Annotated in this window: 59 protein-coding genes, 1 pseudogene and 1 riboswitch (2 of these 61 running past the window's edge); of the genes and pseudogenes, 15 read left to right on the top strand and 45 right to left on the bottom strand. The window is 40.7% G+C overall.

What is annotated here, in order from left to right; all coding sequences use genetic code 11:
• Window positions 1-515: the 5' portion of a DUF72 domain-containing protein gene (locus C6Y03_RS07500; protein WP_034659883.1), read on the bottom strand. It extends 337 nt beyond the left edge of the window; only the first 515 of its 852 coding nucleotides appear in the window; its start codon is at window positions 513-515; the stop codon falls past the left edge of the window.
• 321 nt (window positions 516-836) lie between these two features.
• Between C6Y03_RS07500 and C6Y03_RS07495 the strand changes: the two genes are divergently transcribed.
• Together C6Y03_RS07495 and C6Y03_RS19335 are read left to right on the top strand one after the other, a co-directional pair.
• On the top strand, window positions 837-1,997 hold the full coding sequence (locus C6Y03_RS07495; RefSeq protein WP_106030456.1) for a PucR family transcriptional regulator: 1,161 nt from the start codon (window positions 837-839) through the stop codon (window positions 1,995-1,997).
• Between the two features lie 60 nt (window positions 1,998-2,057).
• Window positions 2,058-2,198 (top strand): annotated as a pseudogene (locus tag C6Y03_RS19335) (oxalate decarboxylase); the annotation flags it as partial.
• 57 nt (window positions 2,199-2,255) lie between these two features.
• Here the strand turns inward: C6Y03_RS19335 and C6Y03_RS07485 are convergent.
• Window positions 2,256-3,446 carry a tetracycline resistance MFS efflux pump gene (locus tag C6Y03_RS07485; RefSeq protein WP_034659885.1) on the bottom strand — a complete coding sequence of 397 codons (1,191 nt, stop codon included), beginning with the start codon at window positions 3,444-3,446 and terminating at the stop codon, window positions 2,256-2,258.
• A 157-nt stretch (window positions 3,447-3,603) separates the two neighbouring features.
• Window positions 3,604-4,839, bottom strand: coding sequence for a pyridoxal-phosphate-dependent aminotransferase family protein (locus C6Y03_RS07480; protein WP_106030726.1), 1,236 nt, complete (start codon window positions 4,837-4,839; stop codon window positions 3,604-3,606).
• Window positions 4,840-5,008: 169 nt separating this feature from the next.
• Here C6Y03_RS07480 and C6Y03_RS07475 point away from each other — a divergent pair, with 169 nt between their 5' ends.
• A complete protein-coding gene (locus C6Y03_RS07475) occupies window positions 5,009-5,887 on the top strand; it encodes an endonuclease I family protein (protein ID WP_106030457.1) in 879 nt (292 codons plus the stop codon).
• Between the two features lie 15 nt (window positions 5,888-5,902).
• On the opposite strand, the gene C6Y03_RS07470 is transcribed toward C6Y03_RS07475, so the two are convergent.
• From C6Y03_RS07470 to C6Y03_RS07440, 7 genes are all read right to left on the bottom strand, one after another.
• Window positions 5,903-6,646, bottom strand: a complete 744-nt coding sequence (locus tag C6Y03_RS07470; RefSeq protein ID WP_106039108.1) for an IucA/IucC family C-terminal-domain containing protein — start codon at window positions 6,644-6,646, stop codon at window positions 5,903-5,905.
• Window positions 6,647-6,667: 21 nt separating this feature from the next.
• Window positions 6,668-7,705, bottom strand: coding sequence for a FecCD family ABC transporter permease (locus C6Y03_RS07465; RefSeq protein ID WP_106030459.1), 1,038 nt, complete (start codon window positions 7,703-7,705; stop codon window positions 6,668-6,670).
• On the bottom strand, window positions 7,698-8,714 hold the full coding sequence (locus tag C6Y03_RS07460) for a FecCD family ABC transporter permease (RefSeq protein WP_106039107.1): 1,017 nt from the start codon (window positions 8,712-8,714) through the stop codon (window positions 7,698-7,700). The genes C6Y03_RS07465 and C6Y03_RS07460 overlap by 8 nt, the downstream gene beginning before the upstream one ends.
• A gap of 71 nt (window positions 8,715-8,785) precedes the next feature.
• Complete coding sequence (locus C6Y03_RS07455; RefSeq protein WP_106039106.1) at window positions 8,786-9,739, bottom strand: ABC transporter substrate-binding protein; 954 nt, start codon at window positions 9,737-9,739, stop codon at window positions 8,786-8,788.
• 296 nt (window positions 9,740-10,035) lie between these two features.
• Window positions 10,036-10,464 (bottom strand): phosphate-starvation-inducible protein PsiE, encoded by a 429-nt coding sequence (psiE, locus tag C6Y03_RS07450; RefSeq protein WP_034659895.1) that lies wholly within the window; start codon window positions 10,462-10,464, stop codon window positions 10,036-10,038.
• A 37-nt stretch (window positions 10,465-10,501) separates the two neighbouring features.
• Window positions 10,502-11,809 (bottom strand): HAMP domain-containing sensor histidine kinase, encoded by a 1,308-nt coding sequence (locus tag C6Y03_RS07445; RefSeq protein WP_106039105.1) that lies wholly within the window; start codon window positions 11,807-11,809, stop codon window positions 10,502-10,504.
• Window positions 11,796-12,491: a response regulator transcription factor gene (locus C6Y03_RS07440; RefSeq protein ID WP_034659899.1), complete on the bottom strand. Its 696-nt coding sequence runs from the start codon at window positions 12,489-12,491 to the stop codon at window positions 11,796-11,798. Before C6Y03_RS07440 ends, C6Y03_RS07445 begins: the two co-directional genes overlap by 14 nt.
• A 252-nt stretch (window positions 12,492-12,743) precedes the next feature.
• Here C6Y03_RS07440 and C6Y03_RS07435 point away from each other — a divergent pair, with 252 nt between their 5' ends.
• Window positions 12,744-13,949, top strand: a complete 1,206-nt coding sequence (locus tag C6Y03_RS07435) for a DUF418 domain-containing protein (protein ID WP_106039104.1) — start codon at window positions 12,744-12,746, stop codon at window positions 13,947-13,949.
• A 243-nt stretch (window positions 13,950-14,192) separates the two neighbouring features.
• On the opposite strand, the gene C6Y03_RS07430 is transcribed toward C6Y03_RS07435, so the two are convergent.
• The 20 genes from C6Y03_RS07430 to C6Y03_RS07340 all read right to left on the bottom strand — a co-directional run bounded on the left by C6Y03_RS07430 (window position 14,193) and on the right by C6Y03_RS07340 (window position 32,995).
• Window positions 14,193-15,551, bottom strand: coding sequence for a reverse transcriptase domain-containing protein (locus tag C6Y03_RS07430; protein ID WP_106039103.1), 1,359 nt, complete (start codon window positions 15,549-15,551; stop codon window positions 14,193-14,195).
• A gap of 510 nt (window positions 15,552-16,061) precedes the next feature.
• Window positions 16,062-17,459, bottom strand: coding sequence for a Fe-S cluster assembly protein SufB (sufB, locus tag C6Y03_RS07425; RefSeq protein WP_034659904.1), 1,398 nt, complete (start codon window positions 17,457-17,459; stop codon window positions 16,062-16,064).
• A gap of 17 nt (window positions 17,460-17,476) precedes the next feature.
• Complete coding sequence (sufU, locus tag C6Y03_RS07420; protein ID WP_008347017.1) at window positions 17,477-17,923, bottom strand: Fe-S cluster assembly sulfur transfer protein SufU; 447 nt, start codon at window positions 17,921-17,923, stop codon at window positions 17,477-17,479.
• The gene (locus C6Y03_RS07415; RefSeq protein ID WP_106039102.1) at window positions 17,913-19,133 is read right to left on the bottom strand and encodes a cysteine desulfurase; all 1,221 of its coding nucleotides are present in this window, start codon (window positions 19,131-19,133) and stop codon (window positions 17,913-17,915) included. Before C6Y03_RS07415 ends, sufU begins: the two co-directional genes overlap by 11 nt.
• Window positions 19,133-20,446 (bottom strand): Fe-S cluster assembly protein SufD, encoded by a 1,314-nt coding sequence (sufD, locus tag C6Y03_RS07410; protein WP_058013731.1) that lies wholly within the window; start codon window positions 20,444-20,446, stop codon window positions 19,133-19,135. The genes C6Y03_RS07415 and sufD overlap by 1 nt, the downstream gene beginning before the upstream one ends.
• An 18-nt stretch (window positions 20,447-20,464) precedes the next feature.
• A complete protein-coding gene (gene sufC, locus C6Y03_RS07405) occupies window positions 20,465-21,250 on the bottom strand; it encodes a Fe-S cluster assembly ATPase SufC (RefSeq protein WP_003213654.1) in 786 nt (261 codons plus the stop codon).
• 211 nt (window positions 21,251-21,461) lie between these two features.
• The gene (locus C6Y03_RS19155; RefSeq protein WP_162839378.1) at window positions 21,462-21,599 is read right to left on the bottom strand and encodes a YuzK family famiily protein; all 138 of its coding nucleotides are present in this window, start codon (window positions 21,597-21,599) and stop codon (window positions 21,462-21,464) included.
• Between the two features lie 215 nt (window positions 21,600-21,814).
• Window positions 21,815-22,183 carry a carboxymuconolactone decarboxylase family protein gene (locus C6Y03_RS07400; RefSeq protein ID WP_003212803.1) on the bottom strand — a complete coding sequence of 123 codons (369 nt, stop codon included), beginning with the start codon at window positions 22,181-22,183 and terminating at the stop codon, window positions 21,815-21,817.
• A 103-nt stretch (window positions 22,184-22,286) separates the two neighbouring features.
• The gene (gene metQ / locus C6Y03_RS07395; protein WP_106038201.1) at window positions 22,287-23,108 is read right to left on the bottom strand and encodes a methionine ABC transporter substrate-binding lipoprotein MetQ; all 822 of its coding nucleotides are present in this window, start codon (window positions 23,106-23,108) and stop codon (window positions 22,287-22,289) included.
• Window positions 23,109-23,122: 14 nt separating this feature from the next.
• Window positions 23,123-23,791 carry a methionine ABC transporter permease gene (locus C6Y03_RS07390; protein ID WP_099727008.1) on the bottom strand — a complete coding sequence of 223 codons (669 nt, stop codon included), beginning with the start codon at window positions 23,789-23,791 and terminating at the stop codon, window positions 23,123-23,125.
• Window positions 23,784-24,809 (bottom strand): methionine ABC transporter ATP-binding protein, encoded by a 1,026-nt coding sequence (locus tag C6Y03_RS07385; protein ID WP_106039162.1) that lies wholly within the window; start codon window positions 24,807-24,809, stop codon window positions 23,784-23,786. Before C6Y03_RS07385 ends, C6Y03_RS07390 begins: the two co-directional genes overlap by 8 nt.
• Before the next feature lie 153 nt (window positions 24,810-24,962).
• Window positions 24,963-25,071: riboswitch (SAM riboswitch) on the bottom strand.
• A 102-nt stretch (window positions 25,072-25,173) separates the two neighbouring features.
• A complete protein-coding gene (locus C6Y03_RS07380; protein WP_034659911.1) occupies window positions 25,174-25,515 on the bottom strand; it encodes an SCP2 sterol-binding domain-containing protein in 342 nt (113 codons plus the stop codon).
• 120 nt (window positions 25,516-25,635) lie between these two features.
• Complete coding sequence (locus C6Y03_RS07375) at window positions 25,636-25,938, bottom strand: thioredoxin family protein (RefSeq protein ID WP_034659912.1); 303 nt, start codon at window positions 25,936-25,938, stop codon at window positions 25,636-25,638.
• A gap of 12 nt (window positions 25,939-25,950) precedes the next feature.
• On the bottom strand, window positions 25,951-26,295 hold the full coding sequence (locus tag C6Y03_RS07370) for a toprim domain-containing protein (RefSeq protein WP_034660691.1): 345 nt from the start codon (window positions 26,293-26,295) through the stop codon (window positions 25,951-25,953).
• 128 nt (window positions 26,296-26,423) lie between these two features.
• Window positions 26,424-26,660: a YusG family protein gene (locus tag C6Y03_RS07365; RefSeq protein ID WP_034659913.1), complete on the bottom strand. Its 237-nt coding sequence runs from the start codon at window positions 26,658-26,660 to the stop codon at window positions 26,424-26,426.
• 45 nt (window positions 26,661-26,705) lie between these two features.
• Complete coding sequence (gene gcvH / locus C6Y03_RS07360; protein WP_003213614.1) at window positions 26,706-27,089, bottom strand: glycine cleavage system protein GcvH; 384 nt, start codon at window positions 27,087-27,089, stop codon at window positions 26,706-26,708.
• Between the two features lie 66 nt (window positions 27,090-27,155).
• Window positions 27,156-27,512: an arsenate reductase family protein gene (locus C6Y03_RS07355; RefSeq protein WP_034317446.1), complete on the bottom strand. Its 357-nt coding sequence runs from the start codon at window positions 27,510-27,512 to the stop codon at window positions 27,156-27,158.
• A gap of 111 nt (window positions 27,513-27,623) precedes the next feature.
• On the bottom strand, window positions 27,624-29,405 hold the full coding sequence (locus tag C6Y03_RS07350) for an acyl-CoA dehydrogenase family protein (protein WP_106039101.1): 1,782 nt from the start codon (window positions 29,403-29,405) through the stop codon (window positions 27,624-27,626).
• A gap of 14 nt (window positions 29,406-29,419) precedes the next feature.
• Window positions 29,420-30,595 (bottom strand): acetyl-CoA C-acetyltransferase, encoded by a 1,176-nt coding sequence (locus C6Y03_RS07345; protein ID WP_034659915.1) that lies wholly within the window; start codon window positions 30,593-30,595, stop codon window positions 29,420-29,422.
• Between the two features lie 12 nt (window positions 30,596-30,607).
• A complete protein-coding gene (locus C6Y03_RS07340) occupies window positions 30,608-32,995 on the bottom strand; it encodes a 3-hydroxyacyl-CoA dehydrogenase/enoyl-CoA hydratase family protein (RefSeq protein ID WP_106039100.1) in 2,388 nt (795 codons plus the stop codon).
• Between the two features lie 199 nt (window positions 32,996-33,194).
• On the opposite strand from C6Y03_RS07340, the gene C6Y03_RS07335 reads away from it, so the two are divergent.
• The 3 genes from C6Y03_RS07335 to C6Y03_RS07325 are packed head-to-tail and all read left to right on the top strand — an operon-like array spanning window position 33,195 to window position 33,969.
• Complete coding sequence (locus tag C6Y03_RS07335) at window positions 33,195-33,332, top strand: YuzL family protein (RefSeq protein WP_003212904.1); 138 nt, start codon at window positions 33,195-33,197, stop codon at window positions 33,330-33,332.
• 26 nt (window positions 33,333-33,358) lie between these two features.
• The gene (locus C6Y03_RS07330) at window positions 33,359-33,610 is read left to right on the top strand and encodes a hypothetical protein (protein ID WP_223249598.1); all 252 of its coding nucleotides are present in this window, start codon (window positions 33,359-33,361) and stop codon (window positions 33,608-33,610) included.
• An 11-nt stretch (window positions 33,611-33,621) separates the two neighbouring features.
• Window positions 33,622-33,969, top strand: a complete 348-nt coding sequence (locus C6Y03_RS07325) for a spore coat protein (RefSeq protein ID WP_034659918.1) — start codon at window positions 33,622-33,624, stop codon at window positions 33,967-33,969.
• A gap of 32 nt (window positions 33,970-34,001) precedes the next feature.
• Here the strand turns inward: C6Y03_RS07325 and C6Y03_RS07320 are convergent, their stop codons facing one another.
• From C6Y03_RS07320 to C6Y03_RS07310, 3 genes are all read right to left on the bottom strand, one after another.
• Window positions 34,002-34,253, bottom strand: a complete 252-nt coding sequence (locus C6Y03_RS07320; protein WP_066030425.1) for a YusU family protein — start codon at window positions 34,251-34,253, stop codon at window positions 34,002-34,004.
• Window positions 34,254-34,325: 72 nt separating this feature from the next.
• Window positions 34,326-35,156 carry an ABC transporter ATP-binding protein gene (locus C6Y03_RS07315; protein WP_003213584.1) on the bottom strand — a complete coding sequence of 277 codons (831 nt, stop codon included), beginning with the start codon at window positions 35,154-35,156 and terminating at the stop codon, window positions 34,326-34,328.
• A gap of 148 nt (window positions 35,157-35,304) precedes the next feature.
• Window positions 35,305-35,751 carry a YusW family protein gene (locus C6Y03_RS07310; protein ID WP_189318315.1) on the bottom strand — a complete coding sequence of 149 codons (447 nt, stop codon included), beginning with the start codon at window positions 35,749-35,751 and terminating at the stop codon, window positions 35,305-35,307.
• Between the two features lie 110 nt (window positions 35,752-35,861).
• Between C6Y03_RS07310 and C6Y03_RS07305 the strand changes: the two genes are divergently transcribed.
• Window positions 35,862-36,707, top strand: coding sequence for an oxidoreductase (locus C6Y03_RS07305; protein ID WP_223260737.1), 846 nt, complete (start codon window positions 35,862-35,864; stop codon window positions 36,705-36,707).
• A 45-nt stretch (window positions 36,708-36,752) separates the two neighbouring features.
• Here the strand turns inward: C6Y03_RS07305 and C6Y03_RS07300 are convergent, their stop codons facing one another.
• A complete protein-coding gene (locus C6Y03_RS07300; RefSeq protein ID WP_034659926.1) occupies window positions 36,753-38,123 on the bottom strand; it encodes a S1C family serine protease in 1,371 nt (456 codons plus the stop codon).
• A 335-nt stretch (window positions 38,124-38,458) separates the two neighbouring features.
• On the opposite strand from C6Y03_RS07300, the gene C6Y03_RS07295 reads away from it, so the two are divergent.
• Together C6Y03_RS07295 and C6Y03_RS07290 are read left to right on the top strand one after the other, a co-directional pair.
• Window positions 38,459-39,136, top strand: a complete 678-nt coding sequence (locus C6Y03_RS07295) for a response regulator transcription factor (protein WP_066030424.1) — start codon at window positions 38,459-38,461, stop codon at window positions 39,134-39,136.
• Window positions 39,133-40,464, top strand: a complete 1,332-nt coding sequence (locus C6Y03_RS07290; RefSeq protein WP_060597272.1) for a sensor histidine kinase — start codon at window positions 39,133-39,135, stop codon at window positions 40,462-40,464. Before C6Y03_RS07295 ends, C6Y03_RS07290 begins: the two co-directional genes overlap by 4 nt.
• Window positions 40,465-40,484: 20 nt before the next feature.
• Here C6Y03_RS07290 and spxO read toward each other — a convergent pair whose 3' ends face one another.
• On the bottom strand, window positions 40,485-40,649 hold the full coding sequence (gene spxO / locus C6Y03_RS19150) for an anti-adapter protein SpxO (protein ID WP_095285802.1): 165 nt from the start codon (window positions 40,647-40,649) through the stop codon (window positions 40,485-40,487).
• 192 nt (window positions 40,650-40,841) lie between these two features.
• Between spxO and C6Y03_RS07285 the strand changes: the two genes are divergently transcribed.
• Window positions 40,842-41,720 carry a TetR/AcrR family transcriptional regulator gene (locus C6Y03_RS07285; protein ID WP_106039097.1) on the top strand — a complete coding sequence of 293 codons (879 nt, stop codon included), beginning with the start codon at window positions 40,842-40,844 and terminating at the stop codon, window positions 41,718-41,720.
• Between the two features lie 71 nt (window positions 41,721-41,791).
• On the opposite strand, the gene C6Y03_RS07280 is transcribed toward C6Y03_RS07285, so the two are convergent.
• The 6 genes from C6Y03_RS07280 to C6Y03_RS07255 all read right to left on the bottom strand — a co-directional run bounded on the left by C6Y03_RS07280 (window position 41,792) and on the right by C6Y03_RS07255 (window position 50,361).
• Window positions 41,792-43,312, bottom strand: a complete 1,521-nt coding sequence (locus C6Y03_RS07280; protein ID WP_106039096.1) for a glycosyltransferase — start codon at window positions 43,310-43,312, stop codon at window positions 41,792-41,794.
• Window positions 43,313-43,317: 5 nt separating this feature from the next.
• Window positions 43,318-44,499, bottom strand: a complete 1,182-nt coding sequence (locus C6Y03_RS07275; RefSeq protein WP_106039095.1) for a glycosyltransferase family 4 protein — start codon at window positions 44,497-44,499, stop codon at window positions 43,318-43,320.
• On the bottom strand, window positions 44,496-47,303 hold the full coding sequence (locus tag C6Y03_RS07270) for a CDP-glycerol glycerophosphotransferase family protein (protein ID WP_106039094.1): 2,808 nt from the start codon (window positions 47,301-47,303) through the stop codon (window positions 44,496-44,498). Before C6Y03_RS07270 ends, C6Y03_RS07275 begins: the two co-directional genes overlap by 4 nt.
• Window positions 47,293-48,492, bottom strand: coding sequence for a hypothetical protein (locus tag C6Y03_RS07265; protein WP_106039093.1), 1,200 nt, complete (start codon window positions 48,490-48,492; stop codon window positions 47,293-47,295). Before C6Y03_RS07265 ends, C6Y03_RS07270 begins: the two co-directional genes overlap by 11 nt.
• Window positions 48,493-48,709: 217 nt before the next feature.
• A complete protein-coding gene (gene fumC, locus C6Y03_RS07260; protein ID WP_034659931.1) occupies window positions 48,710-50,104 on the bottom strand; it encodes a class II fumarate hydratase in 1,395 nt (464 codons plus the stop codon).
• 89 nt (window positions 50,105-50,193) lie between these two features.
• Window positions 50,194-50,361 (bottom strand): YvzF family protein, encoded by a 168-nt coding sequence (locus C6Y03_RS07255; protein ID WP_003213147.1) that lies wholly within the window; start codon window positions 50,359-50,361, stop codon window positions 50,194-50,196.
• Between the two features lie 113 nt (window positions 50,362-50,474).
• Here C6Y03_RS07255 and C6Y03_RS07250 point away from each other — a divergent pair, with 113 nt between their 5' ends.
• The 4 genes from C6Y03_RS07250 to C6Y03_RS07235 are packed head-to-tail and all read left to right on the top strand — an operon-like array spanning window position 50,475 to window position 54,504.
• On the top strand, window positions 50,475-51,899 hold the full coding sequence (locus tag C6Y03_RS07250; RefSeq protein WP_066030421.1) for a spore germination protein: 1,425 nt from the start codon (window positions 50,475-50,477) through the stop codon (window positions 51,897-51,899).
• Window positions 51,886-52,980 (top strand): GerAB/ArcD/ProY family transporter, encoded by a 1,095-nt coding sequence (locus C6Y03_RS07245; RefSeq protein ID WP_060597275.1) that lies wholly within the window; start codon window positions 51,886-51,888, stop codon window positions 52,978-52,980. The genes C6Y03_RS07250 and C6Y03_RS07245 overlap by 14 nt, the downstream gene beginning before the upstream one ends.
• Window positions 52,977-54,095, top strand: coding sequence for a Ger(x)C family spore germination protein (locus C6Y03_RS07240; protein WP_106039092.1), 1,119 nt, complete (start codon window positions 52,977-52,979; stop codon window positions 54,093-54,095). Before C6Y03_RS07245 ends, C6Y03_RS07240 begins: the two co-directional genes overlap by 4 nt.
• Window positions 54,096-54,135: 40 nt before the next feature.
• Window positions 54,136-54,504 (top strand): hypothetical protein, encoded by a 369-nt coding sequence (locus tag C6Y03_RS07235; RefSeq protein ID WP_034659936.1) that lies wholly within the window; start codon window positions 54,136-54,138, stop codon window positions 54,502-54,504.
• A gap of 47 nt (window positions 54,505-54,551) precedes the next feature.
• Here the strand turns inward: C6Y03_RS07235 and liaR are convergent, their stop codons facing one another.
• The 4 genes in view from liaR to liaG are tightly spaced (at most 30 nt apart) and all read right to left on the bottom strand, a layout consistent with a single transcriptional unit that may run on beyond the window.
• Window positions 54,552-55,187, bottom strand: coding sequence for a two-component system response regulator LiaR (gene liaR / locus C6Y03_RS07230; protein WP_034659937.1), 636 nt, complete (start codon window positions 55,185-55,187; stop codon window positions 54,552-54,554).
• The gene (gene liaS / locus C6Y03_RS07225) at window positions 55,184-56,248 is read right to left on the bottom strand and encodes a two-component system sensor histidine kinase LiaS (protein WP_106039091.1); all 1,065 of its coding nucleotides are present in this window, start codon (window positions 56,246-56,248) and stop codon (window positions 55,184-55,186) included. Before liaS ends, liaR begins: the two co-directional genes overlap by 4 nt.
• The gene (liaF, locus tag C6Y03_RS07220) at window positions 56,245-57,009 is read right to left on the bottom strand and encodes a cell wall-active antibiotics response protein LiaF (RefSeq protein ID WP_223260744.1); all 765 of its coding nucleotides are present in this window, start codon (window positions 57,007-57,009) and stop codon (window positions 56,245-56,247) included. Before liaF ends, liaS begins: the two co-directional genes overlap by 4 nt.
• A 30-nt stretch (window positions 57,010-57,039) precedes the next feature.
• A protein-coding gene (liaG, locus tag C6Y03_RS07215) for a LiaG family protein (RefSeq protein WP_106030480.1) crosses the window boundary here: on the bottom strand, window positions 57,040-57,671 show its 3' portion. 238 nt of this gene lie beyond the right edge of the window; the window shows 632 of its 870 coding nt (coding positions 239-870); its start codon lies off the right edge, out of view; the stop codon is at window positions 57,040-57,042.

The following is a 57,671-nucleotide window of genomic DNA, read 5'->3' as shown; positions in this document are numbered from 1 at the left end:
TCATCACAAACAGAATGAATCCATCCTTCTTTTTCCATAAAGGACAAGGTCTGCTCATAAAATTCATCTGAGAACCATGTGCGGTTACGGAATTCGAGGGCACATGGAATGTCACCCATCTTCTCTTTACACCATCTTAAATAGTGGACGTGCTCTTTTTTGCAATCAAACCATGGTGGAAATTGAAACAAAACCATGGCAAGTTTCCCTTCTCGAATGAGCGGAGTTAATGAAAGAATAAATGCGTCAAACATCTCTTCCTTCGAAGCAAACGGAATTTCGCCCCTCTGATGCCCGGTCATTCCTTGATATGCTTTCACGACAAATTGAAAGGTATCTGGCGTATCCTTGATCCACTTTTCATGATTACGCTCAGGCTGAACCGCATAAAAGCTGGCATCCAGCTCCACAATGGGAAACGTTGACGAATAGTGAAACAGCTTTTGAGCGCTGCCGATTTTCGGCGGATAAAGACTGTCATGGTCTCCCCAGCCAGTTAATCCGATATAAATCATGTTTCTCACCTCTTGCCACTCTCATGTATAGACGGCTTCCTCACATGAAAGCCTTTTTCTCTTGTGATACCCATATTTCTGAAAGAAATTCTTCTGTCTACAACATATCATATTTGCCCGTAATTCTGAATGAAGATGACTGACGGTACGTGATTTTGTCCTGACGCTCTGTTTGTTTGTGATATTAGTTGACAACTTTCTATCTAAAATGATTTGAGCTGATAACATAAATTGCATATCAGAGAAGTTAACAGTGATTGTCCATTTATTTATTCATCTTCACCAAGAGCTTTAGTTCTCAATAAAGGAGACTTAGTGGATATGAAAATAGACGATAACCAGTTTGAAGCATTGCAAAAAATCGCCGAAAGGATTCACAAGCCTGTCTATTTGTGTAACCAGCATGGACGTATTCTCTGCAACTCGCACACCATGATCACGAGCCCAGATTGGATTCGCATTCTCCCCTTTTTCCAAAGAAGGACACCCCATTATTTTTCGATGATATATGCGAAGCAAACCTTTTCCGTCTTTCCGATTGATCTAACCGAACAAACATGTGAGTATGTGGTCATCCCTTCCTTCATCCCTCCGCTGGATGAAACACTGCAAGTCTTCATTGCACAAGCAGTAAACGAAATCTCAATTGCGCGAATGAGACAATATACTGCCCAGCAAACGGCCAAGCGTGCCAGAAATGAAGGGTTTCGCAGATGGATAGAGGGTGCATCGTATTCTCAGCAAGACGCTGCATACATTGCGAAGACGTTTGGATTAAACATAGAAAACAGCTATCTATGTATGATCTGTCAGCTTGATCATTGTCATGAGACCACTCATTTTTTGAACCAGCAACTGATGTTAGATCAAGTCGTTGATCTACTTGACAGCGCACTTCCAAGCTCTCCTTTTCCTTCCTTTCTGTTTGTCAAAGGTGATATGGGCATTGTATTAATGGAAGAGACAGGCAGTTGGTCAAAGATGAGTGGCAGACTCCTCTCTTTTTTGAAACAGTTGCAGATGCTCGTTAGCATACAAGCGAATCACACCATTTCCTTTGGCGTGAGCTTGACTAGTTGTCGCACCACCCATCTGTCTGAGGGCTACAGTGAAGCATTAGAGGCTCTTCAAGCCGGACATCTCTCGTCGCAGGCGGAATATATTCAGTTCTATCAGGCAAAGGATGTGCCAGATTTATTGAAGCTTATTCCAAGAAAGGATTTAGTCACGTTTCACCAGATGCACCTTCACCCGGTATATGAAGCTGATCAAAACCTCCTCCACACCTTATCTGTCTATTTAGAAACGCATTGCCACATTTCAGAAACAGCGAAACGTTTGTCTATTCATCGCAACACGGTCATTTATCGATTGGAGAAGTGTGAGGAGCTGCTTCGGATCAGCTTAAAAGACCCTGAAGCCACATTAAGGCTGCGCTTAGCATTACGTATTCAGATGCTTCTCTCACCCCATCCTGATTGAATGTTTTCTTCCGAAGCTTCATATAGTTTGGAGGAGAAAAGTGATACACGAGGAGGCAAAAATCGCTTTGCAGATATTTCGTTGAATCAGTGGATGGCCTTATCCCCTCCTCAATTAGTGAAAGAGCATTTACATGTAGATGATGCCATGATTCGTGCGCTTCATAAAGAAAAATCACCTGTCGTTACATATAAAAGGTGATGACCATTATAATAAAACCGATCAATCTGTGCTGATCGGTTTTTTTATAAACAAATTTTAAGAAATTGCAGAAGTATGCTGCACTTTTTTCCCCCACACGATGGATGCAATGAAGCTTATGCAAAGCACCAATGTTCCGAGCATAAAAGGAAACTCAATATTCACATCAAATAAAATCCCAGCAAGGCTCGGTCCGACAATATTGGCAAGGCTCATAAAGGATGTATTAAGGCCGCCCGCTACTCCTTGCTGATTACCTGCCATTTTGGACAGCAATGTATTGAGAGCTGGACGAACAAATGAAGTAGCCGACAAAAATAAAATAGAGCCTGTAAAGATCAGCCAAAAGGACGGCGCAACACGGCAGACGATGAGCATCAAAGCCGCTCCTAGCAGTGCATAACGCACGACGCGCATTTCACCAAATCGTTTCACACAGGCATTCACCAACGCACCTTGGACAAGCACGCCAGCAAGACCCGCAACCGTAATCACAAACGCAATATCCTTCGGTGTAAATCCATGTTTTTGGTCTACATATAAGCCGAAAATCGATTCAAAGTGAATAATGCCAAAATTGAGGACAAACGCCAATATAAACAAAAAACCGTAGGATGTCTTTAAAGCTTGCATCATTTGCACAAAAGGGTTGAAATGAATGTCTTTGTTTAACCGCGCTTCTTCCTGCTTTTCCTTTGTTAAAGTTTCAGGTAAAAACAGGATGGATAATAGGGTAGAAAGAGCTGCAAAGGAACCTGCGATGAGAAAAGGAAAAGCGATCCCATACTCGACCAAATAGCCGCCTACGCCTGGTCCAATAACAAAGCCTAACGTCATTGCTGCACTAAATAGCCCCATTCCTTTCCCTCGGTCCTTCTCACTTGTGATATCAGCAATGTATGCAAACATGGCTGGCATGAGTAAAGCTCCGGCCGCACCGCCTAAAAAACGTGATACAAACAGCATCCACAGCTGATCAGCAAATGCAAAAATAAACTGGGCAATGGTAAAGCCGGCAATCCCGGCAATGATCAATTTTCTACGTCCAAATCGATCGGTCAGTGCGCCTGCAACCGGCGATAAAGCAAATTGTGTAAGACCTGTTGCAGCGACAAGAAAACCGAGTGTTTTTCCTGTTGCGCCAAAGGCTTCAATATAACTTGGCATGACAGGGACAATGAGGCCAAAGCCAAGCATGGCAATAAAAATATTGAGCATCAAAATGTATAACCTGCCCATTTTCTTCATATCAAAAAACCTCTTTCTGCAAAATAAATGAAAATGATGTCAAAAACTCAGAACTTCTTCAGTATAGCGATATCACTATCTATAAGTCTAGTTTTTCAAAAATTAGTTTTCTTTTCCAAATAAAAAATACCCGCAAATAGCGAGTATCCGTATGACTTTATTCACCTTGTTCATAGATAGAAAGAGCCGCCTGAAGCCCTGCTCCGCAATGGATGGATGCACCGTGTTTGATTAGAATCGCTTCCAGCCCTGCTAACACAAACAGCACGTTTTCTTTTCTACAGCTATAGCCCATTGTGCCAATTCTCCATATACGTCCGGCTAGCGGTCCAAAGGAGCTTGCGATTTCAATGCCAAAATGCTTAAGCAGATCGGCACGTACCGCTTCTCCATCAACACCATTTGGAATCTCAATACATGTCACAACTGGCATTTTACAATGTGGATCACCGAACAATTCAAGTCCCATCGCTTCAAGACCTTTTATCAAGGCTTTCTCGTGATATGCGTGCCTTTGAAAACGCTCAGACAGTCCTTCTTCCAGCACAACACGAACCCCTTCACGAAGTGCATAGAGCATCGTTGTCGCTTCTGTATGATGATTTAATCGTCTAGGGCTCCAATAATCCTGGAGCTGGCTGAGATCAAAGTAATTGCTTTTAATTGGAGAAATATCCATTTGCTCCTGCAATTCATCCTGTGTCGCAATTCCCTTTTCCACTTTCTTTCTCGATTCAACGACAGCTGCCACCCGGTCATTATACGTGATAGGTGACATGCCTGATGGAACAGACAAGCACTTCTGCGTACCGCCAATCGCCGCATCAATCTTCCATTCGTCCACTTTCACCTGGGCCCCGCCAATGGTTGCTACAGCGTCTACAATGAACAGTGCATCGAGTTCTCGGCACGCTTCACCAATTTGCTCAAGCGGCTGCAACCGCCCCGTGGATGTTTCACCATGGACCATCGCAACGATTCTAGGCTTGACCTGCTTCATTTCCTGAATGATATCGCTAGGATCAAAAACCGTTCCCCATTCACATTCCATTGTATGTACCTCAGCACCATAGCGCTGTCCTATTTCAATGAGCAGATGACCGAAGCGGCCAAAGACAGGCACAAGCATTGAATCACCCGGCTCAATGACACTGGCAAGCACAGCTTCAAGCCCTGAACGAGACGTGCCGTCAATCGGAAAAGCCCATTCATTTTCTGTTTGGAAAAGCGACCGCAATAAGGTCATCGTTTCATTCATGATATGTGTAAATGCTGGATCAAATTGACCGAGAATTGGGGTACTCATCACACGGAGCACTCTCGGGTCTACTTCAACAGGTCCTGGTGTCATAATCGTTCTTGAAGGTATTTGCAGTTCTTTCACGTTATCCATCCTCTCCCTTGCCGCCATCCTATATGCCCACTTATACAGCAATGCTGTTAAAATAGCAATCTCATTTCCTACGAATTCATTACATAACATTTACGATAAATCCATTTATTTCTTTCTGACAATATGATAGAAATAAAGAGAATACATTCCCTATTAAGGAGGAAATCGAATGAAGAGAACCTTATTTGGAACTGTGGCTGCCGGAATCATGATATTCGGCACGTTAGCCGCCCCGCTGCCTCCAGCTGCGAATGCTCAAAGCTTTACTCTGAATGAACCGAGCCAAACCATCACATTTTCCCCGTTACAGCTTCAAAACGAAACATCTGCACAACAAGCGAAAACAGCCGCTACAAGTCAAATCGATTCCTATTATCAATCTGCTAATGGCAAATCAGGACCCGCTCTAAAGAAAGCTTTACACGATATTATTGATGATCATAAGCAGCTATCCTACAGCCAGGTTTGGGATGCCTTAAAGAAAACAGATGAAGATCCAAAAAATCCAAGCAATGTGCTCTTGCTCTATAGCGGTGTCTCTCGCTCAAAGCAAGCGAATGGCGGAAATGTTGGCCAGTGGAACCGGGAGCATGTCTGGGCTAAGTCACACGGCAATTTTGGGACAAGCCAGGGCCCAGGTACAGATCTCCATCATCTGCGGGCAACAGACGTGCAAACGAATAGCACACGAGGAAATTTAGATTTTGATCTGGGCGGAAATGAATACAAGGGAGCACCGGGTAATTTCTACGATAGCGACTCATTCGAACCTCATAGCCGGGTGAAAGGGGATGTGGCAAGAATGCTCTTTTATATGGCGGTGCGGTACGAGGGCGATGACCGCTTTCCAGATTTAGAATTAAACGACAAAGTGAATAATGGAAGCGCCCCTCTCCATGGCAAAATGTCCGTACTTCTCAAGTGGCACAAACAAGATCCAGTCGATCAAATCGAACGGAACCGCAACGAGATCATTTATGAAACGTATCAGAACAACCGCAATCCCTTTATCGATCACCCAGAATGGGCAGGCGCGATTTGGGAATAAAAAAGAAAGGCACTGCTATGAGCAAGCAGTGCCTTTCTTTTTTTCAAGCGGACAGACAAGACAATAATCGAGACTCTCCGATTTTTTCTCGAGCTTATAATACATACAGCAGGTCTTTCGGTCGGATGTTTCTAGTAAACTGTCATCTAAGTTTAAGCTGTGATGAAATGGATTTTGTTTTGCTCCGAATACATCACCAGCCGCTTGCTTCAGATACAGATAATCCTCCCGCACGCGCTGCTTCACCGCAGGCTCTTCGGCTTCCCGCATCATGCTGCGATAAAGAGAATTGATACGAACCGCTATATTCTCCCACAAAATGGTATACGGAAGTCTTGAAGTGCGCTTCAGCACGTCTAAAAGAGGTGTAACACACTCCGTAAACAGCGCATGCACAACCTGCTCTCTCCATTCATGCCGATCTCCTTCTAGTGGAACAAACGAACACAATGACTCATCAATTTCAATTTTCCGATCCTCTCTAAAGGCACATGCCTCCGGTGGAAACTGATAGACACCGTCATACAGCGTCATCATGTACAAAGAGGAACTGACGGCTAAGTAGGCATAACGCTTTGAAAACATCGACGCTGCCACCGCCACATTCGGTGCATGCATGGCTTCCTTTTCAGCCTCTAATAAACGCAGGACAGATGCTTCTGAAAAAAGCGCAGCAAGTGTGCGGTCAGATGTCATTGGTCCATTTGTGATGTGTACCCCTAAATCAAGTAATTCTCTCTCAACCCACTCTGGCCTCATATCAAAACCTCCATCTTTCGTTTATCGATTTCGCTGCTGGTATAACAAATAAATAAAGAACGGTGCACCAATTGCAGCCGTGAATACACCTGCTGGTACATCTAACGGTAGAAAAGCCGTTCTAGCGACTAAATCTGCCAGCATCACGAGAATACTTCCAACAAGCGCAGATGCCGGCACCAGCGCAATGAAGGAACGGCCGATGATCATCCGTGCGACATGCGGCGCCATCAGTCCAACAAATTCAATACCGCCTGCAAAGGCAACGGCAATCCCCGCCAATGTCACACTCATCAGTAGAAAGAATAACCGTTTTGCCTGCACTTTTACCCCGAGGCCTGTTGCGAGATCATCTCCAAGCTCCTTCACATTCATCGTTCTTGCTAACACCATGACAATCGGTAAAATGATCATGATCCAAGGAAGCATCGACGTGACGTCCTTCATCGTAGAACCATATAAACTGCCCGTCAGCCAAATATATGACTTTGTCGTCGTCATCGTATCACTAAGAACAAGAGTAAACGTCACACACGCCTTCATAATAGCAGAAATCCCAATTCCCATTAGGACAAGTGTGATCGGCTTGACTCCTTTTTTCCATGAAAGCAAATAAATGAGGCACGATACGGCAAAAGCCCCTGCAATCGCCCATAGGGATTGGTACGCAATAGGCACAGTGCCCATCCAAAAGACAATAAACATAATCGCCCCAAACGAAGCACCACTCGTAATCCCAATGATGTCAGGCGATGCAAGCGGATTGCGGATTAATCCTTGCAAAATAAGCCCTGATACCGCAAGCGCGGCCCCCACTAAGACAGCCAGCAGTGTTCTTGGAATCCTCAGCGTATTGAGCACAAAGGTGTTTCCCTCTCCCTGACCGATTAAATGAAGCAGCACATCCATCGGCTGAATAAACCGGCTGCCCATACAGAGACTGAGAATAAATAATCCAAAAGCAACGGCCGTCAATAAAAGTAAAATCAAAAACGTCCGCTTTGAAAATTGAAATGATATGCGTCCGCCCTTTGAACGCACTGTATATGTTTTAGCCACCTGTCTTCAACCCCTTGCGCACGAGATAAACAAATAGAGGCGCTCCTGCTACCGCCGTCATGACACCAATCGGCACTTCCTGCGGCATGATCAGAAAACGAGCCGCAAGGTCTGCGACAAGTAAAAGCGACGCCCCCACAACGGCACAATACGGAAGTACCCAGCGGTGGTCAGGTCCGACAAGCTTTTTCACAATATGCGGCACTAGAAAACCAACAAACCCAATCGATCCTGCGACAGCGACGGAACCACCCGCTAAAAAGACGACGAGAACTCCCATCGTGATTTTCAGCACCAGCGTACGCTGGCCAAGTCCCTTCGCAATATCATCTCCTGACAAAAGGACATTGATGGAGCGTCCAAGAAGCAGCGCCACAACTGTTGCACCTAAAATATAAGGCAAAACAGGCAGCAGCATATCAATGCTTCTTCCAGACACTGAACCCGCCATCCAGAACAGGATGCTTTGAATCGACTGTTCATTCACGATTAAAAGACCTTGTGTAAAGGACGCAAACAGTGCAGATATCGCCGCACCTGCAAGGACAATTTTGACCGGTGTCAATCCATCTCTTCCAATAGAGCCCAAGAGAAAAACGAGCATCCCTGCAATCGCAGCACCTAAAAAGGCTGTCCACATATAGCCTGTTAATGACTCTGTTGAAAAGAAAACAATTGAAATGACGATAAAAAATAGTCCACCTGCATTAATGCCTAACAAATCTGGCGCCGCAAGCGGATTTCTCGTTAATGCCTGCATCAGTGCACCTGAAATGGCTAGACTTGATCCAACAACCGCTGCGATTAAAGCTCTTGATAATCTGGATGTCATGACAATGACACTGTTTGGATCCGATTTATCAAAATGAAGAAACGCATGGATGGTGGCTTTGAGGGAAATAGAGGTTTGCCCAAGAGAAATGCTGAGCATAAAAAAGACCAACATCAATACGACGAATCCAGCAAACAGCAGCGCCTTGCTCGAATCCTTTTTTAGTAAACTTCTCATCTGATTCCCGCTTTCAATCTGTTATGGAAAAAAGGAGAAAATGGTTTTTCACATTTTCTCCTCTGCTATCCTTATTTATCAATTCCTAGACGATCATAAATATCATCAAGCATCATGTTTGCAGCAGTGATACCGCCTGCCATGTTCCAAGTGATTTCATCAACTTTATGCACTTGTTTCGCTTTCACTGCGTCAAGCTGCTTCCATAAAGGATGACTTGTCCACTCTTTATATGCTTTTTCAACCGCTTTATCCTGATCATCCATGAAGTAATAGATCACATCTGCATCCATTTGCGGAATGCTCTCTTTGTCTGTAAGTGTAATGATGTCTTGCTTTTTATCTTTGACATTCTTAGGTCCTTCAAAGCCTAGCTCTGTTAAAATCGACCCTGCGAATCCAGTTTGATAGATTCTAGCATGATCTGCACGGAAGTTCACCACAGACACACTCATTGGCCAGTTTTTGATGTCTTTTTTCGCTTTTTCTTTGAAGTCGGCGACGCGGTCATCCCACTTCGTCAGCAATTCTTTTGATTTGTCTTGCTGGTTTAACGCTTCACCCATTAATTTCACTGTATCTTTAAATGTGAACACTGTTTCTGTTGAAACAGTTGGAGCGATTTCTTGCAGCTGATCAAAAATTTGCTCGTGGCGGACTTTTGATGCAATGATCAAATCAGGCTTGAGCTTTTCAATTTCCTCTAAGTTTGGCTGTGTTTCCTGCCCAACAATTTTAACATCCTTTAAGTCATCTCTTAAATATTTATACGTAGGTGCTTCAAGCCATGATTCAACAACACCCACTGGTTTAATGTCCATAGCGACTGCTGCATCGGTTGCTCCTTGGTACAGCGTCACCACACGTTTAGGCGATCCTTTTATTTCAGTTGAACCGATAGCGCTTTCAACGGTTCTTGTTTTTTCTTTATTAGCTGACTTGCCTTCACTGTTATTGTTCCCGCAAGCTGCAAGTAAAACGATGGAGAGCACAACTAGCAACGACCAAAAAGATTTTTTGAACATGTACCTCACCTATCCATTCTATATGTAGTCATATCGTTTGATAACGATTCTCATTATCACACTATGATTTTATCATAGAAAGGGATGGTGTCAATGTAAATTTTTAAGAAAAGAGGGAGAGTGTTGACTAGTTGTTCTCATTATTGGAATGATTGGCCTCTCTTCGTTCCTCTGGATAATCATTTACATTGAATTCCTTTTTCGTACTCTACTCCATTAATGACGACTTATTGTTCATAATCAGACTTTCTCTATCAACCTAAAAAAGACGAACGGCAATCGTTCGTCTTCTTCCCTCACTTCACTTCTTCATGCTCCTGCGCGGTATGTCGTTTATTGGCGATAAAGAGTGCACAAGTCATCGCAAGAATGGCCAGCGCCCACCAGAACGTCGATACAGCCTCTTCATGATCGATGATAATCAATCGGATGACAGCTGTGATGCCGATATAAATAAAGTAGCGAAGCGGAAAATGAAAGTTTGATTTAAAGTATTTAATAATTAAGGCTATAAACTCAAAATACATAAAGAAGATCAGCAGTTCTCCAAGCATCCCATAATAGCTTTCTCCTTTGTTAAACAAAGTCTTGTAGACGAATTGGACAATATACCAAGTTTCACTAATTAAGAGGACGCTTAAAGCAATGGCTAGAAAGAACAGACAGATATTCAGAAGGCCTTGCAAGAGATCGGGTACCTTTTGGAAGTTGTTGAATCGTTTCATTGGGTAGTCTCTCCATTCCATATTATTCATTTGTGGTCTATATTTTGATGTGCCAGAATCGCAGCACGATGTAGTATACAGCGTTCCTTTCCATCCTTTCAAACTGCCCGTGCATGCGGGACATCATTCGTTTTATGCTTCGTTCACCAAGTCTAGTGCTTTCCTGCGTGTCATCTGTCTCTTTTATCGCATTGCTGACGTGAATCTCAAAGATTTCTTGATCAGATAAAAACGTGAGATTGATGTCTTTTTTGGGATCGGCGTATTTAAGTAAGTTGGACATCAAATTATCAAACACTCGGCCAAGCTCCTCGACATTCACGTTGATATAGCTGTCGGGCAGCTCTCCTAACAGGTGTACTTTGAATTTCTCTTGATGCAAGATCGCCACCTGATCTGATAAGAGATCGTAAATGACCTCTTTGACTGCAACGGTCTCAAGCTCAGGTTCATGTTCTTTATCAAGTAGAAAATAGGCAAACAGATTATCAGACAGATTTTTCAATTGCAGTGATTTCTCATAAGCATTGGCTATATATTGATCTTTGCGGGGATCCGCTCCAGCCTCCTCTTTTTTCGCAAACTCCAAATTCATCATCAGCGACGTCAGCGGTGTCCTCATATCGTGTGACATTTCAGTAACCAGACTGCGGCTCTCTTCTTGCAGCTCGTCGATGGCTTGAAGCTTGTCCAGAAAAGCTTTTCGCAGATCCTCAATACTTTTGGCAATCATGGCTAATTCATCGTGCCCTTTCACCGTCATCTCATGGTCCAGCTCACCGCCTTCAAGAATATGAATCTCTTGGTGAATCGTTTGCAGATAGCGTAAACTTTTGCGAATGCCAAGCAGAACAATGATGAGAAAAATAAGCGTCGCCCCGAGGAGCTCGAGTGTAAAGGCAAGGTCGTGATAACGAAATGAATAGAAACCATCCACCATGACCCGGCCTTTACCGTCGCTAAACTGAACCGGATACGAATGATGCTCAGCGTACTGGGTCACCTTTTCTTTTCCGTACGCCGATTCATCAGCAGCGGAATAGATGGAGTCATATTGCAGCACTTCATCCTTGAAGATGGTCAAATTAATGTAATCCTCTTTTTTCACCCACTCACCAAACGCTTTTCGATCTGTTGAAGACAGCTCATTCTCAGACACATAGCGGCTGAATTTTTGAATATACCTGGCTGACTCCTCCTCGTAATACTCGTCCGAACTCAAGTATCCATCAATCAGGTCATTGGTGATCTTTTGCAGCGTCAAAAAGACAAGTCCACTCACGACCGCAGCTGTCAAAATCAGCAGTGCCAGCTTTTTGGCTAGTGTATATTTACGATGTGCCAAATCGGTATCCTCTTCCCCATTCCGTTTTGATATATACAGGGCGGGCTGGATCATCTTCAATTTTGGCACGCAGCTTTCGAATATGCACCATCACCGTATTGTTGGAACAATAGAAATAAGGCTGTCCCCACACGCTCTCATAAATATTTTGGGCTGAAAAGATTTTGTTTCGCCTGCTCATGAGCAGCTTCAACATTCGATATTCTAAATCAGACAGCTTGATTTGCTGACTTTCTTTCCACACTTCATTAAATTCTTCGCTCACCCTCAGCTTGCCCCCAACAAGAAAAGTTTCTTCCTGCTCCTTCTTTTCCTGATAGACGGTATACCTGCGTAATTGTGCAATGACTCTAGCATGGAGCTCCTCTTCTGAAAAAGGTTTTGTCATATAATCATCCCCGCCGGCAAGTAAGCCTTCGGTTTTATCGAATGTACTTGATTTGGCTGTCAGAAATAGAATCGGAACGTTAGAGGAGGCTCTCATCTGCTGGCACGTTTCGATGCCTGAAATGCCTGGCATCATCACATCCAAAATCACCAAATCGAGCGAATCGTTCACAAGCTTCAATGCTTGCTCGCCATTCATCGCTCTCAGCACCTCATATCCAGCACGTGTAAGGGATTCCTGCAAAAGGTCTCCAATATCCTGATCATCTTCTACGACTAATATTCGATGGTTCATATCTCTCTCACCTCATGATACGTGATGTACTTTCTTTTATGTCTTTACTATATATCATCTAGCTATGTGAAAAGATATAGCATAAATCTTAACAGTTTATGAATTTGACCCTCTGCCATCAATTCGTCACATTTATTTTCAAAAAATTGGATCTTCATAAATTGTTAAGAATTGGGACGTATATTGATTCATTGTAAGGATCGATGAATTGATCCGAATGACATTTATCATAACAAGAAAAGGAGCATGGATATGAATGCAAACAAAGTAGCACACGGACAACCGATGAGTCTGCGGGATCGGGTTCATTTCTTAGACATCGTACGGGGATTTGCCTTAATGGGGATTATTCTGGTCAATTACTTTTTGATCGTGGATTCGGCAAAGGGGTTCGATATGGAAGCAAATGATGTTTTTCACAACTTGGTGAATTGGTTTGCCTCAGGGAAATTCATTACGCTGTTTTCCTTCCTATTCGGGGTTGGTTTTATGATTTTTATGGATCGAGCTGCTCAGAAGGTGGACAGCCCAAACAAGCTGTTTGCACGCAGGTTAACCATTCTCTTAGGAATTGGCCTTCTGCATGTCACCTTTGTTTGGATTGGTGATATTTTAACCCATTATGCTGCCGCTGGCTTTTTGTTACTTTTCTTTTACAAACGTAGAGCTAAAACCATCCTATACTGGCTGATCACACTTTTTGTCATACAATTGCTCACTCCTTTTTTCGCGATGCTGTTCAATACCATTAACACAGTATCATCAGGCAAGCCGGTTTTTGCTGACTTCGAGCTGGCCAGCCACAACAGCCTGACTTATCTAGCATCTATTGGTGACCGGTGGGCAGATTTGGCCACAATGGCTTCTGGTTCATTTTCTATCATCTATTCTATGTTCCTCATGTTTTTGCTTGGTGTGTATTTTGTGAAAATGGAGTTTTTCAAAAACATGGAGGCGAAAAAAGCGATTTGGAATCGCATTTGGATCATTTTCACTATCGCGTTTATGATTACACAGAGCAGTACGATCATAGCAGCGGTCAATCCTGTTGAAAATACACTGTGGATGGACATGGCCTCTGCCCTTGAACAAAACGGTGGATTAACGGGCAGTATGTTCTATATGAGTACACTTGCGATGCTGTTTCTGCATGTTCCTCAGCTGCGAGGTGCTTTGATGATCTTTACCAAAGTCGGACGGATGTCACTGACCTGTTATTTGCTTCACTCCATCATTGGGACAATGCTGTTTCTGAAATATGGAGCTGGGCTTGCCGATCATCTTCAGCCGGCTGGTACGTTCTTCATGGCTATTGGCGTGTATGCCTTCCTTGTGCTTTTCAGTACGTTTTGGTTAAAGCGGTTTAAGTATGGACCGATGGAATTTATTTGGCGTCAGCTGACGTATGGGAAAGTCCACAATAAACCGAAAACAAGTACCTTCACTGCGGTGAAATAACTGATTACTTAAAAAGAATAAGAAAAAAAGGCGAACTTTAGTGGTTCGCCTTTTTCAATATTGATTTTATCGAGTGGACTTTCACGAACTTACCTGCGTACTCTAATGAAATTTTACCGCTCAATATTTATAATAGACATAGTAAACTTATTAAAGCGTTTCTCATCTACAATTAAAAAATAATGTTTTTTCCATACATTAATTCTTGCTCAAATACAAAAATTGATTACATCTATATAAAATTCAATTGCTATTGAATCGTGTATGAAGCCGGTATCCAAGTTTTTTTTCAATTTTCTTTTTACGATGTTTAATTTGCTGTAATATTCTATTATCTGTAAGAGGACTAATTAGATCAAATTTTTGTTGAGCTCTTATTCCATATGTAATAAAATTCCCAAAGTCCCCACTTGATATTCCTAGATCTGTATATAAACCATATATTCTTTTTCTATAAGGGTACTTTTTTAATTTCTTTTTCTCTTTAATTTTTACAGCTCTTCCTATTAATTTATAAGCTTTTCTATAAAATTTATAAGGACTTTTCCCTCTCATTGTTACGGTTTTTCCATCAAAAATAAATCCTAAATAATCCAAATTATCATTTTTTTTCGAATCCACATTTCTAATTACTCCATTTTTAAATTCTAAGAGTTTAGTTTTATCATTTTGAATAATTATTTTATTTTCTTGAGCTAGTTTTTTCACTTCAGATTCTATTTGCTGAACTTGAGAATCTTTCACGATTAGATTTATACTTTTTTTCGGAATAATTAAGATAAAATCATCTGAATATCTCCTATACCTACCTTCAAACTTATTAGCTATAACCTTCATTCCTGAATCGAATTCAATAGCATATACATTGGCAAATACTGCACTGATTGCTGTTCCTTGAGGAATGCCTATGGTTTGTTCATTTTTATGGCAAGGGGTTTCACGCTGAAATTCTCTAAATTCTTTCAACTGATTAAAATAACTAAATCTCTTCTCTTGACGTAATTGTTTATCGGTACCAAATTGCTCTTTTAATTGGGCTTTATAATAATACCCATACTTAGTAACTGATTTATAAATATTAAACCAATCTTTTGAAAGAGATTCAACATCTAAAACAGTTTTGAGGCGTTCTTTTAGCAACCTGTGGTCTATTCTATCAAAAAATTCCTTGAAGTCCCCTACAAATATATATGCTTCTTTAAAACAAACAATATCATTAATAACTTCAGCAGCTGAATCAATATTAGATTTACCCTTTTTATTGTTACGATATGCAATAGAACAATCATCTATTTCATAATGCTCACACCATGCATTATATTTCTTATTTAAAAATTCATCTGCATAATACTTATAAATAAAATTATCCAAGTGACCTGCATACATGATATTTCTCAATTTCTCTTTAATAGGTCTTTCATTCTTTTTGTCTATTCTTGTATCAATATATTTTTCGGATCTTACAGTAAACTGAATAAACGGTAAAAAACTATGTAAGGACACCTTGTTAGGATTTGTCACATAGTCTTTTACAATTCGGAACTTTTTTCTATTGTCGAAATGAATATAATTTTTAACTCTATATTTTTTTTCATCACACATTCTTACACCTCTTATCAGAGCGGGAAGAACTGCAGACCTGGTCTCTGATTAGTTCTTCCTGCACATCGGCCATAGACAACTACAATATTGGCCATTGTTATTTGTAGCTCACCAGGGGAAAATGAACAATTATGTTACAATGTTATTGAGTGCATGCTAGGAGGTAATCATCCATTGATGAGAACTTTATTCTTGATACACCTATTAACAGACTGGTTGATTTATGGATTATCAACGTTGATATTCCATAAATTGAAACCAGAGAAGAATTTGCCTGCATGGCAGAACAATTTACTTCTTGACTGTATTAAACATTGATTTCTACTATCTTTCATAGTAGGCACTATAATTTTACTATTTTTTTAGTTTATTTACAATAATTTCTTCTCATATATTGAGAGATATAATAAATTATTCAATTTTTAAGCTATACAATTGAGTTCTTTATATGTACATATAATTTAAATCTAAAATCCCCCTTGTCATAATTATGACAAGGGGGATTTTTTATTAACCGATTGAACCTTCCATTTCAAACTTAATCAAGCGGTTCATTTCAACGGCGTATTCCATTGGCAGTTCTTTTGTGAATGGCTCGATGAAGCCCATGACGATCATTTCTGTTGCTTCTTCTTCAGAAATTCCGCGGCTCATCAAGTAGAATAGCTGTTCTTCTGATACTTTTGATACCTTCGCTTCGTGCTCTAATGAAATGTTGTCGTTTAAGATTTCATTGTAAGGGATCGTATCAGATGTTGATTTGTTATCCATGATGAGTGTGTCACACTCGATGTTTGAGCGTGCACCCTCTGCTTTACGTCCGAAGTGAACGATTCCGCGGTATGTGACTTTACCGCCTTGTTTGGAAATCGATTTCGATACGATCGTTGAAGATGTGTTTGGTGCAAGGTGAATCATTTTCGCACCTGCATCTTGGTGCTGACCTTTACCTGCTAGGGCAATACTTAATGTCATACCTCGAGCACCTTCACCTTTTAGGATGACCGCTGGGTATTTCATTGTCAGCTTAGAACCGATGTTTCCATCAATCCATTCCATTGTCGCATTTTCTTCACATACTGTACGTTTCGTCACAAGGTTGAAGACGTTGTTTGCCCAGTTTTGAATCGTTGTATAACGGCAGTAGCCGCCCTTTTTAACGACGATTTCAACAACCGCACTGTGAAGTGAGTTTGTTGTGTAAACTGGTGCTGTACAGCCTTCTACGTAATGCACATGTGCGCCTTCATCAACAATGATCAGTGTACGCTCGAACTGACCCATGTTCTCAGAGTTGATACGGAAGTATGCTTGAAGTGGTGTATCTACTTTGACGCCCTTTGGTACGTAGATAAATGAACCACCAGACCATACAGCCGAGTTAAGCGCAGCAAATTTGTTGTCAGTCGGAGGAATGACTTTTGCCCAGTGCTCACGGAAGATGTCTTCGTTCTCTTTTAATGCGCTGTCTGTATCTTTAAACACAATTCCTAGATCTTCAAGGTCTTGCTTCATATTGTGATACACAACTTCAGATTCATACTGAGCAGATACACCTGCTAAATACTTTTGCTCTGCTTCTGGGATACCAAGCTTATCAAAGGTTTGTTTGATTTCTTCTGGTACTTCATCCCAAGAACGCTCAGAGCGCTCTGATGGCTTTACGTAGTACGTAATTTCATCAAAGTTTAATGCATTTAAATCTCCGCCCCATTGTGGCATCGGCATGTTGTAAAAGTGCTCAAGAGATTTCAAACGGAAGTCGAGCATCCACTGAGGCTCTTCTTTCATACGAGAAATTTCTTCAACGATCTCTTTTGTCAGTCCGCGCTCTGAACGGAAAATGGAAACGTCTTTATCAGAAAAGCCGTATTTATATTCACCAACATCTGGCATTTTTTTAGCCATCCATTTTCACTCCAATCTTATGATTTGCCGTTATCTTCGGCAGATGCGCCTTTTTCAAGCGCCTTCCAGGATAATGTTGCACATTTGATGCGGGCTGGGAATTTTGCCACTCCCTGCAGCGCCTCAATGTCACCAAGATCAATGGAATCGTCGTATTCTTTTCCTAGCATCATATCGGAGAAAATCTGAGACATTTTCAAAGCTGTTTCAATATCTTTCCCTTTAATTGCCTGCGTCATCATAGAGGCAGATGCCATCGAAATAGAGCATCCTTCTCCTTCAAATTTCGCATCAATGACTTTTTCGTCTTCGATTTTCATCGTGAGACGAATGCGGTCACCACACGTTGGGTTGTTCATATCGACGACAATGCTGTCGTTTAACACACCTTTGTTTCTCGGATTTTTATAATGATCCATAATCACTTGTCTGTACAGTGTGTCTAAGTTTACATTAAAAGACATTCGTAAAATACTCCTTTGTCTTACGGAGCGCTGCGATGAGCTCGTCAATCTCTTCTTCTGTATTGTACAGATAGAAGCTTGCTCTTGCAGTTGCTGATACACCAAGCCATTTCATGAGCGGCTGTGCACAGTGGTGTCCAGCACGAATGGCGACACCTTCCGTATCCAGAACAGTTGACGCATCATGTGGATGGACGTCGTCTAAGTTAAACGTCACAAGTCCAGCTCGGTGCTGCGGTCCATAAACAGTCGCACCATCAAACTCCTTAAAGCGCTCAAGCGCATAAGTGGCAAGCTGATGCTCGTAACGGCTGACTTCTTCCATACCAATGTCGTTTAAGAAATCAATCGCTTTTCCTAGTCCAACTGCTCCGGCAATAATCGGTGTTCCCGCTTCAAATTTCCATGGCAGCTCTTTCCAAGTAGAATCATACAGATCCACAAAGTCGATCATTTCACCGCCAAACTCAGCAGGCTCCATATTATTCAAAAGGTCCTTCTTCCCATAAAGTACACCGATGCCAGTCGGTCCACACATTTTATGCCCAGAGAATGCGAAAAAGTCACAATCTAGATCCTGAACATCAATTTGCATGTGCGGCGTGCTTTGCGCACCATCGACGACAATGATTGCCCCATGATCATGGGCAATTTTAGCAATCTCTTTAATCGGGTTGATGGTTCCTAATACGTTTGAGACATGTGTGACAGCGACGATTTTCGTTTGATGTGTGACCGTTTGCTTCACATCTTCAAGCGATAGCGTGCCGTCTTCCTGTAACGGAATGTATTTCAATGTGGCGCCAGTTGCTTTTGCTGCTTGCTGCCAAGGGATGATATTCGCATGATGCTCCATGTGCGTAATGACAATCTCATCGCCTTCTTTGAGGTTTGCTCTTGCATAGCTGATCGCCACTGTGTTTAGTGCAGTTGTTGTGCCTCTAGTAAAAATAATCTCCTGGACAGATGAAGCACGGATGAATGCACGAACTTTCTCTCTCGCACCCTCGTATGCGTCCGTTGCTTTTGTGCCAAGGGTATGAACACCCCTGTGGACGTTCGAGTTGTAAGACCGGTAATACTCATTCATTGCATCAATGACCACTCTTGGTTTTTGAGAAGTCGCTGCACTGTCCAAATACACCAAATCATGTCCGTTCACTTGCTGATGAAGGATTGGAAACTGCTCACGAACGTCTTTGCTATTCATTATTTTACTTTCCTTTCAATCACAGAAACGAGCTGCTTTTTAACTCCTTCAATCGGCAGTTCTTTGACGACTGGATTTAAGAAGCCATAAATCACAAGTCTTTCTGCATCTTCTTTGGATATCCCGCGGCTCATGAGGTAATACAATTGAATTGGATCGACACGTCCAACAGAAGCAGCATGCCCTGCTGTGACATCATCTTCATCAATTAATAGAATTGGGTTTGCGTCACCGCGTGCTTTCTCACTTAGCATGAGAACACGTGATTCCTGCTCTGCATTTGACTTCGTTGCGCCATGCTCGATTTTACCAATTCCGTTAAAGATAGAGGATGCTTGATCCTTCATCACACCATGCTTCAAGATATACCCTTCAGAGTTTTTACCGAAGTGGATGATGCTTGTTGTAAAGTTTTCCGTTTGATTCCCGCGGCCGACAACAACTGATTTTGTATCACCGAATGTCCCGTCGCCCATAAGCTTTGTGATGTTTTCAGACACGACGTCTCCATCATTCATTAAGCCAAGCGCCCATTCGATTTTACTGTCACGGCCACTTGCCATACCGCGTCTATTCACATAGACTGTGACACCTTCTGAAAGGTTATCTACTGCACCGTAAGTGACGCGAGCATTAGCACCCGTGAACACTTCGGACACGATATTGAAGATGGCTTCTTCAGGTTTTGCTGTACTGATGTAGTTTTCTACATAAGTCACTGCACTATGATCGTCTGCTACAACGATGACATGATTGAACAAAGTCGTGTCGTCGTTTTCATGTAGGTAGACGGCTTGAATTGGCGCTTCAAGTTCTACATTTTTCGGTACATAGAGGAAAGCTCCACCATTCACTAAAGCAGCATGTAAAGCTGTTAGTTTATGCTCATCTACTTTCACTGCATCCGTCATGAAGTATTTCTTCACTAGATCGCCATGTTCACGAAGCGCTGTATGAAGATCAGTGAAGATCACGCCTTTGTCTTTCGCTTCTGTTGAAAGAGACAAGTATGCTGGCGTTTGATCGCGCTGAATGTAAACTGTCTTATCCGTGTCCTCTAAATCAATGAGAGATTTCACTTCTTCAGGAAGCTCTTCTAATGATCCAAATGGTGCACTTTCGACTGTATGCTGTTTGAAATTGGTTAAATTCCATTTAGAAATATTCGTTTTGTCAGGCTTTGGCATTGGAAGATCTTCTGCTTTTTCAAGAGCCTGTAAGCGAAGGGAACTCATCCATGCCGGTTCCTGATGCTTCTCGGAGAAGCTTTTGACATAATCTTGATCTACTGATAATTTCGTTTCTAATGTCATCAATAATCCTCCTAACGCTTACGCTTCTTGACCAACAGTTTCGTCTTCAATTCCTAACTCTTTTTTAATCCAGTCGTAACCTTCTGCTTCTAGACGTTGTGCAAGCTCTGGTCCGCCAGATTTCACGATACGTCCTTGCATCATGACATGAACGTGATCTGGTGTGATGTAGTTCAATAGACGCTGATAGTGAGTGATCATTAAGCAACCGAAGCTTTCGCCGCGCATTCTGTTAATTCCTTTAGAAACCACTTTCAACGCATCGATATCAAGACCAGAATCGATTTCGTCAAGGATCGCAATTTTTGGTTCAATCATCATTAATTGAAGAATTTCATTGCGTTTTTTCTCCCCGCCTGAGAAACCTTCGTTTAGGTAGCGCTGTGCCATGTCTGGGTCCATTTCAAGGAACTCCATGTTTTCGTCCATTTTGCGGATGAATTTCATCAGAGAGATTTCATCGCCTTCTTCTCTGCGAGCGTTAATAGCAGAACGAAGGAAGTCCGCATTTGTGACACCACTAATTTCAGATGGGTATTGCATCGCAAGGAAAAGACCTGCTTGAGCGCGCTCATCTACTTCCATTTCAAGTACATCTTCGCCATCTAGCAAAATGCTGCCTTTTGTTACTTCATATTTAGGGTGTCCCATAATTGCAGCAGATAAAGTTGATTTACCTGTACCGTTTGGTCCCATTACTGCGTGGAATTCTCCACCTTTTATCTCGAGGTTTACACCCTTTAAGATTTCTTTCCCTTCAATCTCAACGTGCAAGTCCTTAATTGTTAATGTCGAAGCAGTCATATATCGATACCTCCAAAATAATCATTATTCTCAATTTATTCTCATTCTAATTTTATAACAAATTAAAAGTGAATACAACACATTCACGATATACGTGAGAGGATGCTCTCAAAATTCTAACAAAAAAAGCCGGTAGATAAAAGGATTTATGTCGAAAAGACTGTTTTCATAAAGAAAGGACGGGAAACTGTTCTCCCCGTCCCTGAGCTATTTAATAGCCTCGTATATTCATTTTTGCGAGCTGTCTTTTCTCATCTCGATAGGACTGCTCTCGTTTATATTCCACTTTCATCCGTAAGTCATGGTCTCTTTCGTACTCTGCATAGCTCATGCCGTGAGCTTTATGCATGGCCTTTTCCATCTCGGCGGTATAATCCAATCCCAGTGTACTATGGTCCGAACAAATAATAAACCATTCCCTTCTTTGAGTGTAGCTTTATTATATCAAAGACATGCGGCTTCACTCAAAAGGGATATGACGTTCTATGCTGGCATATTTTCTCTCACAATCGGCTGAGAACGACTCAACTCCCTGATATGGAAAAATACCGTCTTATCCTTCCCTTAATGCGTCTGTCCTCCAAATTCATCAATACATTGCTGAACGACAGTAATCCCTTGACTCAGTGCTGCCCCGCCGCCAAATGCTGCCGCCACGCTGACAACCTCCAGCAAATTCTCTTCTGTCGCGCCTTGATCGAGCGCTCCCTTTGTATGATAAATCATGCAGTATTCATCCTGTGCATGAATACTGATGCCAAGGGCAATCATTTGCTTTTCCTTTTGCGTTAATGAATCGCTCTGAAAGCATTGCTCCGTAAATTCATTGAATTTCTTCCCAAACACCGGCATTTTCTTCTGAAATTCACCCATTGCCGTTTTATAATCCGTCAGTGATTGCTGCATAGATCCGCTCATATGCTGTTCATTCATCTTTATTCCATCCCTTCAGGTCATTTGTTCGTTTTTATTATGAGCGAGATTTGAAAAAATACACAAAAAACCTCGCTTTGATGAAAGCGAGGTTGAATCGTTGTTATTCAGATACCGGTAGAACTGCACCGTCGTATTTTTTGTCGATGAATTCTTTAATTTTATCAGAGTGAAGAACTTCCATTAATGTCTTGATCTTCTCTGATTTTTCTTCACCTTTGCGAACAGCCACGATGTTTGCATACGGGTTGTTCTTTGTTTGCTCAAGTTCAATTGAATCTTTTTTCGGATTCAATTTATTTTGAATCGCATAGTTGACGTTGATAAACACAGCATCACCTTCACTGTTTTCATAAGCTTTCGCTGTTAGTTCAGGAGCGATTTTTTTGAACTTTAGGTTCTTTGGGTTTTCTTTGATGTTCTTGACCGTTGAGTTGATTGTATCAACCTTTGGATCAAGCTTAATGACACCGGCATTTTGTAATAGAGCAAGCATACGTCCTTGCTCAGCTACGTTGTTTGTCATGATGATGGTGCCGCCATTTGGAATATCTTTTACTGATTTGTATTTCTTAGAGTAGATACCGAAAGGCTCAAGGTGAACCGCACCAGCACTTACTAGGTTATAATCTTTGTTTGATTTGTTCTCTTCGTTCAAGTAAGGGATATGTTGGAAAAAGTTTGCATCCACTTCTTTTTCAGCTAACGCTTTGTTGTACATTTTATAATCACTAAGTACTTTCACTTTGAGATCGTAGCCTTTTTCTTTTAGAAGTGGTTTTGCTTCTTCAAGAATCTCGGCATGTGGTGTTTTTGAAGCCGCAACCGTAATGGTTTTGCTATCACTTGCGTTATTAGATGAACCGCATGCAGCTAAAATGCCTGCAAATGCTAGAAATAGTGCACTTAAAATCAATTTCTTCATGAATAAATCCTCCCTTAACGTTTATCAATTTTATTTGTAATCAAATCACCGATTATTTGAATAATAAAGACGATGATGAGAATAAACACAGTGGCAACAAGTGTGACATCTGTATTACCAGATTGGTATCCCTCTACATAAGCGAGGTCACCAAGTCCGCCTGCCCCAATTGCACCTGCAATCGCAGTTGAGCCAATTAGAGCAATCGCTGTTACGGTAATACCTGAAATGAGGGCTGGCAATGATTCTGGCAGCAATACTTTGAAAATGATGGTCGACGTTTTCGCTCCCATTGATCGTGCTGCTTCAATGACTCCTTTGTCTACTTCACGCAGTGCAATTTCGACAAGGCGTGCATAGAATGGAGCTGACCCTATGACAAGGGCAGGGAGGGCTGCATTGGGACCTAGAATTGTGCCCATAATAAGTTTTGTAAACCCTAATAATAGAATGATTAAAATGATAAAAGGAATCGATCTAAAAATGTTGACGACTGCCCCGATAACGGTGTTAATCGGTTTATTTTCCCAAAGACCGCCTTTACTAGTCAGAAAGAGCAATAGCCCAAGGATGATACCAATAATAAAAGCAAATGCTAGTGAAATGAGTGTCATGTACACCGTTTCACCCGTTGCATTCCAAATGACATCTAAATCAACGTTCGGAAACCATTTCTCAAACATGTGTCATCACCTCGATTTCAACCTGTTTGCTTTGGATATAGGCGATGGCTTTTTCTACCTCGGTCTCTTCTCCATTAATATGGATAAAGAGTGTTCCAAACGCGCCTTCCTGCGTTTGAGAAATCTTCCCTTGAAGGATGTTCACATCGACCTTGAAGGATCGAATGATTTCAGTGATCAGCGGCTGCTCGGCAGAATCGCCAATAAAGGACAACCGTACGACCTGACCTTCTTTTACTCGCTCTAAGACGTGCTCGATTGTTTCTTTCGCTTCCTCTGGTTCAGCAAGCTGTTTCACAAATCGCTTCGTCATTTCTTCCTTTGGCTGTCTGAACACGCGTAATACTTCGCCTTCTTCGACAATACGTCCATTCTCCATGACCGCCACGCGATGACAAATTTTGCGAATGACGTGCATTTCGTGTGTAATCAGCACAATCGTGAGCCCTAGTCGTTTATTGATATCCGCCAAAAGCTCAAGGATGGAATCGGTTGTTTGCGGATCAAGCGCAGACGTCGCTTCGTCACAAAGAAGAACCTTTGGATCATTTGCTAATGCTCTCGCAATCCCCACACGCTGCTTTTGTCCGCCGCTTAGCTGAGATGGATACGCATTTTCTTTTCCTTCTAAACCGACTAATTTAATCAGTTCATTCGCACGTTCTCTCCGTTTTGATGCCTTTACACCTGCGATCTCAAGCGGGAACATAATATTTTGTCTCACCGTTCTTGACCAAAGTAGGTTGAAGTGCTGGAAGATCATACTGATTTCTTGTCTTGCTTTCCGAAGTTTCGCATTCGATACTTCATTGATCCGGTTGCCTGCCACTTCAACAATTCCTGCTGTTGGCAGCTCCAGACCGTTTAATAGGCGAATAAGCGAGCTTTTTCCGGCACCGCTATACCCGATAATTCCGAATATTTCACCTTTATCGATATCCAAGTTAACGTCTTTCACGGCATCAACATTTCCGCTTTTAGAGTGGTACGTTTTTGATACATTCTGTAAATGGATCACAGTCTGTTCACCTGCTTTCTTGCTGAATCTATAGGTTGCCATCACATACGTTATTTATTCTTCTGCTGTCATGCCTCTAGCCTGACACCAGTTCAGTAAAAAAGACCTAACTGCAACGCAAGCAGAAAGGCCTTTTATGTTCAATACGCCTTTCTCTCATCTTTCAAAGCATTGCGGCTTTGAGTGAATTGGCACCAATTTCAGCTATGCTGACGGTTGCCGGGTTTCATAGGGCACGTCCCTCCACCTCTCTTAATAAGAGAAAATATGTTGTTTTATGTGATGTTCATGTTTTTACTAACGTAGAATATCATGCTACCCGAGATATGTCAACGCTGTAAATCGCTAATTTCCAAGTAAACGACTACGTTATCATTTTTCGAAAAAAACCGTTCGTCAGCCAAAGCACAGCCTCTAGTCTTAGGAGCGCACGGAATGATCCTTTTACCTTCACTTGTCCTCTGCTAATTAACTGCTGTAAGGACATATCTCCATCTAATAATTGAAGTATTTCTTTTCTCTCACCATAAAAGATGAGATCCGATAACTCAATTGCAGGCAGTTTCTTCACTTCACCACGTTCATCCACAATCAATGTACAAGAGTCAGTTTCCGCCTCAAATGTAATCTTCAAGGATGATGATGAGAGCAGCGGTTTTAATAATAAACGCTGCCCTGTGTTCCCATGGGTTTTCACATTTTCCACATGTATAACCTCCCTGTCATTTGGTTATACATAACATTTCTCTACAAACATTGGCTTGTCCTTTATAAATAACTCGACAAATTTTCAGACGAATTGCTTGAAATATGACAAAAAACCGCTTTATTTAGCGGTTTCAATCATTTCATGAAGATATGGAACGGAGTGAAAGGCATAGCCTTTTTGCACCAGCTCACCTTTTTTAAACAGTAGAAAGCAAGGAACGCTTTCGATCTCAAAAGCTTTTGCAAAGCCTGGTGAGTAGTTTAAATTGTTTTCATAAAATGGTACATCCGGCTGCATGGTGTCTACGACTGTCAGCATTTTCTTTGCCAGCTGACATGTCCCGCAAAACGGTGTATATAAGTATAAAAGAAATAAATCGTCCTTTATTTCCTTGAATTCGTGTTCTTCAATCTCTTTCATATACGTCCACCCTCATAAATATTTCGAATGAACATCAATGTTTGCAGCTAATAGGATAGATGCAATGTGGGCTGACGGTGAAGCGGCCACTTCGCGGTATGTTCTGTCGACAAAAAGATGAAGTGCTTCAGGGAATTCTTTTCGAAATTGCTTCCGCAGTTTGTCGCCTGCATCGTCACTGTCTGCTAATATGTAAACGTCTTTCCCTAATAATTCGTCTACAAGCTGATCCAGCTTCGATGTACTGATCGTGCCATTGGTGCAAATGATGGTAACAGGTTCACTTATGACTTCTTTTAGCTTTTGTTTGTCTGTTTTACCTTCTACAATGATGACCTTTTCTACCTCTACATTCAACACGATCACCCGGCCCTTTTGACATTGTTCACTTCTCCCTTAGATTACAATCTTTCATCGAGGTTGTAAAGATTGGGCACTTGCACTAAAAAGACTGCAGCTTATGCTCACTGCAGCCTTATCTGTGATTAGCACCAGCCATTTTCATCATCACAGTCTACATATTTTTCTGTCCCGTGGGTCAATGTATCCGTCAGACGATAAAAACGATTTTGATCATAGGAATAACCTGATTTTAACTCATATTGGTTTTCACTAATCATCGTGCCAATCTCTTCATTTTGATGATACAGCACCATGCCGCTTTCTTTGAATCGGCCAGTGACATGATCTGTTATATCCACCTGTTCTTTTTGAAAAGACAAATTGGACACCCCCCCATAAAGGTAGAGTGTCCAATTTCACGTGAATTAGTCTTCTTTTGTCATTTCTTCATATTGCTCAGCAGTCATCAAGTTCTCAATTTCAGATGTATCAGCTGGCTCTACCACGATCATCCATGCTTTTTCGTATGGAGAGTCGTTGACGAATTCAGGGCTGTCATCCAGCTCATCGTTCACTTCGACGATTGTGCCGTTGATCGGTGCGTAAAGCTCAGAAACTGTTTTCACTGATTCTACACTTCCGAAAGGCTCGTCCGCTGTAATTTTGTCTCCTACTTCAGGAAGCTCAACGAACACGATATCGCCTAGCTCAGATTGAGCAAAATGCGTAATACCGATACGCACCTTATCTCCTTCTACTTTGACCCATTCATGTTCTTCTGAATAACGTAAATCTTTTGGTGTGCTCATTCAATACCCCTCCAGTCTTTTCTTTCAATCTATATTGAAGATACCACAATCTGAATGAAAGTTACATCATTTCCAGACGCTTTTAAATGTATCTTCATTAAATCCAACTGTGACTCGTTTACCGTCTGTTGTAATCGGACGCTTGATCAGCATTCCGTTAGACGCGAGTAATTCTAGCTGCTCGTCCTCTGACATTGCAGGAAGTTGATCTTTCAGCTGTAGCTCCCGGTATTTCTGTCCGCTTGTATTAAAGAACTTCTTCAGCTCTAAGCCGCTTTTTTCGTAAAGGGCTTTTAATGTTTCTTTATCAGGCGTCTCTTCGACGATATGTATGCTGTTGATGTCTTTATTGTGTTCTTCCAGCCATTTTTTTGCTTTTCGGCATGTACCGCAAGATGGGTATTCATAAAAATCTAAAGCCACCATTTTCACCTCCTGCAAATTGTGAGAACATTTTATCACAAAATATTTTAAAAACCTAAATGTATGCTTACAAAAAGGTGCGGATATCACTCCGCACCTTTTAAGCTGTCCTTATACGATATATTTCTCTGCTTCAAAGATTCGTTTCGCCACTTCGCGCTTTTTGGCGATGACATTGATCGGGGTGAATCTTGTCAGTTTGCGAAGAGCTGACAGACTCATGCGGAGTGAATCTCCTTCTTCCATCGCGATCAAGGATTCTTTTGCATGGGCTTCAATTTTTAAGAAGGCTTCCTGCGTGAAAATTTGTGTGTAGGCAAGCTTTTGAGCGTACTTTTCTAGCCCTGATGAAGCGATTGCCTTTTCGGTACGCAGAATCGCCGATTCAGCAGCAAAAATTTCATTGACGATATCCGCTATGTTCACAAGGATTTCTTGCTCTTTGTCTAAAGCTTTTCCATACTTCATCGCTGCCATACCAGATACCATAAGGGCGATCTTTTTCGCATGGGCGAGTAAATATTTTTCTTGATCAAGCGGCTGATCACCCGGCTCTTCCGGCATCATCATCATGAGCTCTTCCTGTAAGGTTTGCGCTTTTTGAAGCAGCGGAAGCTCCCCTTTCATCGCTTTCTTCAGGAATGTGCCTGGTACAAGCAGACGGTTGATTTCGTTTGTCCCTTCAAAAATACGGTTAATCCGCGAGTCACGATAGGCTCTTTCGACCTCGTATTCTTGCATGAATCCATATCCGCCGTGAATCTGCACGCCTTCATCTGCAATATAATCTAAAGTTTCAGAGCCAAGCACTTTACAAAGAGAGCATTCAATCGCATATTCTGCAATGGACTGGGCAATTTGTTTGCCGTCCTTTTGCTCTTCTTCACTTAATAGACCCATGCGCTGTTCAAATAATCCGACTGTGCGGTAAACAGCACTTTCCATCGCATAGAGCTTTGTCGACATGTTGGCTACTTTTTCACCAATTAAGCTGAATCGAGAAATTGGTGTTTGGAACTGCTTACGCTGGTTTGCATATTCTGCCGATAATTGAATGACACGTTTTGACGCACCAATTGTCCCGACAGCCAGCTTGTAGCGTCCGATATTCAAAATGTTAAAGGCAATGACATGACCTCTGCCAGCTTCACCTAGTAAATTCTCCTTCGGCACTTGAGCATCTTCAAGAATTAACGTTCTCGTCGAGGACCCTTTAATGCCCATCTTTTTCTCTTCAGGTCCAGTTTTGACACCTGGAAAATCCTTTTCTACGATAAAAGCAGAGAAGTGTTCACCATCAATCTTCGCATATACGACAAAGACGTCGGCAAATGCGGAGTTTGTAATCCATTGTTTTTCCCCATTAAGCACATAATGGGTTCCAGCTTCATTCAGGACTGCAGTCGTTTTTGCTCCAAGAGCGTCAGAGCCTGATCCTGGCTCAGTTAGGGCGTACGCCGCAATCGTTTCTCCAGAAGCGAGTCCAGGCAGGTATGCTTCCTTTTGCGCTTGATTTCCAAACAGCACGATTGGCAGAGATCCAATGCCGACATGGGCGCCATAGGAAAGTGAGAAACTCCCTGCTCTGGAGAATTTCTCGGTAATGATGGCTGAACTGATTTTATCTAATCCGAGTCCGCCGAATTCTTCAGGCACATCAGCTCCTAGAAGTCCAAGCTCTCCAGCCTTTTTGAGAAGCCTGACGGAATGCTCGAATTCATGATGTTCAATTTGATCTATATACGGAACAACGTCTTGTAAAATATAATCCTCTGTTGTCTTTCCAATCATTTGATGCTCATCAGAGAAATCCTCTGGTGTAAAGATATGCTCATAATTCGTCTCATCAATTAAGAAGCTTCCACCCTTTTTTACATCTTCCATTGCTTTCATCCTGATTTCCCCCTTTAGATCAATTCAAAAATTCCTGCTGCTCCCATGCCCCCGCCGATACACATTGTGACGATGCCAAATTGCTCGTTTCGCCGTTTCATTTCATGAATGAGTGACAGTGTAAGTTTCGTTCCTGTACAGCCGAGCGGATGCCCTAGCGCGATTGCCCCGCCATTGACATTCACTTTCTCTTCATCGATCCCTAAATGACGAATGACTTGAATTGCCTGAGAGGCAAACGCTTCGTTTAATTCAAACAGCCCGATATCCTTCAGCTCAAGTCCAGCGATTTTCAGCGCACGCGGAATGGCTTCAATTGGACCGATTCCCATCACCTCAGGCGGTACGCCGCCAACAGCAAACGCCCGGAACTTGGCGAGCGGCTGAAGGGAAAGTGAGGATGCTTTCTCACGATCCATCATCATCACACACGCAGCGCCGTCACTTGTTTGAGAAGAGTTCCCTGCGGTCACCGTGCCTTTTGTTGAGAAAGCCGGACGCAAAGTGGAAAGAATCTCCTCCGTTGTGCCCGCTCTCACGCCTTCATCCTGTGAGAAGGTGAATGAATGCTCTTCTAATTGATATTGCTCTCCTACCCGCCGCTCTGTTACATCAACGGATACGATTTCATCTGAAAATTTCCCTTCTTGCAATGCTTTGGCTGCCTTTTGATGACTTCTTACCGCAAAGGCGTCCTGATCTTGACGTGTGACCTGATATTTTTGCGCCACTTGCTCTGCCGTGTGGCCCATGCTCATATAATATTCAGGCGCTTGCTCTGCCAATTGAGCATTCGGACGAATGGAATGACCCATCATCGGCACCTGTGACATCGATTCGACTCCTCCGGCTAAGATCGTTTCTGCCTGGCCGAGCATAATCCGTTCACCCGCATAAGCGATTGACTGAAGACCAGATGAGCAGTAGCGGTTGATGGTGATGGCAGGTACTGTATACGGAAGCCCTGCTAACGCCCCAATATTCCGAGCCACATTTAACCCCTGCTCTGCTTCTGGTGTTGCACACCCGATGATCAAATCATCTATCTGTCCGTCGTAATTACCGGCACGCTTTAATGTTTCTTTTACACACAATGCGCCCATATCATCAGGCCGAACATGTTTTAACGATCCTTTTTTCGCCTTCCCTACTGGTGTTCTCGCGCCAGCGACAATGACTGCTTCTCTCATTTTGACTCCCCCTTAGTTACGTAAAGGTTTTCCTTTGACGAGCATGTGCTGCATGCGTGCCTGTGATTTCACTTCTCCTACAAGACTTAAAAAGGCTTCCCTTTCAAGCTCTAATAAGTATTGCTCCTCTACCTCTGTTCCAAATGGCAGTTTCCCGCCGGAAATGACATGAGCTAATTTTTTGACAATGGTCATGTCATGCTCTGAAATGTATCCAGACAGTCTCATATTTTCAGCAGCCAATATCATTGCTGCATAGCCTGTTTCTCCCATGACGGGCACCTTCTGCTTGAGCGGTGCACGATAACCCGCTTCATCAAGAGAGAGCACCAGTTGTTTCGCATCATAGATCAGGTGGTCCCCGTTCATACTGATTCGGTCACTCACGCGGAGCATGTTCATATCCCGCGCTTCCTCAGCCGAAGTAGATACTTTAGCCATTGCTATCGTTTCAAATGTTTTCAGCGTGGCATCTTGTATAGCGGTCTGCGTCGGCTTAGCTGACCCTTGCAGATGGCGAAGGTATAATTCTTTGTTTCCACCACCGCCCGGAATCAGTCCAACTCCAGCCTCGACAAGACCCATGTATGATTCGCTAGACGCCTGAATAGCTGCTGCCGGCAGACAAACCTCTGTTCCGCCTCCGAGTGTCATACCAAACGGTGCAGCAACGACTGGACGGTCGCTATATTTCACCTTCATCATTGCCTGCTGGAAGCGGCGGATCACAAAGTCAATTTCAAAGAAATTATCGTCCTGAGCTTCCATTAAAATCAGAGCAAGGTTGGCACCAACACAGAAGTTCTTCCCTTGGTTTCCGATGACAAGCCCTCTATAATTCTGTTCCACCTCATCGACAGCGCGATTGATCATGTCAATGACATCTAGTCCAATGGCATTGCTTTTGGAGTGAAATTCGAGCAAGACGACATCATCACCGATATCAATCAAGCTCGCACCAGAATTTTTAAAAATCACGCCCTGCTTCTTTTTCAATTTCGCTAAAGAAATATTCTTTTCGTTTCCTTTTTCCTGTTCATAAGCCCCATTGTGATAAAACGCACGCTCTCCATCAGCATTCTCTTGATAGAATGTGTCGTGTCCTTCTGACAGCATGTCTTGCACCCACTGCGGGATGCTGTGACCTTCTGCTTCCATGCGCTCGGCTGCTTTTTTCACACCGATTGCATCCCAGAGCTCAAATGGACCGTGCTGCCAGCCAAATCCCCATTTCATTGCGTTATCGACGGACTGAATATCATCCGCAATTTCGCCTTTTAACTGAGCTGAATAAAGGAGCACAGGTGCCGTCATGTTCCAAAGCAATTGTCCTGCACGGCCATCTTGATAAATAAGCGCTTTCAATTTCGCTTTCGTCCCTTTTTGCTGCTTCGCCATCTCAATGCCTGGATCTTTAAGCTTCGTTCGTTCTCCATACGTGAGCGTCACAGGATCAAGTTCTAAAATGGCCTTTCCATTTTTTTGATAAAATCCTTGCCCTGCCTTGCTGCCAATCCATCCTTTTTCAAGCATTGTTTCAATAAACTCAGGCAGCTGGAAAATATCTTTTTCCTTTCCTTCTACTTGGTCATATACGTTGCGAGCTACATGGGAAAACGTGTCGAGCCCTACGACATCAAGTGTACGGAAGGTCGCACTTTTCGGTCTTCCAATGAGGGGTCCTGTGACCGAATCCACCTCTCCAATGGTGTATTTGTTTTCAAGCATTTCACGCACTGTCACAAGGAGTCCATAAGTACCAATACGATTGGCAATAAAGTTCGGCGTATCTTTCGCTTCAACGACGCCTTTACCAAGTACATCCTCGCCAAACGTTTTCATAAATTGGAGTACTTCTGGATCTGTTTCTTGAATAGGAATGATTTCTAAAAGCTTTAAATAACGGGCTGGGTTAAAAAAGTGTGTGCCTAAAAAGTGGCGTTTAAAATCATCTGATCGGCCTTCTGCCATTTTTTCAACCGAAATACCGGATGTGTTACTTGATACGATGCTGCCTTCTTTGCGGTGTTCGTCGATGAGAGAGAATACGTGTTGTTTGATGCTGAGTTTTTCAGTGACGACTTCAATGATCCAGTCAGCATCATGTAATAAGGAAAGGTGATCTGTGAGATTTCCCGGTGTGATGTATGATAGGTTTTTTGCTGATGTAAGAGGTGCTGGCTTTTGCTTTAACAATTTTTTCATCGCTTCTTGACTTAATCTATTCCGAACACTAGGGTGATCAAGCGTTCTCTTTTTCGCCGTTTCTTCCTTTGTCAGTTCGTTTGGCACAATATCTAGCAATGTTACTGGTATCCCGATATTGGCTAGATGCGCAGCAATGCCTGAGCCCATGACACCTGAACCAATGACAGCCGCCTTGCGAATATGTTTGCCCATAAATATCCCCCTAAACATTTTGAATGAACAGTCATTCATTTTTTGTCCAAAAAAAAGCAATGCCTCTTTCTTTATCTTAAAAGATTTTCCGAAACAGTTCAAGAGCGGATTTCAAAAATTTACACATTCTGATGTGCCTTACTTTGCGGCGTATGAATTAAAGATGAGAGGGCATTGTAAGAATGGAGGTGATGTCCACATGTCTCGTTTGAAGAAAAACCCATCGAAAGCAGGCGTAAGTGCTGCAAGTGTAAAAGGAAACGCAGGTCCATCACAGGAAGCAGACCTAGGCGGTAAAAAGACCAGTCAAAATCAGCAATATAAAAAGAATCAGTAAGGAAACAAAATCGTAAGGAGGAACACATCTTGAACAATCAGCAAATGAATATGCCCCCGCAAGTCATTTCAGTGAAAGATTCCTTGTACTTAGAGGATATGCTGAATTGGAACTTGATCGCTATGAAAAAGGCTCACTTTATGGCCGAGCACTGCCAAGACCAGACGTTGAAACAAGAATTAAATCAAGTGGGCCAAATGCATCATCAGCACTACACACAAATTCTTCAGCATTTAGGCAGCTCAGGGCAAGGCCAGTCTACTGGCTTTATGCAATAGGAGGAAAAAACATGGAACAACAAAACCAACAAAAAATCGGGAATCCACAAACTCCGGTTCCCACGACAACAAACATGAATGATCGTGATTTTGTCACAGACCTTTTGTCGACTGAAAAATATATGACAAGCGGTTACAACACAGCGCTCAATGAATTCAGTCATGAATCTCTTTACCAGGATATTCAGCGAATTGCGCTAGAAACTCAGAAAACACAAAGACATTTATATGATGTCATGTTCCGATATGGCTGGTATTCTGTTGAAGCCGCTGAACAGCAAAAACTCCAGCAGGCACACCAGAAATTCCAGCAAACACTGACAGATCAATCTCCATACGGACCATCACAGATGTCATAAAGAAAAACTGCCAGTGTAGTGCTGGCAGTTTTTTAACGGTCTTGATTGGCTCGATGAGCTTCGTTCATTTGTTTGATCCGCTGAATTGTTTCTTTGATTTCTTCCTTCGCCTCTGGATACGTTTCATTAAAGTGCTTTGCTAGAGGCGGCATGCTTTTTGCAATATGAGAATAAATCACCCACTGTTTCACATCTTGTTTCAGCGCGTCTGTTGATTCACCAAGCAGCAGCTCTGTATATTTATCAAGCAAGCCCTCAAGCTTTTCATCTAATTCATTTCCCATTGAGTTTCCGCTCCCTTTTTAAGAAAAAAGCCTGACTCTGTGCGTAACAGATGTCAGGCTTTTGACTTACGATTATCTTGCAGCAAGAAATGTCTCCGCTTGCGCTTGCTGTACAATACAGCGTCCTCTACCGTGCGGAATACATAATGGTGTTCCAAATAAAGGATCTGTCGTCACTTGGCAGTTCATATCAAAGACATTTTTCACAAGATCGCAATTAATGACTGTTTCTGGTCTTCCTTCTGCATAAATCGTCTTGTCTTTAATCGCTACAAGGTGATGAGCATATCTACATGCGAGATTCAGGTCATGAAGAACCATGACAATCGTGCGCTGCTCTTTTTCATTTAAGTCAAACAGAAGGTCTAGAATTTCAATTTGATGCGTCATGTCTAAATAAGTCGTCGGCTCATCTAACAAGATGATATCCGTCTCCTGCGCTAACGTCATCGCAATCCATGCACGCTGCCTTTGTCCACCTGATAATGAATCGACTGTTCGATCAGCGAGGTCTTCCATCTTTGTTGACTTCAGTGCGCGATTCACCGCTTCCTCGTCTTGCTTCGACCACTGCTTCAGCCAATTTTGATAAGGATATCTGCCTTGCTTCACTAATTGATGCACCGTCAATCCTTCTGGCGCTTCTGGTCCTTGCGGAAGAATGGCGAGCTGTTTCGCTACTTCCTTTGTTGGTAATTTGGCAATGGAATGACCTTCAAGCAGGACAGAACCACCCATTGGCTTCATGAGACGGGCCAAAGAGCGAAGTAGCGTGGATTTACCGCATCCATTGCTGCCAATAAATACTGTGATTTCACCCTTAGGGATTGATACATTTAGTTCATCTATGATCATTGTTTCTCCGTAGCCTAAGCTTAAACCTTCAGTAGAAATGGCACTCATTCCGCTCAAACGCTCCTTTTCTCATGCAAATTTTTTATATGAAATATCGTCTATGTATAGACGGAAAAGATCACTTATCTCAATTTAGTGTATCAGATTTAAGTGATCTTGAAAATCATTTTCAATTAAAAAATGAGAAAGTCTCGTTTTACTTCTTCTTTTGGAATGTACGTTTGGTCCCACCTTCAAGCTTAATATCGACCTGAATCCGCTGATAATCATCGTCTAGATTAAAAGCGGCTAATAGCTCATTTACATACGCATCATTGAGCTTCTCACTAGGAATAGACATATCATTTAGCTTCATCTTCATCTCGCGTAATGCTTCTTCACCTTCATAGCGGACACCGTTCATATGATCACGGATAAGTGCTTCTTCTTTGCCTTTCGCCTGACGATAGGTGGCTTCGTATAATTCGCTTTTCTGCCCGTATTGAACATGCAGGTGGAGATGCTCAAATGGAAGTTCCTTCATTTGAACCGCTGAGAGACTCTCTGCTTCTGCTTCCTTTGTTTGCTGCAGCGGTTCGATTGATTGGCAGCCAGACAGCATAAAAAGCAGCACTCCTATTTGTCCCGCCTTCTTCCAACACATCATGTGCTTCCTCCTATTTCTTATCATCGCTTTTTATTCTTCTCCATCCTGCTTTTCGTTATTCAATAAAACAGCGGACTATGGTAGATTGAAACAAAAAGGAGAACGAGATGATGAAAAGAACAGCCATTGTAACTGGCGCCAATAGCGGCTTTGGCAAGCTCATCACGATAGGTCTCGCCAAGCAAGGCTATACAGTGATTGCAGGGGTCAGGCAGGAAGCCAATGCGAAAAAGCTTGCCGAAGAGATCAAGCAAGCCTCTTTATCCGAAGCGATACATATTGAAGCATTAGATGTGACAGATATGCAGTCGATTCAAGCATTTCAGAAAAAGCTACATGCTTACGCCCCCATTACCTTGCTTGTCAACAATGCGGGAACAGCCTATGCGGGTTTTGCTGAAGAGGTTCCTGTTGACACGTACCGCCAGCAATTTGATGTAAACGTCTTCGGAGTCATGGAAATGACACAAGCCGTCCTTCCGTTTATGACAAATGGTGCAAAGATATTCAATATGAGCAGCATCAGCGGATTAATGGGAATGCCCGCACTTTCTCCATATGTATCCTCCAAGTTTGCTTTGGAGGGCTATACAGAGAGCTTGCGCATTGAACTGGCCTCGTTCGGTATACAGGCAGCCTTGATCGAGCCAGGCTCTTTCCAAACAAATATTTGGAACACGTCTATGAACGAGCACATGTTGCAGCCAGAGGAAGGATCGAAATACACAAGCATCTATCAAAAGATGATGGTTTATATCAATGCCCAGAAAACCAACTACGGTGACCCGCGTGAAGTCGCAGAGCTTGTGATTCGATTAGCCGAGAAGAAACGGCTGAAAAAGTTGAGATATCCGATTGGGAAAGGGGTGCGACTTTCATTCACAGCAAAGCAGCTCTTGCCTTGGAGCATGTGGGAAAAGATCATATTACGTACACTCTCTTCAAAAAAATAAGCATAAAAAAACAGGTAGACCTTTAACGTCCACCTGTTTTTTCATTTATTCGGTTTCAGACTGTCCAAGGGTAATGTCTAGATTTTTATTTTTCCCTTCACGAATGACAGTCATTGTCGTTTTATCGCCGACTTTTGTTTCTTTGTACAAAATTTCTTTCAGCTGAGAGCTGTTTGCCACGTTTTTCCCTTTGAATTTGATGATGACATCTCCAGATTTCAAGCCTGCTTTTTGTGCAGGTGATCCTTTTGATACATCTTTTACATAAATCCCTTTGCCGATTTGTTTATCAAATAAGCCGAGCGTATTTTCTTGATACGTTTCAGGCACTTGCTCAAGGTCAATCATTTGTACGCCAAGGTAAGGACGTTCAACCTTTCCATTTTTCAACAGCTCATCTACAATCGGTTTGACATCGTTACTTGGAATCGCAAAGCCAAGTGATTCCACACCGCTTTCGCTAATTTTTAAACTGTTGATGCCAATCACTTGACCATCTGTATTGATAAGCGGTCCCCCGCTGTTCCCGGGGTTAATCGCTGCATCTGTTTGCAGTACATTCATTTCCACCGTACCAGATGATGTGTTCGCTTCAACTGTACGATCAAGACCACTAATAATCCCTTCTGTCACAGTACCAGAGAACTGTGCACCGAGCGGGTTCCCAATTGCGATCACTTTGTCTCCAGCACGGAGCTTAGAAGAATCACCAAAGCTCGCCACTTTATCAATGCCGTCTGCATTGATTTCAACAACAGCTAAATCTGTCATCACATCATTGCCGACCAGCTTTGCGTCTTTTGTTTTCCCATCATAAAGTGTGACCTTCAGTTTATTGGCACCCTCGACTACGTGGTTATTTGTAATAATGTACGCTTTTTTGCCATCTTTTTTAAAGACGACACCAGAACCCGTTCCAGCTTCAGCTTCTGTTGAGTCACCGCTAAGGCCAAACGAATTTTGTGTAGATTGATAGTTTGAGACTCCTACAATGGTTGGCTCTAAATCTTCTACCATATCAGCGACATTCGTGGCATTGGTGATTTGTTTTGTTGAGAAATTATCAGAAGCTGCCGGCTCACTTGAAGCTGTTTGCGTTTGTGTGTTTGCAGCTGTGTCCTGTGACTGCGGCAAAAGCGGTGTAATGCCAAGCACAAGGCCTCCGCCAATAATCCCTCCAAGGATCGGACTGAGCCATGCCGCTTTCCGCTTTTTCTCCTTTTTCGACGCACGGTCATCCTCCATTTGAGGAGAATGGTTTGTCACACTCTCCTGAGTGGCAGATGCTTCGTTTTCATGAGGTTGATAAACGAGTTCCTTTTCTTTTTCTGGTTCGTCTATTTGTTTCTCATTCTCTTGATGCACATCTTCTTGATGATTCATCTTCTTCTCTTCATCTTCTCTTCGGAAATCCATCGCTTGCACTCCTTTACATCGTGTTCATGACTGCTTGATTCATATGTTTAGATAGGACTCATGTCCTCTTAATGGCAATATCATTGAAGATACTTCATGACAATATGTCAAATTATATAATACTTATTGATAGAAAAAAAGCAAGGTGCGCACATTCGTGAAAAGCACCTATTTATCTACCTTTTGTCTATGCCCTTTTTTCCCTTGAGCTTATCATAAACAAACATTATGGGATAATGATGAGAAGAATATGTGAAATTGTGAAAAAAGCATGTGATTGTTGACATGCCGCCTTTGTATCCCGTTATAATGACGTTGAGAGGATGTGGAAGACTTTGTCGTACACCATTTATTTAGTGGAAGATGAACAAAACTTAAACGAACTTTTAACCAAATATTTAGAAAGTGAAAATTGGAATGTCTCCTCTTTTTTAACCGGAGAAGCGGCACGCCGGGCAATGAACAAGCCGCCGCATCTATGGATTTTAGATATCATGCTGCCTGATACAGATGGCTACACACTCATTAAAGAAATCAAAGCCGCATCACCTGACGTACCGGTCATTTTCATTTCGGCACGCGATGCAGATATCGACCGTGTCCTCGGCTTAGAGCTGGGAAGCAGTGATTATATTGCGAAGCCATTTCTTCCGCGCGAGCTGATCATTCGGGTGCAAAAGCTGCTTGAGCTTGTGTACAAAAATAGCGATACTCCGCAGCAGAAAAGCGTCACACCCGTCTCCTCCTATGTCATTCATGAGGATGTAAGAGAGGTGTATGAAGGAGATCAGCTGATTAACTTAACTTCTAAGGAATTTGACTTGCTGCTTTTATTTACACATCATCAGGGACATGCTTTTTCTCGTGAAGATATCCTCGTCAAAATTTGGGGACACGATTACTTCGGAACAGATCGTGTGGTCGATGACCTTGTCAGACGGCTACGCAAAAAAATGCCCGACTTAAAGGTCGAGACCATCTATGGATTTGGCTATAGGATGCTAAAAGGATGAAGAACAAACCGCTCGCTTTTCAAATTTGGGTCGTCATCTCTGGTATTTTGCTCACGATCTCGATTGTCCTGATCATCCTATTTTCCAACACATTACGAAACTTTTTCACGAATGAAATTTATAAAAATATCGAAAATGAACAGCAGGTGCTCACAGAATATCCGTTGAACCGAGACGGCTCGCCAAAGTCGACACCGGAAAACCGCTCGGTGCAGCACATTCTGATTCCGTCAGATGAATTAAACCAAATGACGCAGTTTTTCCCGCACGCCTTTATTGAGAAAATCCAAGCCTTTGTGAAAAAACAAAAAAGCGCAACGAAACGCTATTCTGAAGAGGTGAATGGCCAGCACATCTTTTTTGTCATCAAAAAAGTATCAACAGACAATACACAATATATTCTTCTGTCCTATGCACCAGACTCTTATCGAGACGACCTGTCCTTTACGCTGTTTAAACAGCTGATATTTATCCTGGGCACCGTTATTTTATTAAGCTGGATTCCATCGATTTGGCTTGCCCGCTACTTATCCCGTCCAATCGTTGCATTTGAAAAGCACGTGAAGCGGATTGCGCAAGAGGACTGGGACGACCCTGTCATCGTTGACCGGCAAGATGAGATCGGGAAGCTTGGTCATACCATTGAAGAAATGAGACAAAAGCTCATTCAAAAGGATGAAACAGAACGGACTCTTTTGCAAAATATATCACATGACTTAAAGACACCTGTCATGGTCATCCGCGGCTATACGCAGTCGATTAAAGATGGTATTTTTCCTAAGGGAGATCTTGAACAAACGGTGGAAGTCATTGAAGGTGAAGCGGAAAAACTTGAGAAGAAAATCAAGGATTTGCTGTACTTAACAAAGCTTGATTATTTATCAAAACAACACCCCGCACATGCTTCCTTCCTACTCAGTAATACGATGCTGGAAGTGGTCGACCGAATACGCTGGTCGAAAAATGAATTGCAGTGGAACGTGGACTTAGATGATGAGGCTGCTCTTGAAGGCGATCCAGAACAATGGAGCAAATTATTTGAGAATGTACTAGAAAATCAACTCCGCTACGCAAAAAGTAAAATTGATATCCAAATGAAACAGGAAGAGGATCAAATATGCATTGTCATTCGTAATGACGGTCCTCACATTGAAGAACATATGCTATCCAACCTATACGAACCTTTTAGTAAGGGAAAAAAGGGCGAATTCGGTATTGGATTAAGCATTGTCAAAAAAATTCTCTCCATGCATCAAGCGTCTATATCAATTGAAAATGATGATCTAGGTGTACGTTATACGATCACGGTTCCAAAGAAGAGACTGTAGGTTTTTGACCGCAGTCTTTTTTAGATGAATGAATACCCATTGAAATCACGGTATGTGGCTTTGATTTTCTTGCCAGCTTGATACATCCATTTCTTTTCAATGGTTGTCTCTTTCGGCATTTTGACTTTTTCTACTTGTATTCCTTTTGTTCGCAAGCGTCTCATCATATCATCGATTTCTCTCATGGAACATCATCCTTTCACATTTTTTGACCAGTTGGTCACCTTACTTTATAATATAAAGAATTACACTGTAAAAAACAAGTTACAATCTGATTAATTTTTGAAAACTTTCGTCGTTTATGACCGATAAGTCACATCTCTTTGCGCACGTTTCCTAAGACATTTGTCTCTCGGTAAGAAAGGATGACATTCATATTGAAAAAGAAAGAAAAAATGATCATTGAGGCCGGCATGAAATTGTTTGCCAGCAAAGGCTACAATACAACGTCTGTTCAGGAAATTGCGGATGAATGCCACATGTCAAAGGGTGCTTTTTATCTTTATTTCAAATCAAAGGAAGCACTGCTCATTTCAATCTTGCACTACTATTATGATAAGGTATTTACCCGGATTCATGAGGTTCAAACAGAGGGCGGCACACCAAAGGAAGCCTACCGCAAACAGCTCACTGTCTACTACGATAATATTTTGCAGCAAAAGGATTTTATTAAAATGCAGCTGAGCGATCGAGCACTGCCAATGAATGAAGAAACGCAGCAGCTCGCAAAACAAATCAGACTTGCCACCATTCAGCTTCACATTGATAACATTAAGCTGGTATATGGAGATGCGGCGATTCCTTATATGGCTGATCTTTGTTTGACGATTGAGGGCATGAGCCATGTTTATTTCGAGCTTGCGATTTTATATGATTTTCAGCTGGAGGCTGAGGAGCTAGCTGCAACGATGATTCACCGTATCGATGATTTGATGGGCGGTATGATGGAGCGAAATGATATCCCGCTCATATCTGTAGATCAAGCGAGCGATTGGTTTGGTCCTATTTACGAACGGTCATTCGACCCGCTGACAGAATCTCTTTTAAAAGAATTAAGAGAGCAGGCTGAAGCACACTATGACGTGAAAGATGAGCCAGATTTATTTGAAGCGCTTGGCATTTTAGAAAATGAATTAAACAAACAAAAACCAAGACAAGTCATCGTAAAAGGCATGCTGTATCAATTAAAATTATACGCACCGCTCCAAACAAACTCTGAATCACTTTTGCGTATTTTGAAAGAGGATCATTTGTAAGATTGTAATCATTTATTTTAACAATAAAACAGGCTGTTAAATCTGAATTTAACAGCCTGTTTTTATAATCTTTATCTAATCGTTTCAAAAAGTTCTTTCCATTCTTGAGCTAGTCTTTCTTCACTAAATCTCTCTACAATCTTAATAGCCTCGCTCGACATAGCCTCTCTTTTTTCACTATTCAATAACAAATCAATAATTGCTTCAGATAATACTTCAATATTTCCTTTCTGCACGATTAAACCATCAAGTCCATTTTGTACAACATCCTTGGGTCCATACTTAAAGTCATAAGAGATAGGCACACATCCCGCTGACATGCTTTCCATAAGAGATAGGCAGATACCTTCATAATCAGATGGGACAATAGAGATTGAAGATTGATAAAAAACATTGTAGACATCATCAGAAAAACCTTTTATCGTAACATAGTTTTGTAAATTCAATTCATTAATTAAAGATCTTAAATATTCCTCTTGCGAACCTCTTCCATATAACTCAAGGCGAGCTTGAGGAACTTTTTTTATCACTCTCTGAAATGCTTTTATAACATGATCCTGGTTTTTTATTTTTTCAAATCTCCCAACTGTGACAACTTTATATGGATCACGAGTTATGTGTGATTTATCAATAATTGGGGCGTGATGAGGAATCGCATAGTATTTTTTACTTTCACCAAATTCACGAATAATATCTTGCTTCTGTTCTTCAGTTAAGAAAACAACACCACTATATTCATGGAGATGATTAAAAAAGTCCCTTAAATCATTTCGAATTGCACTTCCAAAAGTATGCGGGAAACCTAGATGAGAACTATGTATTGTATAAATCACTTTTAAATTTGCAGTTTTATTTTCAAGGCGCTGTAGTTGAGGTCTATTAACTGCATACTCTGAAATTAAATATTGAAATGAAGTTGACATAGTTAAAACGTAGTTCTCTAACCAATACTCAACTAGATCAAGTTCATTTGAAAATTTCCCCTTTATACCCCCTAATTCATCAAACAAATGAATTTGAATTATTTTATTATTCTTTGGATTTTTTGATATACTTAAATAACATTTCCCTTTTTTGTTAATATATGTGATTCTAGCTGGAGTGTTTGTTGAGTAGTCCATGTACTCAATCTTTCTAACATATCCTTTACTATCATACCACTCTCTTTTCTCTCTGGTGAAATTAGGAAGTAGGTAATCAATAAATTTCAAGTGTCCTTCCTCCGCATACCATTTAAATTTCAAATAAAGCCCATCTTTAAAACACCTATAAACATTATCTTTGTCAGCATCTTTTTCAGCTACCCACCCAAGCTCATCTGGACTATGTTTAATGATTGTTCGATTGTCTCTTTGACTGTCTCCAGCCAATTCATTGTACATAAACCTAACCTTTGATTTAGGGTGTAATTTATTATTATCTTGTAAATAATTAATACTTTCATCATAGTCTATATACCAGTTATGGACGAGAATTTCGTTTTCAATATCATTTTTGGAAAAGACGTTACTTCTTCTAATTACAGAGGTAGCTAATCCGGTTGGTTTAGCTGGGATCCCTCCGAACATAAGCATATAAACTTTATAATTCAAGCTATTCAACTCCTAATGTGGATACTAGATTTCTCGATCTCTCCAAATAAATCAATCCATTTATTTCCTATGTTCCTGGTTGAGAATCTCTTTACATTCTCACTTGCTTTTGCACCCATTTCTTTACGAATTAGGGGATTTTCAATTAAATAATTGATCGCTTCTGCTAATTGATCTATATTACCATTCTCTACAAGAATTCCATCATTATATGAATCTATTATTTCAGAAGGACCTTTTGGGCAGTCGAAACTAACAACTGGAACGCCACATTGCATTGCTTCAATTATGACCATACCAAAACCTTCATATCTTGAACTCAGAGCATAAATAGATGATTTTAATAATTCTTCTTGAATGTTATCAGTCGGGCCCATGAGATACACATGATTAAACAGTTCTTCTTTTATTAGTAATTCATTTAAATAAGCCTTGTCTTTCCCGACACCGAATATTTTCAATTTCCAATCTGGGTGTGTCCTGATTACTTGTTTAAATGATTGGATTAAAAGGTCAAAACCTTTCTGTTCGACTAGACGGCCTGCTGCTATAATTGTTTTGGAATCTAATGGTGACTGCAGTTCACCTATATCGGGAATTGAATTAGTTAGTTTTTTCACAACAAGTTTTGTATTTTTAAACATTTTCACATAATCAGCTGTATCATCATCAGTTAGGGTTAATAAATAGTCTAATTTAGGATAAAATTTCAGCATTGCTTGTTGCATATTTTTGGAGTAGATTGAAAAATTCAAATGCTCTTGACCGATTAATAAAACACCTTTATTTGCATACTTTGCAATTAATAGATTGAAGCTTGGTCGAGTAGATATCAAAACTCCATCTTTTATTGTTTTAATAAACGAATAGAGTTTAAAATCGGACATTAAAGAAAAAAAGTGGAGTGCCTCTTCTTCACGATGAATTAATATAGGTCTCTTCTTCAGTAGATAATTACCTATTTTAGTTTTAATATTTTTTCTTTGTCCATTCCAAGAAGTCACATCATGTAAGACCGTAATTTTAATTCTAGGATCAATATAGAAAAACTCTTTTCTTTGTCTCTTAAATAAAGAAATAATTTCAATATCTTCCCCTTTGTCTACAAGATAATTTGCAGTATTTAAAACGGTCCTTACAGTCCCTCCCATACCAAATATATTCATAACAAGAAAATATTTTTTCATTTTTCGCTCCTTCTGAACACTTCTTCTATTACGAGCTTCGAGGAATTCCCATTATCAAAATTACAATATTTATTTTTAAATTGATCATATATATCTTTATATAAAAATTCTATTTGCTTAATGTTATGAATCGCCTTAAATAACTCTTGCTCTGTAGTAACTATTGGTCCAGGTGCATTCTCCCTGAATTTAAAATAAAACCCTCTTAAATCAGAGGAATACCTGACAATGTCGTAAGCAAAGAAAATAATTGGTTTATTTGAGTTAGTAAAATCAAACATGACAGAAGAGTAATCGGTAATTAGTATATCGGATATCAAATACAGATATTTAATATCATCATAATTTGAGACATTAATAACTGCACCCTCATACTTACTAATCTGAGCACGTAATGCATCTCTATAATGGAGTCTCATTAATAAGACGTACTCGTCCCCAAATTTTTCAATAAAACGCTCAATATCAAATTTGAATTGAAAAGGTTCTGTTTGTTTATTATTATGGAAATCATAATCTCTCCAGGTCGGGGCATACAGAATCACTTTTTTGTTTGACTTAATTCCTAATTCCGATTTGATATCAATGATTTTTTTATTATTCTCTTGATAAAAAATATCATTTCTTGGATAACCAGATTCAATTATTTTATTTTTGTATTTAAAGGCACTCTTATACACTTCAGAAGTAAATGTATTAGGAGAAACAGCAAGATCCCACCTGTTATTTCTCTTCATTAAGTTATTCGAAGTGTTTTCTTTGTACGATGGCGAATTGGGACTTATATCAAATCCAAGTTTCTTTAACGGTGTACCATGCCAAGTCTGAATATGGTAAGTACCCTTCCTTTTTATATATACGTCTGGAAAATTCCCATTGTTTATAAAATATTTAGATCTCGCCAAATGATAAAAATACATTAAAGAACCAGGCTTTACAATAATAGTATTTTTATTAGAAGTAATTTCTTGTCTTCTGTTATTCAACACCCAAATATATTTATACGAGTCACCTTCTGATTGCATCATTTCTTCATAAATAGCTCTTGGGTTGCAAGAATAACTTTTTCCATGAAAACTTTGGAAAACTATCGCCCTTTTATTAATAGGTAAAATTTTATTGAAGATTTTATAAATAAATTTGTTATTTAACAGTTTTAAAAAGACTGAGTTTCCTGCTCTTATTTTGTCTTCCATTGAAAAAACTTCTTTTTGTGGATCAATATTAAGTTGTACATCGATAAAAAAATCGTTGAAAGAGATTTTTAATTTCACAAGATCGAAATGAATATTAGTCATCGTTTCTTTTAACGTTTCTAAAGGTACCTCTTCACTCCTAAACTCAAGAAAATAATCTGTTGATGCTCTAGACTTTTCAGATAACTTAACATGTCCTTTTAACTGCACTCTTTCTTGTTTATATGGAAGCTTGATAAAGAGAGAGGCTGGATATTGATCATCAAATGCTTGTCCATCCGAAGGTCTATTAAAATGTAAAAGTCCCTTTATTAGTAACTTATTTTGATCTATCATATACGATTGAATTGCTTTTTGAGTGGCCACTTTGCGAATTAATAGTGATAATTCGTTATTTAAAGTATAATATGGTTTAACAGATAATAATTCATCACTTTCGTCTTCTATCATACTTTGTGGGAGCGACACGATTGATTGTTTATTGATAATATCATCAAGTCGTTTAGCTACTCTAAAATTATCAACCTGTGTTGCAACAAAAATATCCCAAATCCCCGCATTTAACTTACTTGTTTTTATTAGTGAAGCTATGTTAATATGCAGAGTTTCTCTATTAATTGGTACTTCAACTATTTCTTTAGTTGAACGATTGATAAATAAAACATTATTAATACTAAATTCAACAGAATCAGAAGTTAATTCTCCAGCTAATCTCAAATAACCATCCTTGAAATACACACTTTCTAATTCATAGTGATCTTTTACTTCCATTATCCTTAAGAAAAAATCATTATTATTCAATTCCCTTTCAATGCGCTCAAAGCTGATGGTGTTATTTTCAAAATATACTGTTTTATTTGGTAAAATTGTATTACTATCCATTGATATAAGGACTGTCTGCTTTTCTGATTTCATCAAAACTTCAGCATAAAAAGAGATTTTCTCAGGTGTTCTCATGGAATATTTTATTTCCTCTAAATTAAGTTCAATCTCAAATTTATTCGCCTCTTCAATTTTTGTAATGTTCACTTTTTTGTTAAATAACGTACGGTTTTCTGAAGTCAAAATGAGATTTATCTCGTTAATCTGTTCTAATTCAATATTTTTTATAAGTCCTTCAAAAAGTAATATACTATTATTACTTTTAAAAGCTACCTTGTTTATTTGGCAATTGATTTCTAATTTAGAGATACGAATCGATAAATTGTCTTTAATAGTGGAATAAAAGGTTATCTCTTGCTGTTTGATTCTATCCAAATAAAAAGTCGAATCATATTTTGAAGTAATAGCATCATGTATTCTATATTCTTTTTTTTTAGAAACAACAAAAGCGTCCCAATACCCAACTTCTCTAAAACTTTCCTTATTTATAATATATGTAATATCGATATTGTCATTCTCTTGAATTTCTTTTGGTTTTGCTTTCACTTCTTGCTTTGTATACCTATTACGAAAAAGCAAAAAAAGTTGATTCATATTTAACTTCTCTCGCTTAATAGATTCATTAATCTTCACTTTTAATTCTATTAAACTTGTTTGACTGAGGTCAAAAGACTCCAAAGAGATCATTCTGGAGTTTTTAGGCTTCCACAATTTTTTAATAACCATTATTCGCACCTACTACTTGTTTTAATTTAAATATACTGTTAGAATCGTTCGTTTTTTTAAATTCAAATAATTTCTGTCCAATTAAATATTGCTGCTTTTGTTTATGAAAATCTAAAAATTTCAAAGGTATTCTAAACAAATTGGTCTCTCTTTCTATCTGAACATATATTTTTTTCCATTCGGAAAATTCATACTCTTTAATCACTTTCGGATTAATGTTAAACTGAAAAAATCCGTTGATGCTTTCGACTTGTGGGCAAATGCTAAAATATTCATTTTCACCTAACAAAGCTATTAAAGATATTCTCGTAACTTTATGTTTCTCTTGTTCTAAGGGTATTAGAATTGCTCCAGAGATAACGATAGTGTTATCAGTTTTTTCAATCGATGAGATCAAAGCTTCTGTTTCCATCTTTATTATTAAAGAGAGAGTATTATAAACTGTGCTAAATAATTTATATTTCAAACTTTCAAATTCAGCGTATTTATATTGATCTGAAAAGTTATAATAAAGTTTGAGATTAATATCAATTTCTTTTTTCTCATCAGTAAACCTTATATAAAAATCATATATTTCTCGCATCTCTTCCTGTGACAAAAAAACTTCTGGAATACTTGCATTCACTTTCCAATATAAATCAACATCTTGTTGTAAATTTAATTGTTTTACCAATACATCATTTTTGTATTTACCATAAGAATTTGGATGAGTTCTTTTTTTGAGGACTAAATATGTTTTAAAGAATGCTAAGTTAAGATTCTCCGCGACATCTAAGACCGCATTAAAAGTTTTATTCGTAAAATCTGCCGCTTTCACTTTCACTAAATTCTCACTTTTCACTAACGACATGCTTAGCAAGTTGTCCACTTCTTCACAAAATATTTCCATATTTAAAAACGGATTCACGTCAGATATAAATATGTGCTTAAAATTATCGTAGTTATACAGAGGTTTCTTTTCACCATTATTTAAATTTAAAATACAAAAATAGTACTCATCTTCATCATAATGGTGCAAGAAGTCTATATCCAATAAACATTTTTTTTCATTTCCACCTATCACACACGTCTTTAACTCTATCACCTTAGACTCATCACTTTTATTTATTAATACAATCTGCTCTTTTTTTTCGTCAAATTCTATATCTATCGTCTTAGAAGTCTTTTTATTCTTTATTTCAATTTCCAAGATTATTCCCCCATAATTTTTTAAAAACTGTAACACTCTAGATAAAAGAGTTAAATTACTCCCATATTTGTTCACATAATACAATATTCTAGCACATTTACAATCAAAAGTTAATATGATGTGAATTTGAAAAATAGTTCATTCTAATTAAATGATAAAAGACCTTTAGATCCCTGTTCAGGCTTCTAAAGGTCTTTTAATTTAATATAATAATTAATTATTTTGCTTTCGGTGTCACCATTTCTTCTGGTTTCACAAACTCTTCAAACTGCTCTTCTGTTAAGAGCTCTAATTGAAGTGCTGCTTCTTTTAATGTTAAACCTTCTTTGTGAGCAAGCTTTGCAATTTTCGCTGCATTTTCATATCCGATGTGCGGGTTGAGTGCCGTCACAAGCATCAATGAATTGTTCAAGTTTTTCTCGATTGTTTCTAGGTTTGGTTCAATTCCAACTGCACACTTGTCATGGAATGAGTTCATGCCGTCAGCAAGTAATTCAACTGATTGTAAGAAGTTATAAATGATGACCGGCTTAAATACGTTCAGCTCAAAGTTTCCTTGGCTAGCGGCAAAACCGATTGTTGCATCATTCCCCATGATTTGTGCTGCAATCATTGTTAAAGCTTCACTTTGAGTTGGGTTGACTTTACCTGGCATAATGGAGCTTCCTGGTTCATTTTCAGGAATGATCAATTCACCAATTCCGCAGCGCGGACCGCTTGCCAGCCATCTCACATCATTGGCAATTTTCATTAAATCAGCTGCAAGTGCTTTTAGGGCACCGTGTGCATACGTAATTTCATCATGGCTTGTCAGCGCATGGAATTTGTTTGGTGAAGAATTGAATGTTTGACCTGTCAGTTGGCTGATTTCCTCAGCGACATATTGTCCGAACTCAGGATGTGCGTTAATCCCTGTACCAACAGCTGTTCCGCCAATCGCAAGCTCTCTCATTTTTTCAGTTGATTCTAGGATCATTTCTTTTGAACGATCCAGCATGTACACCCAGCCGCTAATCTCTTGACCTACTGTCAGTGGTGTTGCGTCTTGCAAGTGCGTACGACCGATTTTAACAATCTCTTGATACGCTTTTGCTTTCTCATCAAGAGTGGCTCTTAATTGATCAATCGCCGGCAATAATTTTTTATACACAGCTAAAACAGCTGCCACGTGCATAGCAGTTGGGAATGTGTCGTTTGAGCTTTGGCTGCGGTTGACATCATCATTCGGATGAATGCTGAACTCACTATTTTTATCTTTCAAGTAAGCAGTTGCTCTATTTGCAACAACTTCGTTCATATTCATGTTACTTTGTGTTCCACTGCCTGTCTGCCATACAACAAGCGGGAAATGCTCGTCATACTTTCCGCTGATGATGTCATCACATACAGCAGCAATTGCTTCTGCTTTTTCGCTCTCAAGGTTGCCAAGACGTTCGTTGGCAATCGCCGTGCTACGTTTCAAAATTGCAAACGCATTCACAACTTCCTTTGGCATTTTCTCAGAACCGATTTTGAAATTTTCTTTGCTTCGTTGTGTTTGTGCACCCCAGAACTTGTCCTTTGGCACCTTGATTTCGCCCATTGTATCTTTTTCGATTCTAAATTCCGTCATTATGTATCCCTCCATAGCTTCTCATCACTCAACTCTATTCTATACAAAAAACCAAAATCCTTTAAGCGTTTTCAATTAAAATTTTATCTTTATTTTAATTTTAGTTCAATATAAACGCGGACATCTTTCGAATATTTGTATTTTGGGTTCGTTTTTCCGTAATCCTTTGATGTATATGTCACTTCATAATGCTTGTCAAACGACTGTAGAATACGGTCAATCTCCTCTTTTGTTCCTGCTAAACGAATTTGCGCCATCTTGTTTCCTCCAAAACCCTCATTCTTTCTTTTACCACAAAATAATGTAACACAGAATATTGTTTTTTCAAGCAGGTAATGCTAAGAAAAAGTTATTGAGGCGGGTGATCCTTTTGAATCAGACTCCATTGAAAGAGCACTTATACGATAATCTCTCCGTCATTCTCCCGCAATTAAAGGAAATGGACGATTTGGTTCATGAGAAAAAAACGCTGCCTCACGGGCAAGTCGTTTACTATTTATACATAAAAGAAATGAACGAAAAGATGGAGATTCAAACCTTTTTGAAGCTGCTTCTCCAAGATCATACGTCTCTCACAAAAGAGAAGCTGGAATCCAATTTATCGATGATGACCACACGTTCGGTGAAGACCTCTGAACAATTGGTCGATGCGATTTTTGAAGGGCATTGCGTGGTGCTCATTAATGGATTTCAGCATGCGTATATTTTAGAAACGCATGGAACGAAGAAACGCAGTTTAGGGGATGCTACCTCTGAAACAGTCGTGAGAGGACCAAAAATTGGCTTTATTGAAGATTTAAATACGAATTTAGCGCTTGTAAGACAGCGCTTGAAAAATCCTGATCTCAAAACCGTCGATATGAAGATTGGTCTACAGAAATACACTCAGGTGACCATCATGTACATCGACGGTATCGTTCAAGTGCCTGTTTTAAAGGAAGTCAAAAAACGGCTCAAGCAAGTCACCATTGATGATATACAGGACTCTGGTGTTCTTGAGGAGCTCATTGAAGACAATGTGTATTCTCCTTTCCCGCAAATTCAAAACACAGAACGGCCGGATAAAGTGGCATCTGCTTTAAATAATGGCCGGGTCGCCATCTTTGTCGATCATTCACCTTTTGTGTTAATTGTACCTGCATCCCTTGCGACAATTATGCAATCACCCGATGATTATTATGAAAGATGGATCGCCGCCTCTCTTATTCGTTTGCTGCGGTTTACCTCGATCTTTCTGACGTTATTTCTATCAGCCATTTATATTGCGCTTGTGTCGTTTCATCAAGGTCTTTTGCCAACCACTTTGGCTATTACAATCTCGAGCACAAGGGAAAATGTCCCCTTTTCACCCATTGTCGAGGCACTCATCATGGAGATGACCATTGAGCTGCTGCGGGAAGCTGGCTTAAGGCTGCCAAATCCGCTCGGTCAAACGATCGGACTTGTTGGCGGGGTTGTCATTGGACAGGCTGCCGTTCAGGCACATATTGTCAGCTCGATTATGGTGATTATCGTTAGTGTCATTGCACTTGCATCCTTTACTGTTCCTCAATATGGGATGGGCATGTCCTTTCGCGTGCTCCGCTTTGTGTCCATGTTTACTGCGGCTACCTTTGGTTTATATGGGATTGTGCTGTTTATGCTTGTACTCCTTACTCATCTCACGCGGCAAAAAAGTTTTGGCACGCCTTATTTCTCACCAGATTTTGTGTTCAGCTATAAAAACGAAGACAATTCCATTATTCGATTGCCTTTAAAAAATCAACAGAAAGGAGAACGACATGGTCAATCATAAAGAGTCGATTACCAGCTATCAGGCAAGTGCCATTATTGCCAATACAACACTAGGCGCAAGTATGATGATTCTACCAAGATCAATGGCTCAGGCTGCGGCTACACCTGACGGCTGGATTGCACTCTTACTCATGAGTGTCATTTACATTGTGTTTATTTTTGCAAATGTCCTCATGATGAAAAAAGTCCCCTTCTCCTCTTATTATGATTATACGAACGAGGGGCTTGGAAAATGGATTGGCGCTCTTGCCAACCTCTTGATTATTATTTATTTTCTTGGCGTCGCCAGCTATGAAGTACGAGCGATGTCGGAAATGGTGAAATTCTTTTTGCTTCAAAACACGCCTGTAGCGGTGACAATGATCAGCTTTATTATAGTTGGTTTTTATCTTGTGATTGGCGGGATTGGTGATTTAGCCAGGCTTTTTCCTTTTATTTTGATTGTGACGCTCATCATCTTATTTGTCGCTTACGGACTTAGCTTGCAAGAATTTAAGTTAGATAACCTCCGGCCCGTTTTAGGAGAGGGGTTCTCCCCTGTCTTCAATTCCTTTAATGCATCAGCCATATCGTTTGTCGGCATTGAAATGATGCTGTTTATGCCTGCTTATATGAACACGCAAAAACACACTTTTGCTTATGGAACAGTCGGCTTTTTGATTCCTGCGATTATTTATATTTTCACTTATATTCTTGTGATAGGTGCGCTGACGGTCAAAGAAACGGCGACTTTGACTTGGCCGACCATTGCCTTATTCCAATCGTTTGATATTCAGGGGATTTTTATTGAACGAATTGAATCATTTTTGCTTATCGTTTGGCTGGTTCAGCTGTATACAAGCTTTGTCGGATATACATTTTTTGCCGCAATCGGGGTATCCAGACTGACCAAGTTTCCTAAAAAGGTAGTCGTCGCTCTAATGGGAATTGTCATTTACTTTGCAGCGATTTTCCCAAAGGATGTCGATACAGTGCGAGATTATTTAACCTATGTGAACAACCTCTTTTTCCTGCTGTTCGGCATTCTCCCGTTTCTCTTATTTATTATCGTGTTTTTCAAAAGGAGGCGGAAAACAGCATGAAAAAGAAGGCAGCTTGTGCTCTATTGACGCTGGTTTTATTATGCGGTTGCTGGGATAGTATAAATATTGAGGAGCTCAACATGGCGATTGGGTTTGCAGTAGATAAAGGGGACCAAGGACATAAATTAAAGGTGTCTATGCAAGTCCTCGTTCCTCAAAAGATTGATCAGGAAGCAAGCGTCAAAGACCCTACGAAAATCATTGAAACAAGCGGGGATTCTATGCATCAAATTTTCCGCACAACGGCGCTGAAAAGCCACCGCATTTTCGCCCAGCAGCTAAGGGTGTATTTGTTTTCTGAGGAGCTCATCAATGAGAATAATTTCGACCTCGTCATTAATCAATTCATTCGAGACAATGAAACGCGGAGAGGAAGCCTCGTCTTTATGACCTCTGAGAAACCTGGGGACATGCTGAAAATCAATGACAACGGACAGCCAGCCTCTTCGACCTTATACGATCTTTCAGAAAACAGAAAAACGACCATTTCCATGTTCAAGACGGTCTCATTAGGAGATATTTCTTCTGCCATGCAAAACAATGTATCTTTTGCTCTTCCGAAAGTCAGCGTCGATCAAGGAAAATTAATATTCGACGGTGCCTCTATTATTAAGAATAGACGATTTCTCACCAATATCTCTCCGTCAGCAGTGGAGTCATATAATTTGTTAACAGGGGACGGAGAAGGCGGGGTCATTGAATTTGAATATGATCACAGCCTCTATTCTTTTGAGATTTTCAAAATCAAGCACCATATCAAAACCCATAAATCAGCCAGTGGAAAATATCAATTTGATGTGTCAGTGGAGCTTGATGGGCGATTGTCTGAGGATTGGAATGAACGCGAAAACGCTTTTAATGAAAAGTATCTCAGAGAAATCGAAGGCGTTGTCAAGCGTCGATTAGAGAAAAGCGTTAAAGATTTCATCGAGGAATTACAGCATGAGATCAAAGCAGATATTTGCGGGTTTTATCAAAAGGCGAGTATTGCCTTCCCAAAGGACTTTCGAAAAGAAGCAAAACATTGGGATGAGATATTTAGTGAATCAGATATTCGTTACAAAGCAAATGTGAAAATCCGTGACTTCGGGACTAAGGGCGCAACACAATCCTGATAGAGTATGTTAAAATGGTAAGAAAAAAAGGGTGTCAATCATGAAACGAGCTTTACTTTCGGCCGGCATTCTATTTTTGATTCTAGGAATACTCCTGTTAGTCGTTGTATTCATGCAATCAAAAGAAGATTTCTTCATTGAAGCCGACAGCTTTTCGAGCACATTTTTGATCGTGATTTATTATGGACAAACTCCTGCGCTCCTTCTTATTGGAGGCGGTTTATTCGTCGGACTTTCACAGATCATTGGTTTGCAGGAGAAAAAAGCAGCAGTGGCAAAGGAGAGCGTACAGCTATTATCCGAGATGAAGAAAGCCCTAGAAGACAAATCGGCCGAGGAGCAGGAGGCTTTTCCAGTTCCTGAGCTCCATCAACTATCCGAACGTCCGATCACAGGACAGAAGGACTAATTTTACGCATGTTCTAGCAGCTTTCATTTGAAAGCTGTTTTTTTATTTTATTGAATCAGCTTGTGACGATGCGCATACACAGCCGCTTGCGTCCGGTCTTCTACATCGAGTTTGGAAAGAATGTTGGTAATGTGTGTCTTCACTGTTTTAATTGTAATAAATAGTTCCTCGGCAATGACCTTATTCGATTTTCCATCCGCAATCAGCTTCAAGATTTCCATTTCTCTTGCTGTTAATGCATCATGAAGGATCGATCCATTTGAGGAATGACGGAGTTTATTCATGACTTTTCCAGCCACTTTTGATTCAAGTCTTGGTTCGCCGATACTTGCAGACCGAATGGCATCCGCAATTTCTCCTGCCTTGGATGTTTTTAATAAATAGCTTAAAGCACCTGCCTCAATCACTGGATAGACTTTATCATCGTCAATAAAGCTCGTCAGAACGATAATTCGAGCATCTTCAATTTCTTGGCAAATTCTTTTCGTTGCTTCGATGCCATCCATTCCTTCCATGACAAGATCCATTAAAATCACATCTGGCTTTAATTCAACCGCAAGCTCTACACCTTTTTGTCCATCTGACGCTTCACCAATGACTTCAATATCAGCCTGCGCCTCTAAAAAGGCAGCAAGCCCCATTCTCACCATTTCGTGATCGTCAATTAAAAGTACTCGAATCATCGAACGTTCTCTCCTTTTCCTTCATCAAAAATGGGGACCTTCACATCGATTTGTGTTCCTTTTCCCTCAAATGACATAATCTCTGCGACACCGCCTACTTCACTTGTTCTTTCACGAATCGATTCAAGTCCGTAGGAAGCTGTCTTCACATGATCTGTTTGAAAACCGATCCCATTGTCGATAATCTTCAGCTGCACCTGCCGATTTCGAATGAGCAGACGTACCGTCACCTTTGTCGCCTTTGCATGCCTGAACACATTTGATAGGGCTTCCTGTACAATTCGGAAGAGGTGATCCTCTACTCCTTTAGACAGCGGAACATCATCTTCTATTTCCCAATCAATATCAATCGGCTGCTTTGCTTGAAATTCATTTAGGAGTTCAATCAAGCCTTTTTTCAAGTCTTTTCCTTCAAGGGTGATCGGTCTTAGATGAAGCAAAAGCGCACGCATTTCATTTTGTGCATCGCCAGCCATTCGTTCGACTAGGCGCATTTGCTTTAAAATCTTTTCATCCTTTTCCTTCATGCCTTCAAGAATAGCAGAGGTCATCATCGAAATCGCAAACAACTGCTGGCTGACCGCATCATGCAGTTCTCGTGCTAGACGCTGACGTTCTTCTGAGACGACCGATTTCTTCATTTGCACCTGCCATTCAGCCCGCTCATTCGAGAGCTTTTGCAAAGAGGCTACTTGTCCTTCAACTCGTTTCGCCATTTCATTTAATTGATCTGCCGCTAAGCCAATTTCATCGTCGCCAAGAGATGGCAGTCTGTATGCAAAGTTCCCATTTTCAAACTTTAAAATCGACTCTACAAGCTGATCAAGACGCTTCTTATGCTGATAGCCAAATACATGCGAGGCAGAAACCCCAATGGCAATACTAATGATCAGTAAAATACAAAAAAACGGGATGCCGAACCAGCGGGTAGAGAGGAGAATCATCGGATCAAGCTGATAATAAAAAAACATAGGCAGCATCGTCATGATGACAACACCAAGCGAGATCCCTACTCCAAGACGAATAGATTGCCACTGGATACCTAGATGGAGTTTCCTCATAAGTATCTCACATCCACATCTCCGATCAGTAAAGAGATGGAGATTTTCACTTTTCGTTTGCTCTCATCGTAATTGTTGGTCATCACATACACTTTACTGCCGAATCCGCTTCTTTTTTCATCGATAATTTTCATATCACCAATTGCAGCTGAAGCACTCACACATACTTCAATATCCTGCGGTACGTAAATATCCACATCTCCGATGAGCCCGCTAATCACGATCGTGCTCTCTTCTTCTGCGATAATGGCCTTTGATAAGTCGATTTTGACATCCCCGATAAACCCTGAAATCGTCAAATCACTTAATTGAAACGGCTTTTTCATCAGCCTGACTTCACCGATAAAAAAGTCATGCTCTTTGCGCGGCTTTGTCTGGCTCTTTGTTTTCTTTTGGTCGCCCTCTTTTTCAAGATTGACTTTCAGTGAAGGCTTTCTATCGTCCGATGCTTCCTTTTTATCGACATCAAAAACGGGTTTGTTTTTCAATAAACGATAGCCGGCATATATCAAAAAGGCCGCAAATAAATATCCTGTGAGACTAAATGTAATATTGAGCAGAAATTTTAAAAAGAGAAAGCCGGCAAAAATATAGGAAACTGAACCGAGCCAACGTTTGGATCTTGAGTGCAGCCAATAGCCAGCCAGCGCAAAAAACACAGGCCAAAACAAATCGGCTCCGATCCCAATAATTTTGAGAAATAGATTAATACCAAAAATCACGACAATGATGCCTAAAATTTGATTCCTTGAAAAACGCAGTTGACTCGCCTCCTTCCTTTCTTCCGTTCATTACCGCAGCTTTAAGTTTCCACTTGTCATTTCAATATCGACTAAGTGTGTTCCTTTTCCCCGCGTGCCTGTAAATCCGCGTCCTTCACTATCCACTTGATCAAATTGATAGGAATGATCGACACTGCCACTTGTTTTTTTCACCCGGACATTGAAATCTCCTTCATCCGGTAAATTAAATTTGGCACTGCCTGATGTCATATGAAAGGAGACAGGTGACGCAATGGTATCAAAACTTGCCGTTAATCTACCGCTTGTCATGCCTAGTTGCAGCTCCCCTTTGACATCTTTAATATCGGCACGTCCCGAGGTTGCCCCAATATCACTATTTTTCGCATCGATGTGAGACACGGAGAGTCTGCCCGATGTCGCTTTGATTTCTACATTTTTTGCTGAGAAATTCTCGGCTTTGAGGTTTCCGCTTGTTGATTTGAGCGTCACATCTTGAAGAGACAGCTTCCCTTCGCCATCCATCTCGCTGACCCCGCTTCCACCCGTAATCTTCACATTTTTATGATAATCTGTTGGAATTTTGACTAAGAGTTCTCCTTTTTCAAATGAGGAGAAAAACAAGAATCCTTTATTTTCAGCACGGACGTTGAATGTACTGCCTGTTTGGTCCGCATACATTT

It is taken from the genome of Bacillus sp. LNXM65, from assembly GCF_002998575.1.
Classification (GTDB): domain Bacteria; phylum Bacillota; class Bacilli; order Bacillales; family Bacillaceae; genus Bacillus.
The sequence above is the reverse complement of the archived record's forward strand: the minus strand, read 5'-3'. Positions and strand labels throughout refer to the sequence as shown.

Coding starts and splice junctions, on each gene's coding strand:
- sufB (WP_034659904.1), bottom strand. CDS start 17,459: ATGGCTAAAAAAATGCCAGATGTTGGTGAATATAAATACGGCTTTTCT.
- C6Y03_RS07320 (WP_066030425.1), bottom strand. CDS start 34,253: ATGGGAAATGAATTAGATGAAAAGCTTGAGGGCTTGCTTGATAAATAT.
- spxO (WP_095285802.1), bottom strand. CDS start 40,649: ATGAGAGAAATCGATGATATGATGAGACGCTTGCGAACAAAAGGAATA.
- C6Y03_RS07245 (WP_060597275.1), top strand. CDS start 51,886: ATGGTCAATCATAAAGAGTCGATTACCAGCTATCAGGCAAGTGCCATT.
- C6Y03_RS07390 (WP_099727008.1), bottom strand. CDS start 23,791: ATGTTTGAGAAATGGTTTCCGAACGTTGATTTAGATGTCATTTGGAAT.
- C6Y03_RS07400 (WP_003212803.1), bottom strand. CDS start 22,183: ATGAATGAACAGCATATGAGCGGATCTATGCAGCAATCACTGACGGAT.
- C6Y03_RS07480 (WP_106030726.1), bottom strand. CDS start 4,839: ATGGATAACGTGAAAGAACTGCAAATACCTTCAAGAACGATTATGACA.
- sufC (WP_003213654.1), bottom strand. CDS start 21,250: ATGACTGCTTCGACATTAACAATTAAGGACTTGCACGTTGAGATTGAA.
- C6Y03_RS07290 (WP_060597272.1), top strand. CDS start 39,133: ATGAAGAACAAACCGCTCGCTTTTCAAATTTGGGTCGTCATCTCTGGT.
- C6Y03_RS07440 (WP_034659899.1), bottom strand. CDS start 12,491: ATGAACCATCGAATATTAGTCGTAGAAGATGATCAGGATATTGGAGAC.
- C6Y03_RS07350 (WP_106039101.1), bottom strand. CDS start 29,405: ATGAAAGCAATGGAAGATGTAAAAAAGGGTGGAAGCTTCTTAATTGAT.
- C6Y03_RS07305 (WP_223260737.1), top strand. CDS start 35,862: ATGATGAAAAGAACAGCCATTGTAACTGGCGCCAATAGCGGCTTTGGC.
- C6Y03_RS07275 (WP_106039095.1), bottom strand. CDS start 44,499: ATGAAAAAATATTTTCTTGTTATGAATATATTTGGTATGGGAGGGACT.
- C6Y03_RS07455 (WP_106039106.1), bottom strand. CDS start 9,739: ATGTTCAAAAAATCTTTTTGGTCGTTGCTAGTTGTGCTCTCCATCGTT.
- C6Y03_RS07310 (WP_189318315.1), bottom strand. CDS start 35,751: ATGTGTTGGAAGAAGGCGGGACAAATAGGAGTGCTGCTTTTTATGCTG.
- fumC (WP_034659931.1), bottom strand. CDS start 50,104: ATGACGGAATTTAGAATCGAAAAAGATACAATGGGCGAAATCAAGGTG.
- C6Y03_RS07315 (WP_003213584.1), bottom strand. CDS start 35,156: ATGAGTGCCATTTCTACTGAAGGTTTAAGCTTAGGCTACGGAGAAACA.
- C6Y03_RS07300 (WP_034659926.1), bottom strand. CDS start 38,123: ATGGATTTCCGAAGAGAAGATGAAGAGAAGAAGATGAATCATCAAGAA.
- C6Y03_RS07235 (WP_034659936.1), top strand. CDS start 54,136: ATGAAACGAGCTTTACTTTCGGCCGGCATTCTATTTTTGATTCTAGGA.
- metQ (WP_106038201.1), bottom strand. CDS start 23,108: ATGAAGAAATTGATTTTAAGTGCACTATTTCTAGCATTTGCAGGCATT.
- C6Y03_RS07415 (WP_106039102.1), bottom strand. CDS start 19,133: ATGAATAGCAAAGACGTTCGTGAGCAGTTTCCAATCCTTCATCAGCAA.
- gcvH (WP_003213614.1), bottom strand. CDS start 27,089: ATGAGCACACCAAAAGATTTACGTTATTCAGAAGAACATGAATGGGTC.
- psiE (WP_034659895.1), bottom strand. CDS start 10,464: ATGAAACGATTCAACAACTTCCAAAAGGTACCCGATCTCTTGCAAGGC.
- sufU (WP_008347017.1), bottom strand. CDS start 17,923: ATGTCTTTTAATGTAAACTTAGACACACTGTACAGACAAGTGATTATG.
- C6Y03_RS07325 (WP_034659918.1), top strand. CDS start 33,622: ATGGAACAACAAAACCAACAAAAAATCGGGAATCCACAAACTCCGGTT.
- C6Y03_RS07435 (WP_106039104.1), top strand. CDS start 12,744: ATGAATGCAAACAAAGTAGCACACGGACAACCGATGAGTCTGCGGGAT.
- C6Y03_RS07270 (WP_106039094.1), bottom strand. CDS start 47,303: ATGGTTATTAAAAAATTGTGGAAGCCTAAAAACTCCAGAATGATCTCT.
- liaS (WP_106039091.1), bottom strand. CDS start 56,248: ATGAGGAAACTCCATCTAGGTATCCAGTGGCAATCTATTCGTCTTGGA.
- C6Y03_RS07335 (WP_003212904.1), top strand. CDS start 33,195: ATGTCTCGTTTGAAGAAAAACCCATCGAAAGCAGGCGTAAGTGCTGCA.
- C6Y03_RS07430 (WP_106039103.1), bottom strand. CDS start 15,551: ATGTGTGATGAAAAAAAATATAGAGTTAAAAATTATATTCATTTCGAC.
- C6Y03_RS07255 (WP_003213147.1), bottom strand. CDS start 50,361: ATGGCGCAAATTCGTTTAGCAGGAACAAAAGAGGAGATTGACCGTATT.
- C6Y03_RS07485 (WP_034659885.1), bottom strand. CDS start 3,446: ATGAAGAAAATGGGCAGGTTATACATTTTGATGCTCAATATTTTTATT.
- C6Y03_RS19155 (WP_162839378.1), bottom strand. CDS start 21,599: ATGCATAAAGCTCACGGCATGAGCTATGCAGAGTACGAAAGAGACCAT.
- C6Y03_RS07475 (WP_106030457.1), top strand. CDS start 5,009: ATGAAGAGAACCTTATTTGGAACTGTGGCTGCCGGAATCATGATATTC.
- C6Y03_RS07340 (WP_106039100.1), bottom strand. CDS start 32,995: ATGGGCAAACATATTCGCAAGGCGGCTGTCATTGGTTCAGGTGTCATG.
- C6Y03_RS07375 (WP_034659912.1), bottom strand. CDS start 25,938: ATGAAAGAGATTGAAGAACACGAATTCAAGGAAATAAAGGACGATTTA.
- liaR (WP_034659937.1), bottom strand. CDS start 55,187: ATGATTCGAGTACTTTTAATTGACGATCACGAAATGGTGAGAATGGGG.
- sufD (WP_058013731.1), bottom strand. CDS start 20,446: ATGACATTAGAAACGAAATTATCAGTAGATCAAGATTATGTCAAAAGC.
- C6Y03_RS07345 (WP_034659915.1), bottom strand. CDS start 30,595: ATGAGAGAAGCAGTCATTGTCGCTGGCGCGAGAACACCAGTAGGGAAG.
- C6Y03_RS07470 (WP_106039108.1), bottom strand. CDS start 6,646: ATGAGGCCAGAGTGGGTTGAGAGAGAATTACTTGATTTAGGGGTACAC.
- C6Y03_RS07495 (WP_106030456.1), top strand. CDS start 837: ATGAAAATAGACGATAACCAGTTTGAAGCATTGCAAAAAATCGCCGAA.
- C6Y03_RS07240 (WP_106039092.1), top strand. CDS start 52,977: ATGAAAAAGAAGGCAGCTTGTGCTCTATTGACGCTGGTTTTATTATGC.
- C6Y03_RS07460 (WP_106039107.1), bottom strand. CDS start 8,714: ATGAGAAGTTTACTAAAAAAGGATTCGAGCAAGGCGCTGCTGTTTGCT.